The organism is Actinomycetospora rhizophila (assembly GCF_042657905.1).
Classification (GTDB): Bacteria; Actinomycetota; Actinomycetes; order Mycobacteriales; family Pseudonocardiaceae; genus Actinomycetospora; species Actinomycetospora rhizophila.
In genome coordinates this window covers 113,313-162,777 of the sequence record NZ_JBHSKG010000016.1, presented here as the reverse complement: position 1 = coordinate 162,777, position 49,465 = coordinate 113,313, and the positions used below count along the sequence as shown (strand labels likewise).

General features: G+C 75.7%; 43 protein-coding genes (1 of these 43 running past the window's edge). 21 read left to right on the top strand and 22 right to left on the bottom strand.

Going from position 1 to position 49,465, the window contains the following annotated elements; all coding sequences use genetic code 11:
- Positions 1-967 (top strand): ATP-binding cassette domain-containing protein (locus tag ACFPK1_RS25205; protein ID WP_378023699.1); only part of this gene is annotated, 967 nt, incomplete at its 5' end.
- On the opposite strand, the gene ACFPK1_RS25200 is transcribed toward ACFPK1_RS25205, so the two are convergent.
- Positions 943-1,446 carry a MarR family winged helix-turn-helix transcriptional regulator gene (locus ACFPK1_RS25200; protein ID WP_378023698.1) on the bottom strand — a complete coding sequence of 168 codons (504 nt, stop codon included), beginning with the start codon at positions 1,444-1,446 and terminating at the stop codon, positions 943-945. The genes ACFPK1_RS25205 and ACFPK1_RS25200 overlap by 25 nt on opposite strands.
- A gap of 43 nt (positions 1,447-1,489) precedes the next feature.
- Here ACFPK1_RS25200 and ACFPK1_RS25195 point away from each other — a divergent pair, with 43 nt between their 5' ends.
- From ACFPK1_RS25195 to ACFPK1_RS25185, 3 genes are all read left to right on the top strand, one after another.
- Positions 1,490-1,807 (top strand): thiamine-binding protein, encoded by a 318-nt coding sequence (locus tag ACFPK1_RS25195; RefSeq protein WP_378023697.1) that lies wholly within the window; start codon positions 1,490-1,492, stop codon positions 1,805-1,807.
- A gap of 88 nt (positions 1,808-1,895) precedes the next feature.
- Entirely contained in the window at positions 1,896-2,846 is a 951-nt protein-coding gene (locus tag ACFPK1_RS25190) for a tetratricopeptide repeat protein (protein WP_378023696.1), read from the top strand.
- A 97-nt stretch (positions 2,847-2,943) separates the two neighbouring features.
- The gene (locus ACFPK1_RS25185; RefSeq protein WP_378023695.1) at positions 2,944-4,518 is read left to right on the top strand and encodes an HD domain-containing phosphohydrolase; all 1,575 of its coding nucleotides are present in this window, start codon (positions 2,944-2,946) and stop codon (positions 4,516-4,518) included.
- Positions 4,519-4,527: 9 nt separating this feature from the next.
- Here ACFPK1_RS25185 and ACFPK1_RS25180 read toward each other — a convergent pair whose 3' ends face one another.
- The 9 genes from ACFPK1_RS25180 to ACFPK1_RS25140 form a co-directional block, all read right to left on the bottom strand.
- Positions 4,528-4,872: a hypothetical protein gene (locus ACFPK1_RS25180; RefSeq protein ID WP_378023694.1), complete on the bottom strand. Its 345-nt coding sequence runs from the start codon at positions 4,870-4,872 to the stop codon at positions 4,528-4,530.
- 261 nt (positions 4,873-5,133) lie between these two features.
- Positions 5,134-6,516: a neutral zinc metallopeptidase gene (locus tag ACFPK1_RS25175; protein ID WP_378023707.1), complete on the bottom strand. Its 1,383-nt coding sequence runs from the start codon at positions 6,514-6,516 to the stop codon at positions 5,134-5,136.
- Between the two features lie 50 nt (positions 6,517-6,566).
- Positions 6,567-8,792 carry a 1,4-alpha-glucan branching protein GlgB gene (gene glgB / locus ACFPK1_RS25170; protein WP_378023693.1) on the bottom strand — a complete coding sequence of 742 codons (2,226 nt, stop codon included), beginning with the start codon at positions 8,790-8,792 and terminating at the stop codon, positions 6,567-6,569.
- A 155-nt stretch (positions 8,793-8,947) separates the two neighbouring features.
- Positions 8,948-9,310, bottom strand: coding sequence for a hypothetical protein (locus ACFPK1_RS25165; RefSeq protein WP_378023692.1), 363 nt, complete (start codon positions 9,308-9,310; stop codon positions 8,948-8,950).
- A gap of 21 nt (positions 9,311-9,331) precedes the next feature.
- Positions 9,332-9,514, bottom strand: a complete 183-nt coding sequence (locus tag ACFPK1_RS25160; RefSeq protein ID WP_378023691.1) for a hypothetical protein — start codon at positions 9,512-9,514, stop codon at positions 9,332-9,334.
- Positions 9,515-9,811: 297 nt separating this feature from the next.
- Positions 9,812-11,266, bottom strand: a complete 1,455-nt coding sequence (locus tag ACFPK1_RS25155; protein ID WP_378023690.1) for a maltokinase N-terminal cap-like domain-containing protein — start codon at positions 11,264-11,266, stop codon at positions 9,812-9,814.
- The gene (gene treS, locus ACFPK1_RS25150) at positions 11,266-13,068 is read right to left on the bottom strand and encodes a maltose alpha-D-glucosyltransferase (RefSeq protein ID WP_378023689.1); all 1,803 of its coding nucleotides are present in this window, start codon (positions 13,066-13,068) and stop codon (positions 11,266-11,268) included. The genes ACFPK1_RS25155 and treS overlap by 1 nt, the downstream gene beginning before the upstream one ends.
- A gap of 55 nt (positions 13,069-13,123) precedes the next feature.
- The gene (locus ACFPK1_RS25145) at positions 13,124-13,684 is read right to left on the bottom strand and encodes an FxsA family protein (protein ID WP_378023688.1); all 561 of its coding nucleotides are present in this window, start codon (positions 13,682-13,684) and stop codon (positions 13,124-13,126) included.
- Between the two features lie 63 nt (positions 13,685-13,747).
- Positions 13,748-15,874, bottom strand: a complete 2,127-nt coding sequence (locus ACFPK1_RS25140) for a maltotransferase domain-containing protein (RefSeq protein WP_378023706.1) — start codon at positions 15,872-15,874, stop codon at positions 13,748-13,750.
- A 1,941-nt stretch (positions 15,875-17,815) separates the two neighbouring features.
- On the opposite strand from ACFPK1_RS25140, the gene glgP reads away from it, so the two are divergent.
- The gene (glgP, locus tag ACFPK1_RS25135) at positions 17,816-20,383 is read left to right on the top strand and encodes an alpha-glucan family phosphorylase (RefSeq protein ID WP_378023687.1); all 2,568 of its coding nucleotides are present in this window, start codon (positions 17,816-17,818) and stop codon (positions 20,381-20,383) included.
- Here the strand turns inward: glgP and glgX are convergent.
- Positions 20,380-22,434 carry a glycogen debranching protein GlgX gene (gene glgX, locus ACFPK1_RS25130; protein ID WP_378023686.1) on the bottom strand — a complete coding sequence of 685 codons (2,055 nt, stop codon included), beginning with the start codon at positions 22,432-22,434 and terminating at the stop codon, positions 20,380-20,382. The genes glgP and glgX overlap by 4 nt on opposite strands.
- 112 nt (positions 22,435-22,546) lie before the next feature.
- On the opposite strand from glgX, the gene ACFPK1_RS25125 reads away from it, so the two are divergent.
- The 5 genes from ACFPK1_RS25125 to ACFPK1_RS25105 are packed head-to-tail and all read left to right on the top strand — an operon-like array spanning position 22,547 to position 26,685.
- Positions 22,547-23,356 (top strand): ABC transporter ATP-binding protein, encoded by an 810-nt coding sequence (locus ACFPK1_RS25125; protein ID WP_378023705.1) that lies wholly within the window; start codon positions 22,547-22,549, stop codon positions 23,354-23,356.
- 40 nt (positions 23,357-23,396) lie between these two features.
- Entirely contained in the window at positions 23,397-24,176 is a 780-nt protein-coding gene (locus ACFPK1_RS25120; protein WP_378023685.1) for an enoyl-CoA hydratase/isomerase family protein, read from the top strand.
- Positions 24,173-25,108, top strand: a complete 936-nt coding sequence (locus ACFPK1_RS25115) for a class I SAM-dependent methyltransferase (RefSeq protein WP_378023684.1) — start codon at positions 24,173-24,175, stop codon at positions 25,106-25,108. The genes ACFPK1_RS25120 and ACFPK1_RS25115 overlap by 4 nt, the downstream gene beginning before the upstream one ends.
- Positions 25,109-25,110: 2 nt before the next feature.
- Entirely contained in the window at positions 25,111-26,331 is a 1,221-nt protein-coding gene (locus ACFPK1_RS25110; RefSeq protein ID WP_378023683.1) for a THUMP-like domain-containing protein, read from the top strand.
- A gap of 15 nt (positions 26,332-26,346) precedes the next feature.
- A complete protein-coding gene (locus tag ACFPK1_RS25105; protein ID WP_378023682.1) occupies positions 26,347-26,685 on the top strand; it encodes a TraR/DksA C4-type zinc finger protein in 339 nt (112 codons plus the stop codon).
- A 45-nt stretch (positions 26,686-26,730) separates the two neighbouring features.
- On the opposite strand, the gene ACFPK1_RS25100 is transcribed toward ACFPK1_RS25105, so the two are convergent.
- From ACFPK1_RS25100 to ACFPK1_RS25090, 3 genes are read right to left on the bottom strand one after another with little or no spacing between them, the layout of a single operon-like run.
- Positions 26,731-27,300, bottom strand: a complete 570-nt coding sequence (locus ACFPK1_RS25100) for a DUF5709 domain-containing protein (protein WP_378023681.1) — start codon at positions 27,298-27,300, stop codon at positions 26,731-26,733.
- An 8-nt stretch (positions 27,301-27,308) separates the two neighbouring features.
- Positions 27,309-28,277, bottom strand: a complete 969-nt coding sequence (locus tag ACFPK1_RS25095; protein ID WP_378023680.1) for a nucleoside hydrolase — start codon at positions 28,275-28,277, stop codon at positions 27,309-27,311.
- Entirely contained in the window at positions 28,274-29,122 is an 849-nt protein-coding gene (locus ACFPK1_RS25090) for a ribokinase (protein ID WP_378023679.1), read from the bottom strand. The genes ACFPK1_RS25095 and ACFPK1_RS25090 overlap by 4 nt, the downstream gene beginning before the upstream one ends.
- A 23-nt stretch (positions 29,123-29,145) precedes the next feature.
- Here ACFPK1_RS25090 and ACFPK1_RS25085 point away from each other — a divergent pair, with 23 nt between their 5' ends.
- Positions 29,146-29,856: an acyltransferase gene (locus tag ACFPK1_RS25085; RefSeq protein ID WP_378023678.1), complete on the top strand. Its 711-nt coding sequence runs from the start codon at positions 29,146-29,148 to the stop codon at positions 29,854-29,856.
- A 31-nt stretch (positions 29,857-29,887) separates the two neighbouring features.
- Here the strand turns inward: ACFPK1_RS25085 and ACFPK1_RS25080 are convergent, their stop codons facing one another.
- Both ACFPK1_RS25080 and ACFPK1_RS25075 read right to left on the bottom strand, forming a co-directional pair.
- A complete protein-coding gene (locus ACFPK1_RS25080; protein ID WP_378023677.1) occupies positions 29,888-31,117 on the bottom strand; it encodes a glycosyltransferase family 4 protein in 1,230 nt (409 codons plus the stop codon).
- Positions 31,118-31,189: 72 nt separating this feature from the next.
- Complete coding sequence (locus ACFPK1_RS25075; protein WP_378023676.1) at positions 31,190-32,809, bottom strand: 1,4-alpha-glucan branching protein domain-containing protein; 1,620 nt, start codon at positions 32,807-32,809, stop codon at positions 31,190-31,192.
- Between the two features lie 63 nt (positions 32,810-32,872).
- On the opposite strand from ACFPK1_RS25075, the gene ACFPK1_RS25070 reads away from it, so the two are divergent.
- Positions 32,873-33,157 (top strand): hypothetical protein, encoded by a 285-nt coding sequence (locus ACFPK1_RS25070; RefSeq protein ID WP_378023675.1) that lies wholly within the window; start codon positions 32,873-32,875, stop codon positions 33,155-33,157.
- On the opposite strand, the gene ACFPK1_RS25065 is transcribed toward ACFPK1_RS25070, so the two are convergent.
- A complete protein-coding gene (locus ACFPK1_RS25065) occupies positions 33,135-33,890 on the bottom strand; it encodes a class I SAM-dependent methyltransferase (RefSeq protein ID WP_378023674.1) in 756 nt (251 codons plus the stop codon). The genes ACFPK1_RS25070 and ACFPK1_RS25065 overlap by 23 nt on opposite strands.
- Positions 33,891-34,207: 317 nt before the next feature.
- Between ACFPK1_RS25065 and ACFPK1_RS25060 the strand changes: the two genes are divergently transcribed.
- From ACFPK1_RS25060 to ACFPK1_RS25045, 4 genes are all read left to right on the top strand, one after another.
- Positions 34,208-35,254, top strand: coding sequence for a FecCD family ABC transporter permease (locus tag ACFPK1_RS25060; protein ID WP_378023673.1), 1,047 nt, complete (start codon positions 34,208-34,210; stop codon positions 35,252-35,254).
- Positions 35,251-36,333 (top strand): FecCD family ABC transporter permease, encoded by a 1,083-nt coding sequence (locus tag ACFPK1_RS25055; RefSeq protein ID WP_378023672.1) that lies wholly within the window; start codon positions 35,251-35,253, stop codon positions 36,331-36,333. The genes ACFPK1_RS25060 and ACFPK1_RS25055 overlap by 4 nt, the downstream gene beginning before the upstream one ends.
- On the top strand, positions 36,330-37,187 hold the full coding sequence (locus tag ACFPK1_RS25050) for an ABC transporter ATP-binding protein (RefSeq protein WP_378023671.1): 858 nt from the start codon (positions 36,330-36,332) through the stop codon (positions 37,185-37,187). The genes ACFPK1_RS25055 and ACFPK1_RS25050 overlap by 4 nt, the downstream gene beginning before the upstream one ends.
- An 80-nt stretch (positions 37,188-37,267) precedes the next feature.
- The gene (locus ACFPK1_RS25045) at positions 37,268-38,221 is read left to right on the top strand and encodes an ABC transporter substrate-binding protein (RefSeq protein WP_378023670.1); all 954 of its coding nucleotides are present in this window, start codon (positions 37,268-37,270) and stop codon (positions 38,219-38,221) included.
- Here the strand turns inward: ACFPK1_RS25045 and ACFPK1_RS25040 are convergent.
- From ACFPK1_RS25040 to ACFPK1_RS25025, 4 genes are read right to left on the bottom strand one after another with little or no spacing between them, the layout of a single operon-like run.
- On the bottom strand, positions 38,206-39,102 hold the full coding sequence (locus ACFPK1_RS25040) for a pyridoxamine 5'-phosphate oxidase family protein (protein ID WP_378023669.1): 897 nt from the start codon (positions 39,100-39,102) through the stop codon (positions 38,206-38,208). The two genes, ACFPK1_RS25045 and ACFPK1_RS25040, sit on opposite strands and share 16 nt — an antisense overlap.
- A 35-nt stretch (positions 39,103-39,137) precedes the next feature.
- Complete coding sequence (locus tag ACFPK1_RS25035; protein WP_378023668.1) at positions 39,138-39,701, bottom strand: TetR/AcrR family transcriptional regulator; 564 nt, start codon at positions 39,699-39,701, stop codon at positions 39,138-39,140.
- Positions 39,702-39,725: 24 nt separating this feature from the next.
- A complete protein-coding gene (locus tag ACFPK1_RS25030; RefSeq protein ID WP_378023667.1) occupies positions 39,726-41,432 on the bottom strand; it encodes an ABC transporter ATP-binding protein in 1,707 nt (568 codons plus the stop codon).
- A complete protein-coding gene (locus tag ACFPK1_RS25025; protein ID WP_378023666.1) occupies positions 41,432-43,120 on the bottom strand; it encodes an ABC transporter transmembrane domain-containing protein in 1,689 nt (562 codons plus the stop codon). Before ACFPK1_RS25025 ends, ACFPK1_RS25030 begins: the two co-directional genes overlap by 1 nt.
- A 188-nt stretch (positions 43,121-43,308) precedes the next feature.
- Between ACFPK1_RS25025 and ACFPK1_RS25020 the strand changes: the two genes are divergently transcribed.
- The 5 genes from ACFPK1_RS25020 to ACFPK1_RS25000 are packed head-to-tail and all read left to right on the top strand — an operon-like array spanning position 43,309 to position 49,129.
- Positions 43,309-44,727 (top strand): lysine N(6)-hydroxylase/L-ornithine N(5)-oxygenase family protein, encoded by a 1,419-nt coding sequence (locus ACFPK1_RS25020; protein ID WP_378023665.1) that lies wholly within the window; start codon positions 43,309-43,311, stop codon positions 44,725-44,727.
- A complete protein-coding gene (locus tag ACFPK1_RS25015; RefSeq protein WP_378023664.1) occupies positions 44,724-45,497 on the top strand; it encodes an SDR family NAD(P)-dependent oxidoreductase in 774 nt (257 codons plus the stop codon). Before ACFPK1_RS25020 ends, ACFPK1_RS25015 begins: the two co-directional genes overlap by 4 nt.
- Before the next feature lie 46 nt (positions 45,498-45,543).
- On the top strand, positions 45,544-46,776 hold the full coding sequence (locus ACFPK1_RS25010) for an isochorismate synthase (RefSeq protein WP_378023663.1): 1,233 nt from the start codon (positions 45,544-45,546) through the stop codon (positions 46,774-46,776).
- On the top strand, positions 46,773-48,461 hold the full coding sequence (locus tag ACFPK1_RS25005; RefSeq protein WP_378023662.1) for a (2,3-dihydroxybenzoyl)adenylate synthase: 1,689 nt from the start codon (positions 46,773-46,775) through the stop codon (positions 48,459-48,461). Before ACFPK1_RS25010 ends, ACFPK1_RS25005 begins: the two co-directional genes overlap by 4 nt.
- Positions 48,458-49,129, top strand: a complete 672-nt coding sequence (locus tag ACFPK1_RS25000; RefSeq protein WP_378023661.1) for an isochorismatase family protein — start codon at positions 48,458-48,460, stop codon at positions 49,127-49,129. The genes ACFPK1_RS25005 and ACFPK1_RS25000 overlap by 4 nt, the downstream gene beginning before the upstream one ends.
- Positions 49,130-49,225: 96 nt before the next feature.
- Here the strand turns inward: ACFPK1_RS25000 and ACFPK1_RS24995 are convergent, their stop codons facing one another.
- Positions 49,226-49,465: the 3' portion of an MbtH family protein gene (locus ACFPK1_RS24995; RefSeq protein ID WP_378023660.1), read on the bottom strand. The gene runs 15 nt beyond the window's last position; only the last 240 of its 255 coding nucleotides appear in the window; its start codon lies off the right edge, out of view — the gene reads right to left on this strand; the stop codon is at positions 49,226-49,228.

Sequence of the window (49,465 nt, the reverse complement as noted above, 5' to 3'; positions counted from 1 at the left end):
CCGCGCCCGGCGCCGCGACACCGCCGGGGGCGCCGCCGCGGTCGCCCTGGCGCAGCTGGGGCTGGGGGTCGCCGCGGTCGCCGCCGCGCTGGCCGCGCCCGCGAGCGGGTACGCGGTGCTCGCCGCCGCCGTGGTGCTCGCGCCGCTGGCGCTCGGCGAGACCGTCCTCGCCCTCCCGGCGGCCGACGCCGCGCTGGTCCGGCGGCGGCGGGCCCGCGCCCGCCTGCACGCCCTCGGCGCGCCCACCCCGCCGGCGCGCGAGCCCGCCCACCCCGCCCACCCCGCGACGCCCGCCGGCCGCGACCTGCACCTCCACGACGTCACCGCGGGCTGGGGCGCCGAGCCCGCCCTGCGCGGCCTCGACCTCGACCTGCCCGCCGGTCATCGCCTCGGGATCACCGGGGCGTCGGGCTCGGGCAAGTCGACCCTGGCCGCGGTGCTGCTGCGCCTGCTCGACCCCCGGAGCGGCACGGTGACCCTCGGCGGGGTCGACGCCGCGACGGTTCCCGGCGACGTCTGGCGCCGCGCCGTGGCCCTCGTCGGCGAGCACGACCACGTCTTCGCGACGACCCTGCGCGAGAACCTCCGCTTCGCCGCGCCGGGCGCCGACGACGCGCGGCTCCTCGCCGTCCTCGAGCGGGTCCGCCTCGGGGCCTGGTTCGCCGGGCTGCCCGACGGTCTCGACACGTGGCTCGGCGCCGGATCGGTGTCCGGGGGCGAGCGCCGGCGCCTCGCCGCCGCCCGCGCGCTGCTCGTCGATCCCGCCGTGCTCGTGCTCGACGAGCCCACCGAGGGCCTGGACCCGGCGACCGCCGAGGCGCTGGTCGCCGACCTCCTCGACGCCTCCGCCGGCCGGACCGTCGTCCTGCTCGCGCACCGGGGCGAGGGGATGGACCTCGTCGACGAGGTCCGCCACCTCGCGGGCGGCGAGCGACAACCGGCTCAGGCGAAGTCGCCGGCGGCGTGACGCACGCGGGCCAGGAGGTCGGTGAGCGCCTGCGTCTGCTCGTCGTCGAGCCCCACGAGCCCGAACTCGATCGCGGTGACCGACGCCGTCGCCGCCGCGCACAGCTCGCGGCCGGCCGCGGTGATCTCCACGAGCGTCGTGCGGCCGTCGGTGGGGTGCGGGCGGCGGACCACGAGGTCCGAGCCCTGGAGGCGGTCGACGATGTTGGTGATCGACGTCGGGTGCAGCTGCAGCCGCTCGCCCATGATCCGCATGGGCAGCGACCCGGACCGCGCGAACCGCAGCAGCACCAGCGCCTCGTAGCGCGCGAACGTCAGCCCGTGCGGGCGCAGGGCGGAGTCCACGGCCTGCTGGAGGATCTGCTGGACCCGCATGATGCTCGTGACGGCCGCCATCGCCCGCGGCTCGCCGATCCGCTCGTGCCACAGCGACGCGGCCCGCGCGATCGGGTCGAACGGCAGCGGCGTGGAAGCGGTCATGACATGGGCGAATCTAACAAAGCCGCGTGGCACGCTGGGCCCCGTGATCGTGGCGTTCAGCGTGTCCCCGTCCGGTGTCGGCGTCGACGGATCCCCGGCGGACGACGGATCGGTCTCCGAAGCGGTCGCGGCCGCGGTCCGCGTGGTGCGCGCGTCCGGCCTGCCGCACGAGACCTCGTCGATGTTCACCTCGGTCGAGGGCGAGTGGGACGAGGTCATGGACGTCGTGCGCCGCGCCACCGAGGCGGCCGGGCGCTACGGCTCGCGGGTCTCGCTCGTGCTGAAGGCCGACATCCGGCCCGGCCACACCGGTCAGATGCAGGCGAAGGTCGCGCGCGTCGAGGAGCGGTTGCAGGGCTGAGTCGCCTGCGTCACGCAAGTGGCAGACTTGACCCGTGGCTCGACCCGATTCCCGCCAGGCCGCACAGGCCGCTGCACTCTCGTCCGCGATGGCCGGAGCCGTCGACCTCTCCGGTCTGAAGGCACGGGCCGAGGCCCGGCCGCCCTCGGGATCGCCGGGCGGCGCCCCGGGCGCCGCCGCGCCGCCGGCCGACGGCGCCGCCCCCGGAGGCGCGCCGGTCACCGTCGTCGACGTCACCGAGGCGAGCTTCCAGTCCGACGTCATCGAGCGGTCGATGACCGTGCCGGTGGTCGTCGACCTCTGGGCCGAGTGGTGCCAGCCGTGCAAGCAGCTGTCCCCGGTGCTCGAGAAGCTCGCCGCCGAGGGCGGGGGCGCGTGGGTGCTCGCGAAGATCGACGTCGACGCGAACCCGCGCATCTCGCAGGCGTTCCAGGTGCAGTCGATCCCGATGGTGGTCGTGGTCGCGGGCGGCCAGCCCGTCACGTCCTTCCAGGGCGCCCAGCCCGAGCCCCAGCTCCGCGAGTGGATCGGCCAGCTGCTCGACGCCCTGCGCGAGCAGATGCCGGGGATCGCCGAGGCCGAGGCGCGCGCCGGCGCCCAGGGCGGCGCGGAGCCCGTCGAGGAGCCCGAGGACCCGCGGTTCGTCGCGGCCGAGGAGGCCCTCGAGCAGGGCGACTACGCGGGAGCCGCGGCCGCCTACGAGCAGATCCTCGCGAGCGAGCCGACCAACGCCGAGGCGCAGGCCGCGCTGGCGCAGGTCAGGTTCCTGGAGCGCGCCGAGTCGGCCGACCCGTCCGCGATCGCCCGCGCCGACGCCGCCCCCGACGACGTCGACGCGCAGATCGCCGCCGCCGATGCCCAGGTCGCCGCGCAGGACGTCACCGGGGCGTTCGACCGGCTCGTGCAGACCGTGGCCCGCACCGCCGGCGACGACCGCGACCGCGCGCGGACCCACCTCGTCGAGCTGTTCGAGCTCTTCGGCACCGAGGACGAGCGCGTCACCACGGCGCGCCGGGCCCTGGCCCGCGCGCTGTACTGAGCCGCCCCGCACCCGTGACGGGCCGGTGCGGGGCGAGGATGCTCGACGTGCGGCCTGGCGCCGCACCGGCGGGGTACGCCGTGGCGAGGAGCGTCCGATGGGTGAGAGCGCGCAGGCCGGGGACGCCCGGCTGGCGGAGATCCTCGGTGCGTTGTCACTGGGCATCGACCTCGGGTTCGGCCAGCCGGTGGAGCACGTCCTCCGGCAGTGCCTGATCGCGCTGCGGCTCGCGGAGCGCCTCGACCTCGACGAGGACGCGCGGGTGGCCGTCTACTACACGGCGCTGCTGGTGAACGTCGGGTGCCACTCCGACGCCCACGAGCAGGCGAAGTGGTTCGGGGACGACATCGCGCTGAAGGCCGACAAGTACACCCACGGCCTGCACGGCGTCCGGGCGACGGCGGCCGGCTTGCGTCGGCTGGGCTCGGGCCGCGACACGCTGCTCCAGCGGCTGCGCGTGGGGCTGGAGTTCGCCGTCTCGGGCCACAAGGACGTCGACGACATGATCGCCCAGCACGCGGCGCTGGCGCGGGCCCTGGCCGATGAGCTGGGGCTGCCCCCCGGGACCGGGGAAGCGCTCGTCGCGTCCTACGAGCAGTGGGACGGCCGGGGCTGGCCCGGGCGGCTGGCGGGGGAGGACGTCCCCGTCGCCGCGCGTGTCGTCGCCGTCGCCGAGTTCACGGAGGTCGCGCACCGGGTCGGCGGCGTCGCCGCCGTGGAGGCGCTCGCCCGCCGGCAGAGCGGGCGCCAGTTCGACCCCTCGATCGCCGCGGCGGTGGTCGCCGACGTCGACGCGCTCGTCGCCGACCTCGACACGGTCGACACGTGGGACGCCGTCATCGCCGCCGAGCCGCCCCCGGCGATCGTCCTGTCCGGGGAGCGCTTCGACGCCGCACTCCTGGCCGTCGCGGACTTCGTGGACCTCAAGTCGCCCTACACCCTGGGGCACTCGCGGGCCGTCGCGGACCTCGTCGCCGCAGCGGGGACGCACCTCGGGCTGGCGACCGACGAGGTGCGCACGCTGCGCCGGGCGGGGCTCGTGCACGACTTCGGTCGCCTGGCGATCTCGAACGCGATCCTCGACAAGCCCGCGCGTCTGGGGACCGGGGAGCGGGAACGGGTGCGGCTGATGCCCTACGTGACCGAGCGCATGCTCCGACGGCCCCGGTCGCTGGCGTGCCTCGGGTCGATCGCCGTCGCGCACCGTGAGCGGCTCGACGGCTCCGGGCACCCGCGCGGCCTGCGGGGCGGGGCGATCCCGCACACCTCCCGTCTGCTCGGGGCGGCCGACGCCTACCGCGCCATGCGGGAGCCGCGTCCCTACCGCGAGCCGCTGTCGCGCGAGGCGACCGCGGAGGAGCTGCGCGGTGACGTGGCCCGCGGGCGGCGGGACGCGGAGACGGTCGAGGCCGTGCTCCGGGCCGCGGGGCACCGCACCTCGACCCGCCGCGAGGGCCCGGCCGGGCTCACGCACCGGGAGGCGGAGGTCCTGCGGCTCCTCGCGAGGGGCCTGACGAACCGCGACATCGCGTCATCCTTGACGATCTCCACCAAGACGGTGGGGAACCACGTCGAGCACATCTACACGAAGATCGGCACGTCGACCCGCGCCGCGGCCGGCCTGTTCGCGACGAAGCACGGGCTCCTCACCGACGAGGAGCCCGTGCCGTGAGGCCCGGGCTCACGCCTCCTGCAGGGCCGCCATGTTGCGCTGGATCGTCTCGTTGACCCGCGCCACCTCGTCGGCGGGGCTGAACATCACCCATGAGGTGCCCGCCGTTGCCCGCGGCGCGTGCCCCGGCGGGGTGTGGAACGCGTCGCCGGCGCGGTAGACCTCGACGCGGTCGGCGAACGTGAACGTCAGCTCGCCCGCGGTCACGTAGCCCCAGTGGGGGCAGGGGCAGCGGTCGTCGGGCAGCCCGGCGAGCAGCGGAGCCATGTCGGCGGCCTCCCGCAGGTCCAGGAAGCTGACCTCGTACCCGTCGACGACCTCCTCACGCACCTCGCCGATGCCGATGTCCTGCACCGTCGTCGCACTGTCCTTCGAGACCTTCGCCGTGGCCGCCTCCTCGCGTCCACGGGCCCGACCGGGTCCGTCCGGGGGTCCGTCCGGGAAGGCTAGGAACGGGCCCGGCCCGCGGTCATGGGGCGTTCGCCTCATCTCCGGGCACGGATCCGGCTCGCGCCCGCCTCCCGGCGGGTGATCAACGGGGACTTCGCGCGCGTAGAAGCAGCGAACGTCCAGCTGAGCACGCCGATAGGCCGTTCGCTGCAACAACGGGCGCGCTCAGACCCCGCGCAGGCAGGCGTCGGTGCCGCCGGTGACGCCGGCGCGGAAGACGCGGATGCGCTCGTAGCCCGTGCCCGCGGCGGCGACGCCGTCGGTGCCGCGGGAGGCGGTGTCCTCGCGCAGGAGCAGGGTCACCGACTCGTCGAGGTCGCCGGGGGAGAGGGCGAAGCCGCTCGTGCCCGTGCCGACCGCGGCGCTGTACGCGCCGGCGAGGCAGAGCGCGGCGCGCCCGCCCTCGGCGCCCGTGGTCGGGCGGCCGAGCGCGGCGAGCGCCGCCGTGCCGAAGCGCGAGGCCAGCAGGGTGCCGGTGGCGTAGTCGCCGATGCGGGCGTGGTCGGCGGCGAGCGTGCCCGTCGTGTCGATGTGTACCGCTGACGGCGTGCTGCACCAGGCGACCGGCCCCTGGACCGCCCCGTCGGCGTCCGGGCACTGCGCCCCGTCGCGCTCGGTGCCCGGCGTCGCCCACTGCCCGCCGCGCGCGCGGACCTCGCCGCCGAACCAGCGGTCGAGGTCGGGCACCATCGCCTGGATCAGCGGCGCGAGCCCCAGGTTGCCCCCGGAGCTCTCGTCGTCCTGCGACCGGAACGACTGCTGGGTGAACACCCGGTCGCGCCCGATCGCCGCGCACACCGCCGGATCGCCGTCGAACCCGTCCTGGAACGACGACACCCGGTCGAACGCGTTGCCGTGCGCCTGGGCGTTGCGCGGCGAGGTGCCCACGGGGTCGCGGAACCCGATCAGCGCGCCCATCGCCCCCTCGATGCCCGCCGCGCCCGTGCGCAGGTCGGGCAGCGCGCCGTCGCGCACCTGGCGCAGGAACACGCCGGCATAGCAGTCGGCCTGGGCCTCGAGCAGGATCGTCGGGGCGCCCCGGAGCGCGCCGGTGCGGTCGAGGCGGCCCTGCACGGCGTGCCCGAACTCGTGGGAGAGCACCACGACGACGGCGGAGTCGCCGAAGTCGCGCCGCAGCTGCGGCAGGAGCTCGGCGCGGTCCCAGGCGATGATGTCGGCGCTCGGGCAGTAGAACGCCGTGCCCTGGACCTCCTGCGGGTCCTGCAGGCACGGCACGGCCGGAGCTCCCGCCCGGTTGCGGGGGTCGACCGAGAAGTAGCCGGCGAGCGGGCGGAACGGCTCGCCGCCCGAGATCGCGGGCAGCTCCCGGGCCCAGTAGCCCTCGAGGTCGCGCAGGGTGGCCGCGGCGAGGCGGTCGACCTCGCTGCCGTCGGTGCCGCCGATGAACGACGGGTCGATGCCCGCGCTGACCTCCGGGCCGGCGACCGCCCGCCCGTCGACGGGGAACGCGCACGCCGAGCCGGCCAGCACGGCCAGCACCGCACACGTCACGACCAGCGCCCGCAGCGACCCCCGCACGCGCGCCATCATGCCCGGGGCGCGTGTGCCGTGAGTGGGGTTCCGCGCAACTCGCCCGGTCACCCCTGCGCGAGCCAGAGGACGCCGTTCGCGGGCAGGGTCACCTCGGCCGAGGCGGGGCGCCCGTGCCAGCTCGTCGACGAGGCGATGACCGCCCCGTAGTTGCCGACGCCGCGCCCGCCGTAGACCTCGGCGTCGGTGTTGATGACCTCTCGCCACCGCCCCGTCGCCGGCAGCCCGACCCGGTAGTTCGGGTGGTCCGAGCCGGAGAAGTTGACGATGCAGGCCACCGCGTTCCCGTCCCGGTCGTGGCGCACGAACGACAGCACGTTGCCCGACGCGTCGTTGGCGTCGATCCACGAGAAGCCCGCCGGGTCGTTGTCGAGCTCGTACATCGCGTGCAGCGACCGGTAGGCGGCGTTGAGGTCGCCGACCAGCCGGCGCAGCCCGCCGTGGCGCGGGTCGTCGAGCAGCTCCCAGTCGAGCGAGCGCTCCTCGGACCACTCGCGCACCTGGCCGAACTCGCCGCCCATGAAGATCAGCTGCTTGCCGGGGTGGGCCCACATGTAGCCGAACAGGGCCCGCACGCCCGCGGCCTTGCGCTCGTCGTCGCCGGGCTGGCGCGTCCACAGCGAGCCCTTGCCGTGCACCACCTCGTCGTGCGACAGCGGCAGCACGTAGTTCTCGCTGTACGCGTACGTCATCGAGAACGTCATCTGGTTGTGGTGGTAGCTGCGGTGCACGGGGTCGCGCCCGATGTAGTCGAGCGTGTCGTGCATCCAGCCCATGTTCCACTTGAACCCGAACCCGAGCCCGCCCAGGTGGGTGGGCCGGGTGACGCCGGGCCACGCCGTCGACTCCTCGGCGATCGTCACGACGCTCGGGAAGCTCTTGTAGACGGTGGCGTTGACCTCCTGGAGGAACGACACCGCCTCGAGGTTCTCGCGCCCGCCGTAGCGGTTGGGGGTCCACTCGGAGCGCGAGTAGTCGAGGTAGAGCATCGAGGCCACGGCGTCGACGCGCAGGCCGTCGACGTGGAACTCGTCGAGCCAGTACAGGGCGTTGGCCACGAGGAAGTTGCGGACCTGCGAGCGCCCGAAGTCGAACACGAGCGTGCCCCAGTCGAGCTGCTCGCCACGGCGCGGGTCGCCGTGCTCGTAGCAGGGCGTGCCGTCGAAGTGCGCCAGCGCCCACTCGTCCTTGGGGAAGTGCGCCGGCACCCAGTCGACGATGACGCCGATGCCGGCGCGGTGCAGCCGGTCGACGAAGTACCGGAAGTCGTCGGGGGAGCCGAAGCGCGAGGTCGGCGCGTAGTACGAGCTGACCTGGTAGCCCCACGAGCCGCCGAACGGGTGCTCGGCGACGGGCAGCAGCTCGACGTGGGTGAACCCGGTCTCGGTGAGGTAGTCGGCGAGCTCCTCGGCGAGCTCGCGGTAGCCCAGCCCCTGGCGCCACGACCCGAGGTGCAGCTCGTAGACGCTCATCGGCTCGCTGTGCGGCGTCGACGCGGCGCGCCGCGTCATCCACTCCTGGTCGGTCCACTCGTGGGTCGAGGTGGTGACCACGGACGCGGGCGCGGGCGGCAGGTCGGCGGCGAAGGCCATCGGGTCGGCCTTGTCGAGCCAGTGGCCGTCCGGGGAGAGGATGCGGAACCCGTAGCGGGCGCCGTCGCCGATGCCCGGCACGAACAGCTCCCAGACGCCGGAGCCGAGCGCGCGCATCGGGGTGGCCGTGCCGTCCCAGCCGTCCCAGTCGCCGCACACGCGCACGCCGCGGGCGTGGGGCGCCCACACCGCGAACGAGGTGCCCTCGACGGGGCCGGCGGGCGTCGGCCAGCGGCGGAAGTGGGCGCCCAGGGCGTCCCAGAGCCGCTCGTGGCGCCCCTCGCCGATGAGGTGCAGGTCGACGGGACCCAGCACCGGCGAGAACCGGTACGGGTCGTCGGCGATCGTCTCGACGGTCTCGCCGGTGGCCTCGTCGGTGCGCCGCGTCGCGAGCCGGTAGCGCGGCAGCGGGCCGGGCACGCCGGCGGCGAACACGCCCGCCGCGTGGACCTCGGCCAGCGGGTAGCGCCCGGCGGTCGGGCCGTCGTCGATGACCACGTCGACCGCGTCCGCGCCGGGGCGCAGCGCGCGCACGATCACCGTGCCCGGCGACTCGGGGTCCCGGTGCGGGCCGAGCACCCCGTGCGGGTCGCGGTGCGAGCCCTCCATCAGCAGGTGGACGTCGAGGTCCGAGGGGGTCGGCGACGCGGGCCCGCGGACTCGGCTACCGGGGACGGACATGCACACACTCCTGCTACGAGACGGGGCCTGCTCCACGCCGACCGCGTCGAGGCCTGTCGACCGTACCGGGGTCGCCCGGGGAGTCGGCGTCACCGGTACAGGTACCCACGATCGCCGAGGTGATCGCGGGCCGGGCCCGCGGTCCGCCGGCAGGGTCAGCGCGCGCTGACCGCCCGACCCTCGGTGGCCACCGACGCCCACCCGTCGTTCGGCTCGTCGCCCCACCAGCGGTAGCCGTCCGGGTCGGTCCACTCGAGATCGTCCGGGGCGTGCAGGACGTGCAGGAGGTTCGAGGCGAGGTGTTCGGAGTCCGTGGGCGCCTCCCACGACGTGGGATCCCGGTCGAGTCGGCCGAACCGCACCGCGAGCCGGTCCTCGCCGAGGTGGTAGCGCACGAGCACGGCCGGTGCGTCCGACACCCTCAGGTCGTCGATGGCCGGGACACCTGAGCCGGCGAACCGACGCAGGTGGTGGGCGACGTCGGCCGCCCACTCGGCCGTCGCGGTGGTGTAGGTCATGGTCATGACGGTCAACCGTCCCTAGTCGATCGCAAAAGCCTGGTTGATCCAGTCGGGACACGGGCCCATGAAACCCACGCAGTAGGCCGTCACCACGCCCTGAGGTCCTTCTCCCGACCAGCCACCGTAATTGAGCACCACCCGGACCGTCACCGTCTCGGAGTCGCCGAAGAGCCGCGTCAGGATCGCGTCCTTCTCGTGCACCCACTGCCCGCCCTCGGACCTGGTGACCTGTGGGGACCGGACCACGGCGGCGACGCGGGAGCCGCCACCGCTACGGCGGGCATCGAGGCCACGGGGCCGATGCCGACGGCGACCAGGAGGCCGAGGCGGAGACACCACCGCTGCACGAGCCGCTCCCTCCTGCCGAGCCCTACCGACAGAGACGATCGTCGGCGAGGGCACGCAGCGCCGGGTGTCGAATCAGCGTGCTCTTTGCACTCGTGAACGGGTTCGCCGTCCCGGCTCTCTCAGGGCGGCCGCCGTACGGGTGTCGTGCGGTCAGCGCTCGCCGCGCCCCGCGGGCGTGAGCAGGCGGCGCATCGAGCGCAGCGGGATCGACACCCAGCTCGGCCGGTTGCGGGTCTCGTAGAGCACCTCGTACACGGCCTTGTCCAGCTCGTAGGCCCGCAGCAGCTCCGGGGCGTCGCGCGGGTCGGTGCCGGTGACCTCGGCGTAGCCGTCGCAGAACGCCGACCGGTTGCGGTCGGCCCACTCCTGCGCGCGGCGCTCGAGCTGCGGGTCGGGGTCGTCCGCGGACTGCTCCCACTCCGAGAGCTGGTGGAACGCGGCGTAGTCGAACGAGCGCAGCATCGCGGCGACGTCGCGCATCGGGGAGTCGGGACGCACCCGGTCGGCGAGGGACTTCGACGGCTCGCCCTCGAAGTCGATGACGAGCCAGCCCGTGGGCGTGCGCAGCTCCTGGCCCAGGTGCAGGTCGCCGTGGATGCGCTGCAGGCTCGACGGCTCGGCCGCCGTCACGCCGCGCAGGACGTCGGCGATCGCGTCGCGCTGCTCGGCGACGCCCGGCACGGCGGCCGCGGCACGGTCGAGGCGCTCGAGCATCCAGGCCTCGATGTCGGACGCGCCGCGGGCGTCGAGGGGCTGCGTGCCCAGCGCGGCGGCCAGCTCGAGGTGCACGGCGGCGACGGTCTTGCCGATCCGGTGGGCCTCGCCGGCGAAGTCGCCGCCGACCTCGTCGGGACGCAGGTCGGCCTCGGCGAGCAGGTCGCGCACGCTGGCCTGCGCCATCGACCAGCCGTCGGCGGAGTTCGACGCGTAGCTCTGCAGCATGGCGACGGTCATCGGCTCGCCGTCCAGCTCGCCCTCGATCGCGCCGAGCAGCGGCGCGACCTCCCGGCTGCCCTGCCGGCCGAGCGCCCGGTGCAGCTCCAGGTCGGGGTTGAGACCGGCGGTCGCCCGCCGGAACAGCTTCATGATGGCGCGCTCGCCGTAGATCACCGAGCTGTTCGACTGCTCGCCGATCAGCGGCCGGCCGGGCCCCACGATGGGCGCCTCGGTGCCGGGCTCGGCGACGAAGCGCAGCGGTCCGCGCGTCGCGTTCTCGGTGATCAGCGACAGGAACAGGCGGCTGATCCGCCCGTCGGCGAGGCCGTCGTAGACGACGTCGTCGCCGCCCTCCTCGTTCCGGCGACGCCCGATGACCGCGTACTCGACGTCCGCGGGCGGGCTCGACTGCACGCCCAGCACCAGCTGGTAGCGCTCCTCGGCGCTCCCGCCCGAGGCGTCGGCGAACGACACCGCGATCACCGCGTGCTCGACCGTCGGCGTCTCGCCGGGCGCGGAGACCACCGCGTGGCCGACCGTGCGCAGGCCCGCGACCTCGCGCCCCTTCGCCGGGAACCACCGTTGGGACGGCAGCCAGGCGAGCAGGGCGTCGTGCAGACCGGCGAGCGGGTCGGCGGGATGGGCGTCGGGCGAGCTCGTGGCGGGCATCAGCGCTCCTCGGCCTCGTGGATGGCGAACCAGTAGAAGCCGTGTCCTGGCAGGGTCAACAGGTACGGCAGTTCCCCGATCGCCGGGAACGGCACACCCCCCGTGAGCTCCGTGGGCACCCGGTCCTTCCACGCGATGAGGTCGAGCTCCACCGGCTGGGGGAAGCGCGACATGTTGTTCACGCAGAGCACCACGTCGCGGTGGCCGTCGGCGTCCACGTGCTCGCGCACGTAGGCGAGCACGCTGGGGTTCGACCCGCCGAGCTCGTGGAAGTCCCCGAGCCCGAAGGCGGGGTGCTGCTTGCGAATGTCGATCATCCGCCGGTTCCAGTGCAGCAGGCTCGCCGTCGAGTTCGACTGCGCCTCGACGTTCACGGCCTGGTAGCCGTAGACCGGGTCCATGATGATCGGGAGGTTGAGCCGGCCCGGGTCGCACGTGGAGAAGCCCGCGTTGCGGTCGGGCGTCCACTGCATCGGGCTGCGCACGCCGTCGCGGTCGCCGAGCCAGATGTTGTCGCCCATCCCGATCTCGTCGCCGTAGTACAGGACGGGGCTGCCGGGCAGCGAGAGCAGCAGCGCGGTGAACAGCTCGAGCTGGTTGCGGTCGTTCTCGAGCAGCGGGGCCAGGCGCCGGCGGATGCCGATGTTGGCCTTCATGCGCGGGTCCTTGGCGTACTCCGCGTACATGTAGTCGCGCTCGTCGTCGGTCACCATCTCGAGCGTCAGCTCGTCGTGGTTGCGCAGGAAGATGCCCCACTGCGCGTTCTCCGGGATCGCCGGCGTCTGCGCGAGGATCTCCGAGATCGGGAACCGCGACTCGCGCCGCACCGCCATGAAGATGCGCGGCATCAGCGGGAAGTGGAACGCCATGTGGCACTCGTCGCCGCCGACCTCGGCGTCGCCGAAGTACTCGACGACGTCGGCGGGCCACTGGTTGGCCTCGGCGAGCAGCACGCGCCCCGGGTACTCGTCGTCGACCACCTTGCGGCAGCGCTTGAGGAACGCGTGGGTCTCGGGGAGGTTCTCGCCGTTCGTGCCGTCGCGCTCGTAGAGGTAGGGCACGGCGTCGAGGCGGAAGCCGTCGATCCCGAGGTCGAGCCAGAACCGCAGCGCGTCGATCATCGCCTCGCACACGGCCGGGTTGTCGAAGTTGAGGTCCGGCTGGTGGGAGAAGAAGCGGTGCCAGTAGAACTGGCCGCGCACCGAGTCGTAGGTCCAGTTGGAAGACTCGGTGTCGACGAAGATGATGCGCGCGTCGGCGTAGCGGGTGTCGTCGTCGGACCACACGTAGAAGTCGCCGTACGGCCCGTCCGGGTCGCGGCGCGACTCCTGGAACCAGTGGTGCTGGTCCGACGTGTGGTTCATGACCAGGTCGGTGATCACGCGGATCCCGCGGGCGTGCGCCTGGTCGAGGAGCTCGACGAAGTCCGCGACCGTCCCGAACTCCGGCAGCACCTTGCGGTAGTCGCGGATGTCGTAGCCGCCGTCGCGCAGGGGGGAGTCGTAGAACGGGGGCAGCCAGATGCAGTCGACGCCGAGCCAGGCGAGGTAGTCGAGCTTGTCGGTGAGCCCGGAGAGGTCGCCGAAACCGTCGCGGTTCGAGTCGGCGAAGGCGCGGACGAGTACCTCGTAGAAGACGGCGCGCTTGTACCAGTCGTCGTCGACGGGCAGCGTCCGCGCATGTCGGAAGTCGTCGGCGCTGGGTTCCTCGACGGCCGAGGCGCCGTGGTCCTCGGTGACGTCGCGGACGTGGTCCTCATCGCTCGGCGCGGCGGTGATGCTCGCGCTGACTCCCTCGTTCATCAGGCGTCACGCTAGTGGTCGGGGGCTCGGCTCCGGTGCCCCGGGCGGGCATCGGTCAGGTGGCGTCTCGACGCCCGTCCCGATCGTGACCGGGGTCATCGACGACCTCGCCCTCGATGACCGTGCCGCGGAACGAACCCGTGTCCAGCCGACCGGGGCCACCCGCGTGGCGGGTGCCCCACGGATCGGCGCCCCACGCCCCGGGCCCGCCCGCACCGACCACGGTGACCGACGGCCCGACGCGCGCGCTGCCGGCCCGGACGGCCCGCTCGGCGGCCCGGCGCGCGAGGGCGCCGCGCACCGGCGGGACCAGCAGGACCAGCGCCGCGAGCGTGGACAGCAGGCCCGGGACGACCAGCAGGACCCCGGCGAGCGCGACGTACATGCCGTCGGCGACCTCGGCCTCGGCCGGGCGGCCGTTGCGGGCCGCGTCGACCAGCGTCGCCATCGACCGGCGACCCTCACGGCGGATGGCCCACGCCCCGACGACCGCCGAGAGCACCAGCACCCCGAGCAGGCCCCAGAACCCGATCGCCTGGCCGACCACGACCAGCACGGTGATCTCGACGGCCAGGTAGACCGCGAGGGCGACGAGGATGCGCACGGTGACCTCCAAGGGCTCTCACGGTGTCCAACGCGCGAGAGCCCCCGATCGTGCCCGAAGCGCCCGACTTCCCTGTCAGCGCCGCAGCACCGAGATGATGTGGCAGACGTCGCGCCAGGGCTCGATGCGCACGTAGTTCGTCTCGCCCCACTCGAAGGTCTGCCCGCTGACCTCGTCGAACGCCCCGAAGCGGTCCTGCCACTCCAGGCCCAGCGCCGGCATGTCGAGGTGGACGTTGCCCTCCTCGACCCCGAACGGGTTGAGCGTGACGACGCACAGCACCGTGTCCCCGGTGTGCGGGTCGGTCTTCGAGTAGGCGAGCAGCGCCTCGTTGTCGGTCTCGTGGAAGCGCAGCGTCCGCAGCTGGCGCAGGGCCGGGTGGTCGCGGCGCAGCTGGTTGAGCCGCGTGATCCACGGCTCGAGGCTGCGGCCCTCGGCCAGCGCGCCCGCGAAGTCGCGGGGGCGCAGCTGGTACTTCTCCGAGTCGAGGTACTCCTCGCTGCCGGGGCGCACCGGCTGGTGCTCGAAGAGCTCGAAGCCCGCGTAGACGCCCCAGCTCGGCGACAGCGTGGCCGCCAGCGCCGCCCGCAGCGCGAACATGCCCGGGCCGCCGACCTGCAGCGACTCGTGGAGGATGTCCGGGGTGTTGACGAAGCAGTTCGGTCGGCACTCGTCGAGCCGGTCGCGGTGCATCTCGAAGAACTCGCGCAGCTCGTCGCGCCCGGTGCGCCACGTGAAGTAGGTGTACGACTGGCTGAACCCGGCCTTCGCGAGCCCGAACAGCCGCGCCGGGCGGGTGAACGCCTCGGCCAGGAACACCACGCCCGGGTCGCGCCGGTGCACCTCGGCGATCAGCCAGTTCCAGAAGTCCGGCGGCTTGGTGTGCGGGTTGTCGACCCGGAACACGCGGACCCCGTGGTCCATCCAGTACAGGACGACCCGCAGGACCTCGGCGTAGATGCCCTCGGGGTCGGTGTCGAAGTTGACCGGGTAGATGTCCTGGTACTTCTTCGGCGGGTTCTCGGCGTACGCGATGGTCCCGTCGGGGCGGATCGTGAACCACTCCGGGTGCTCGGCGGCCCAGGGGTGGTCCGGCGCGCACTGCAGCGCGAGGTCGAGCGCCACCTCGAGGCCCAGCTCGTGGGCGTGCGCGACGAACGCGTCGAAGTCCTCGATGGTGCCGAGGTTCGGGTCGATCGCGTCGTGCCCGCCCGCGGCCGAGCCGATCGCCCACGGGGAGCCGACGTCCTCCGGGCCCGGGGTGAGCGTGTTGTTCGGTCCCTTGCGGTTGACCGTGCCCACCGGGTGGATCGGCGGCAGGTACGCGATGTCGAAGCCCATGGCGGCGGCGCGGTCGAGCTCGCGGGTCGCGGTGGCGAAGGTGCCGTGCACCGGGCGGCCCTCGTCGTCCCACCCGCCGGTGGAGCGGGGGAAGAACTCGTACCAGGACCCGGCCAGCGCGAGCGAGCGCTCGACCTGGACGTGGTGGGTCTCGCCCCGGGTCACCAGCTCGCGGACGGGGTGCTCGGTCATCGTGCGGTGCACCGGCACCGACAGCGCGAGGCGGAGGCGCTCGGGCAGCTCGGTGCCGGTGTCGCGGAGCTGCTCGGCGGCCCTGGTCAGCGTGCGGGCGAGCTCGAGGGCGGGCGGCATCGCGATCCCGCCGGTGCGCTCGGTGGCCGGGTCGGCCTCCGCGTGCCGCGGGGTGTCGCGCAGCCGCTGCTGGATGCCCTCGGCGCCCCGCTCGAGCAGGCGCGCGCCGGACTCGAGGTCGTTGGCGAGCTCCGCGGCCCCCTGACCGGCGCGGGTCTTGACGTCGACGGCGTGACGCCACGTCGCCCACGGGTCGCTCCAGGCGTCGACCCGGAAGCTCCACAGCCCCTCGGCGTCGGGCACGACCTGGCCGGCGAACCGGTCGGTGAGCGGGCCGGTCGGCGTCATCCTGGTGCTGCGCGGCGCCTCGTCGCCGCAGGGGATGGCGGCGTCGGGCGCCTGGCCGTGGCTCGCCGCGGCGCAGCGCTGCCACACGAGCGTCGCCGCGACCGCGTCGTGGCCCTCGCGCCAGACGGTGGCGGACACCGGCACGACCTCGCCCACCACCGCCTTCGACGGGAACCGGCCGCCGGAGACCTCGGGGGTCACGTCGTCGATGCCGATGCGGCCCTGCGGGAGCGCGTGGCGGTCGACCGCGTCGGCGGGGATGCCGGGCGTGGTCGGCCGGGGGCCGGGGGCGGTGGTGACCGGCTCGGGCTGGGGCTCCGGCTCGGGCTCCGGCTCCGGCTCCGGCTCGGTGGCCGTGACCGGGGCTGCGACCTCGGGCGACACCGCGCCCGAGTCGATCGACGGGGCACCCGCCGGCTCCTCGGCCGGGACGTCCGCGCCGCCGGCGCTGTCGGCGTCGTCCTGGTCGGGGGCGACGCTGTGGTGGACGTGGGTGTCCTCGTCGACGGGCAGCGGACCGATGCCGAGCGGGTCGTCGTCGCTCGGGGTGTCGGTCGGGTCGGCGGACCCGTGTCCCGGGGACACGGGTTCCGAGGTGCCGTCGTCGGGGGTGCCGGCGCTCGGGGTGCCGGCGCTGGCGGTGCCGGTCGGGTCGGTGGACCCGTGTCCCGGGGACACGGATTCCGAGGTGCCGTCGAGGGCCCCGCCGTCGGACGACGTCGAGGGCGCCGGCGGCGTGGGGGGTGTCGAGGACGACGACGGCCGCGCGGGCGGCGGCGCCCAGGGCGTGCCCGGACGCGAGGTGCCCGCCGAGGCGGCGGGAGCGGTGGACCCACGGTCGTCGTCCGCGTGCCCGAACGCCCCGGCGGCACCGGCGGCGGCGCCGGCGACGCCGAGCCCGGCCGCGCCCGCCGCGGCGGCGCGCCAGCTGTCGCCACGGTCGCGGGCGGCGGGTGCGGTGTCGGCGGGGGCGGTGTCGGCGGGCGCGGTGTCGGCGGGCGCGGTGTCGGCGGGCGCGGTGTCGGCGGGCGCGGTGTCGGCGGACCCGGTCTCGCTCGGCGGGGTGTCGATGCTCGTGGGCGGGATCGCGGTGGTGACCGGGTCGTCCGCCGCCTCGTCCGGCCGGGCGTCGGCACCGGCGGCGTCGTCGGCGAACGGGGCGTAGGGCGTCCGCGGCGTGAACCACGACGGGTCGGAGGCCGGCGTGGCGTCGAGGTCACCGGGGCGGGGGGCCGGGTCCGAGGGCGAGCCCGGGGACGACGCCGACGGCGTCGCGGGCGCGTCGGGCACCGCCGGCGGCACCGGCGAGGCCGACGGCGCCGACGTCTCGGACGGCGTGGTCGGGGACGCCGCGTGCCCGGAGGTCTGCTCGGGTCCGCGGTCCGACGACGAACTCATGTCCGGTCCGCTACCCGCAACGGGCGGAGTCGATGCGGACGGGCGACGGGAGGTCGGCGAGGGGGAGGCCGAGGGGCGACCGGTGGCGATGCCCCACGGCGGGGTCGCCGGCCGGCGCCACGGCGGCAGGCTCGGCGCCGGCTGTCCCTGCTGGCCGGTGAGGTCGGGCGCATCGGAGCCGGCGGCCCGGGACCCGTGCGACGGGGTCTGCGGGGGGAAGGGGCCGGACGCCGGGTGGTGGGTCGGGTCGGGCGAGGCGTACGGGCCGGTGGGGGCGACGGGTCCGGACGCGGGGAACGGGCCGGACGCGGGGAACGGTCCCGCGGCGGGGAAGGGGCCGCTCGTGGGGCCGGTGGCGCGGCCGGGCACGGCGAAGGGCCCGGTGGTCGGGCCGTGCGGGCGCGCGTCCGGGGGCGGCGGGGGACCGACCTCGACGTCGTCGGCGGACCCCCAGCCGCGACGCCGCCGGCGCCAGGACCCGGACGACGGGCCGCTGACGACCTCGCCCTGCGGCACCTGGCGGTGCGGGTCGCGGCGTCCGTCGTAGCCGCCGTAGCTCTCCTCGAACGGCGGCGTGCTCGCCCCGTCGGAACCGACCGCGGGCTGCTCACCGGTCGCGTCGCGCGGCGGCTCCGTCGGCTGCTCGAGGGGGGCGCCCGCCTCCCTCGCCGCGTCCTTCGACCGTCGTCCGGACCGCCACCATCTCCCCAGCGCGCTCACGCGACGCAGCGTAGTCATGGGATCGATCCAGGGGAGGTGGGCGCCGCACGGCGCGTCGGGGGGTGCGCCGTAGGCTCCCGGCACGTGAAGGCTCTGCGTCGCTTCTCCGTCCGCGCCCAGCTCCCGGCCGCTCTCGCACCCCTCCAGGAGCTGGCCACGAACCTGCGCTGGACGTGGCACGGGCCCACCCAGGACCTCTTCGCCACGGTGGACGAGGCGGCGTGGCGCTCCACCGGCGGCGACCCCGTCCGGCTGCTCGGCGAGGTGCGCCCGCAGCGGCTGGCCGAGCTCGCCGAGGACGCCGCGTTCGTCGGCCGTGTCCAGGAGCGCGCCGAGGACCTCCGCACCTACCTGGCCGAGCCCCGCTGGTACCAGACGCGAGCCGCCGACGGCTTCCCCTCGGCCGTCGGCTACTTCTCGATGGAGTTCGGCGTCAGCGAGGTGCTGCCGAACTACTCGGGCGGGCTGGGCATCCTCGCCGGCGACCACCTCAAGGCGGCGAGCGATCTCGGGGTCCCCCTGGTCGCCGTCGGCCTTCTGTATCGATCCGGCTACTTCCGCCAGTCGCTCTCGCTCGACGGGTGGCAGCAGGAGCACTACCCGGCCCTCGACCCGCAGGGTCTGCCGCTGCACCTGCTCACCGAGGCGAGCGGAGCGACGGGGGATGGGCCCGACGCGTCGGGCACCCCGGTGCTCGTCGGCGTCGCGATGCCCGAGGGCCGCACGCTGCGGGCGCGGGTGTGGGTGGCGTCGGTCGGGCGGGTGCCGCTGCTGCTGCTCGACGCCGACATCGAGGACAACGACGCCGACCTGCGCCAGGTCACCGACCGCCTCTACGGCGGCGACGCCGAGCACCGCATCCGCCAGGAGATCCTCGTCGGGATCGGCGGGGTGCGCGCCGTGCGGGCGTTCTGCCGCTCCACCGGGCACCCCGCGCCCGAGGTCTTCCACACCAACGAGGGCCACGCCGGCTTCCTGGGCCTCGAGCGCATCCGCGAGCTCGTCGACGACGCCGGGCTCGACTTCGACCAGGCGCTCGCCACCGTCCGCGCCGGCACCGTCTTCACCACCCACACCCCGGTGCCCGCGGGCATCGACCGCTTCCCGGTGGGGCTGGTCGAGTACTACTTCACCGCCGACATGCTGCCGGGCATCGAGCCCGCCCGGGTGCTCTCGCTGGGCCGGGAGCCCGCGGGCGACATGTTCAACATGGCGCACATGGGCCTGCGCCTGGCCCAGCGCTCCAACGGCGTCTCGCAGCTGCACGGCGAGGTCTCGCGCGGGATGTTCCAGAGCCTGTGGGGCGGGTTCGACGTCCCGGAGGTGCCGATCGGCTCGGTGACCAACGGCGTCCACGGCCCCACCTGGACCGCGCGCGAGATCGCCGGGCTCACCGCGGGCGCCGAGGCCGCGGGCAGCCCGGAGCTGTTCGGGGTGTCCGACGCGCTGCTCTGGGAGATGCGCGGGGCGCTGCGGCGCCGGCTCGTCGAGGAGGTCCGCCGCCGGGTCCGCGCGTCGTGGCTGCAGCGCGGCGCCTCGGAGCCCGAGCTGGCCTGGACCGAGCGCGTCTTCGACCCGGACGTGCTCACGATCGGCTTCGCCCGCCGCGTCCCGACCTACAAGCGACTGACGCTGATGCTGCGCGACCAGGAGCGCCTGCGCTCCATGCTGCTCGACCCGGAGCGCCCGGTGCAGCTGGTGATCGCCGGCAAGTCGCACCCCGCCGACGACTCCGGCAAGCGGCTCATCCAGGAGATGGTCCGGTTCGCCGACGACCCCGCGGTCCGCCACCGGATCACGTTCCTGCCCGACTACGACATGTCGATGGCGCGCTACCTCTACTGGGGCTGCGACGTCTGGCTGAACAACCCGCTGCGCCCGCTCGAGGCGTGCGGGACGTCGGGGATGAAGTCGGCGCTCAACGGCGGGCTCAATCTGTCGGTGCGCGACGGCTGGTGGGACGAGCTCTACGACGGCCGCAACGGCTGGGCGATCCCGACCGCCGACGGCGTCGACGACCCCGAGCGCCGCGACGACATCGAGGCCAACGCCCTCTACGAGCTGCTCGGCACCACCGTCGCCCCGCTGTTCTACGACCGCGGCGCCGACGGCGTGCCCGACCGCTGGACCGCGCTCGTGCGCCACACGCTCGCGACGCTGTCGCCGAAGGTGCAGGCCACACGCATGGTCACCGACTACGTCGAGCAGTGGTACGCCCCGGCGGCCCGCTCGGCGGCGCGCGTGCTCGAGGACGGCTTCGCCGGCGCCAAGGAGCTCGCGACCTACCGCGCCCGCCTCGACGCCGCCTGGTCGTCGGTGGCCGTCGCCGAGGTCGACGCCTCGGGTGGCGCCGACACCCCGGTGCTCGGTGCGCCGATGACCGTGCGCGCCGAGGTCGTGCTCGGCGGCCTCGACCCCACGGAGGTGCTCGTGCAGGCGGTCGTCGGCCGCGCCGACGACGCCGACGAGCTCTCGGAGCCGGTCGTGGAGCCGATGACCCTGATCGGCCCCGGGCATGACGGCTCCCACCGCTTCGAGGCCGTCGTCGCCCTGCCCCACGCGGGCGTCCTCGGCTACACGGTGCGCGTCCTGCCGCGCCACGACCTCCTCGCCGCGCCGGCGGAGCTGGGCCGCATCGTCCTGCCGGCCTAACCGCGGGGGCTCGCCTTCAGCACGAGCGCCGTGTGGGCCGGGACGGTCAGCACGTCACCGGCCGGCAGGGGCTCGGTGCTCGGCGGGGCGCCGGAGGCGGTGCCCGGGTCGAGCACCGGCACCCACGCGGTGTCGCCGAAGGCGTCGGGCAGCAGCACGTCGACGGGCCCGCCGCCGGAGTGCAGGACGAGCAGGAGCGCCGGGTCCCCGTCGACGCGCACGACCAGGGTCCGCCCGTGGTGGTGGAAGTCCGGCTCGGCGAGCTCGCGGCCGTCGGGGTGCAGCCAGGCGATGTCCGGGGCGGCGCCGTCGGGGTCGGTGTCCTCGCGGCCGTAGAAGAAGTCGGTGCGCCGCAGCGCCGGGGTGGCGCGGCGCAGGGCGAGGGCGCGGGCGACGAAGTCCACGAGGGCCGGCCGACCGTCCGGGGACGACCACGACCGCCACGACGTCTCGTCGTCGAGGCTGTAGACGTTGTTGTTGCCGTGCTGCGTGTGGCCCAGCTCGTCGCCGCCGAGCAGCATCGGGGTGCCCGCCGAGAGCAGCAGCGTGGTGAGCAGGTTGCGCGCCTGGCGGTCCCGCAGCGCGAGGATCGCCGGGTCCGACGTCGGCCCCTCGACGCCATGGTTCCACGAGCGGTTGTCGTCGGTGCCGTCGCGGCCCTGCTCGCCGTTGGCCTCGTTGTGCTTGCGCTCGTAGGCCACGAGGTCGGCGAGGGTGAAGCCGTCGTGGGCGGTGACGAAGTTGACCGACGCGGCCGGGGTGCGCGCGGGCCAGTAGAGGTCCGACGAGCCGGCGAGCCGGGTGACGATCTCCGAGACCGGGCCGTGGCCGCGCCAGAAGTCGCGCACGCCGTCGCGGAAGCGCCCGTTCCACTCCGCCCACGGCGGCGGGAACCCGCCCACCTGGTAGCCCTCGCCGGTGGCGTCCCAGGGCTCGGCGATGAGCTTGACCTGCGAGAGCACCGGGTCGTCGGCAATGGCGCCGAGCAGCGGCGCCGCCGGGTCGAAGGCGCCGCCGCGCGGCCGGCCGAGGGTGGAGGCGAGGTCGAAGCGGAAGCCGTCGACGCCCATCGTCGTCACCCAGTGCCGCAGCGAGTCCACGACGAGCGCGCCCACGAGCGGGGAGGCGGCGTCGAGGGTGTTGCCGCAGCCGGTGACGTCGACGTCGCGCCCGCGGGCGTCGAGGGCGTACCAGCCGGCGGCGTCGAGCCCGCGCCACGACAGCGACGGCCCGTCGGCGCCGCCCTCGCAGGTGTGGTTGAACACGACGTCGAGCACGACCTCGAGCCCGGCGGCGTGCAGCGTCGCGACCATCGCGCGGAACTCCTGCGCCTCGCGGCCCGGCGTCGAGGCGTAGCCGGGGTGCGGGGCGAGGTAGGCCAGGGTCGAGTAGCCCCAGTGGTTCGTCCGCCCGCGCGCGAGCAGCGACGGCTCGGAGGTGTGGGCGAACACCGGCAGCAGCTCGACGGTCGTCGCCCCGAGCGCGACGAGGTGGTCGACGACCGCGGGGTGGGCCACGCCGGCGTAGGTCCCGCGCAGGTGCCCGGGCACCTCGGGGTGGCGCATCGTGAGATCGCGCACGTGGGTCTCGTAGATGACCGTGTCGGCCCACGGCACGCCCGGGCGCGTGGTCGGCGCCGGGTCGAGGTCGGCGGTGACGATCCCGTGGGGCACCGATCCCGCGGAGTCCCGGTCGTCGCGGCGGGTCGAGAACGCGTCGGTGCCGGCGAACGCGCGCGCGATCTCCAGCGAGGTGACGGTGCCCTCGACGCGGCGGGTCCACGGGTCCACCAGCAGCTTCGCGGGGTTCGTGCGCACGCCGCGGCCCGGGTCCCAGGGCCCGTGCACGCGCAGCCCGTAGGCGTCGCCGTCGCTCACGCCGTCGGCCCGTCCGGACCACCAGTCGCCCGAACGACGCAGCTCGATGCGCCGCTCGCCGCCGGGGGAGGGCAGGCAGAGCTCCACCGCCTCGGCGCTCGTCGCGGCGGGGACGGTGACGTGCAGCACGTCGCCGTCGAGGTGGGCGCCGGGGCGGGGAGCGATGGTGGGCATCGGGGCGGAATCGTGCCCGATCGCGGGGTGGGCCGTCGCCCGTCGGCGACTGTGATCCGTCAGGATGGCGGCCGTGACGCAGCCGGACGCGAAGCGCAGCGGAGCCGGACCCTTGACCCCGGAGCCGAGCACGGCCGACCCCGACACCGTGATCCGTCTCGACGGTGTCGGCGTGCGCCGCGGCGGCTCCGACCTGCTCGCCGACCTGGACTGGACCGTCGAGCTCGACGAGCGCTGGGCGATCCTCGGCCCCAACGGGGCGGGCAAGACCACGCTGCTCAAGCTGGCCGCCGCCGAGATGCACCCCACGTCGGGCACGGTCGACCTGCTGGGCGAGCGGCTCGGGCGCGTCGACGTCTTCGAGCTGCGCCCGCGCATCGGCCTGGCCTCGGCGAGCCTCGCCGGGCGCGTGCCGCCCGACGAGACCGCGTTCGACGTCGTGCGCAGCGCGGGCTACGGGGTGCTCGGCACCTGGCGCGAGCGCTACGACGAGACCGACGACCAGCGCGCGTCGGGGCTGATGGCGATGATGGGCGTCGTCGACCTGTCCGGCCGCCGCTACGGGACGCTCTCGACCGGTGAGCGCCAGCGGGTGCTGCTGGCCCGGGCGCTGATGACCGACCCCGAGCTGCTCCTGCTCGACGAGCCGGCCGCGGGCCTCGATCTCGGTGCCCGCGAGGACCTCGTCGAGCTGATCTCCGAGCTGGCCGCCGACCCGGACGGCCCGGCGACCGTGATGGTCACCCACCACGTCGAGGAGATCCCGCCGAACTGCAGCCACGCGATGCTCATGCGCGGGGGGCGCGTGGTCGCACAGGGCCTGCTCGACGACGTGATGACCTCGGAGAACCTGTCCGCGACGTTCGACCAGCCGCTCGAGCTCACCAGCCGGCGGCGCCGTTTCACCGCGTTCCGGCGATAGTGTCGCCGCGCGCAGTGACCAGACCTGAGGAGGCCCGTCGGTGACGGAGTTCGTGCGGCTCGAGGTGGACGGCGGGGTGGGCACCATCCGGCTGGACCGGCCCCCGATGAACGCGATCAACCGCCAGCTGCAGGACGAGCTGGTCGAGGTCTCCGCGGAGGCCACCAGCCGCGCCGACGTGCGCGCGGTCGTCGTGTACGGCGGCGAGAAGACGCTCGCGGCCGGCGCGGACGTCAAGGAGATGGCCGCGATGACCTACTCCGAGATGGCCGAGCGGACCCACCAGCTCTCCCGCGGCTTCGGGGCGGTCTCGGAGATCCCGAAGCCGACGGTGGCCGCGATCACCGGCTACGCGCTGGGCGGCGGCTTCGAGGTCGCGCTGTCGTGCGACCGGCGCATCGCCGGCGACAACGCGACGGTCGGCCAGCCGGAGATCCTGCTCGGGATCATCCCCGGCGGCGGCGGGACCCAGCGCCTCACCCGGCTCGTCGGGCCGGCGAAGGCCAAGGACGTGATCTTCACGGGCCGCTTCGTCAAGGCCGCCGAGGCCCTCGAGATGGGCCTGGTCGACGAGGTCGTCGCGCCCGACGAGGTCTACACCCGTGCCCGGGCGTGGGCCGAGCAGTTCGCGAACGGCCCGACGCGCGCCCTCGCTGCCGCCAAGAACGCCATCGACCGCGGCATGGACATGGACCTGCGCGACGGGCTCGCGTTCGAGTCCGAGGTGTTCGCGGCGCTGTTCGGCACCGAGGACCAGACGATCGGCATGCGCTCCTTCGCCGAGAACGGGCCCGGCAAGGCCCAGTTCCTCGGGCGGTGAGCCCGACCCAGGCGGAAGTGGACGCCGCCCGCGACGACCCCAAGCTCGCGAACGTCCTGTACCACGACTGGGAGTCCGGCTCCTACGACGAGAAGTGGTCGATCTCGTTCGACGAGCGCTGCACGACGTTCGCGGTGGACCGCTTCCGGGCGGTGAACCCCGGCTCCGAGACGTACGACCACGCCCTCGAGCTGGGCTGCGGCACCGGGTTCTTCCTGCTCAACCTCATGCAGGGCGGGATCGCGCGGCGCGGGACGGTCACCGACCTCTCGCCGGGGATGGTCGCGGTGGCGACGCGCAACGCGGCGAACCTGGGCCTCGACGTCGAGGGCCGGGTGGCCGACGCCGAGACGATCCCGGTGCCCGACGCGTCGGTCGACCTCGTGGTGGGGCACGCCGTGCTGCACCACATCCCCGACCTCGATCAGGCGTTCCGCGAGATCCTGCGGGTGCTGCGGCCCGGCGGGCGGTTCGTCTTCGCGGGCGAGCCGACGCGGCTCGGCGATCTCTACGCCCGCAAGCTGGGGCAGGCGACCTGGTGGGCGACCACCCGGTTCGCGTCGGCGTCGTGGCTGCGCCCGCCGGCCGAGCTCGACGAGTCCTCGCGGGCGGCGGCGCTGGAGTCGGTGGTCGACCAGCACGTCTTCGACCCCGACCGCCTCGAGCGCTTCGCCCACGCCGCCGGCGCGGTGGACGTCCGCGTCGTCACCGAGGAGCTCACCGCGGCGGTGTTCGGCTGGCCGGTGCGGACCTTCGAGGCCGCGGTCCCCCCGGAGCGCCTCGGGATGCGCTGGGCGATGTTCGCCTACCGCACCTGGCAGCGGCTCTCGTGGCTCGACGAGCGGCTGTCGAAGGTCGTGCCCCGCTCGTTGTTCTACAACGCGCTGGTCACCGGGGTGCGGCCGCCGGATCCGGTGTCGCTCTCGAGCTGACGTTGCCGTACGCCTTCACCCTCGACGACGTCGCGTACCTGGCCTCGGACGCCGGACGCGACGCCGTCGCGGGGGCGGCGCCGCTGCTGGCCGCCGACCGTCTGCGCGCGGTGCAGACGTTGCGGGAGCGGCTCGGCGACCGGGCCGCGCCGGTGCTCGAGACCGCGCTGCTGGCCGACCGCGCCCGCGGCCGGGTGCCCGAGGGCTGGCTGCTGACCGCCGACGCCGCCGAGCAGGCCACCGCGGCCCCGGTCGCGGCGCACCGGGCGGCCCGGCTCGCGGGGCGCGACGTGCACGACGTGACCTGCTCGGTGGGCGCGGAGCTGGCGGCGTTGCGCCGGACGGCGTCCCGGCTCGTCGGCTCCGACCTCGACCCGGTGCGCCTGGCCATGGCCCGCGTCAACGTCCCCGGCGTCGCCCTGGTGCGCGCGGACGCCCTGGCGCCGCCGTCGCGGGACACGGTGCTCGTCGCCGACCCCGCCCGCCGCACCGCCGCGGGCCGCCGCACCTGGCGTCCGGAGCACTTCGCCCCTCCGCTGGACGGGCTAGCGGAGGCCGCCGGTCTGTGTCAGCGGCGGCGCGTCGCTGACACTGGACGTCCGTATCGCCACGCACACGATCTGGTCGTCTCGACGGCCCCGGGCCTCGATCCGGCCCTCGCGCCGTGGGCCGCCGAGGTGGAGCTCGTCTCCCTCGACGGCCGTGTGCGGGAGGCGGCGCTGTGGTCCGCGGGCCTCGCGACGACGCACCGCCGCGCGACGGCGCTGTCGAGCCGCGGCGCCGGGTTCGAGGTCACCGACGCGCAGGACGACACGTGCCCCGTCGCGCCGGCCGGCGAGTGGATCGTCGACCCCGACGGCGCCGTCGTCCGGGCCGGCCTGGTGCGCCAGTACGGGGCGCGCCACGGGCTGTGGCGCCTCGACGAGCACCTCGCCTACCTCTCCGGCGACGCCCCGCCCCCCGGCGTCCGCGCGTTCCGCGTGCTCGAGCACGGCCGCTACACCGAGAAGACGCTGCGCACGACGCTGCGCCGGCGCGACGTCGGGCGCCTCGAGATCCTCGTCCGCGGTCTCGACGTCGACCCGAACGCCCTGCGCCCGCGCCTGAAGCTCGCCGGGACGCAGGAGGCCACGGTCGTCCTCGCCCGCCTCGCGAGCGGACCCGAGGCCTACGTGTGCGAGGCCGTCAGCGACCGGGTATCCGCGCCTCCCGACCGATCCTGAGGAGGCACCACCGGAATGGACGCCGACACCGCCCGCCGCTCGCTCACCGAGGAGCGCGACCGTCTGCGCGAGATGGGCGCCTGGTCCCGCGAGCACGAGCCGGCCGTGGCCGTGCAGCAGGAGGGCGCGCTCGGCCAGCACCCCGGCGACTACGGCTCCGAGGTCGAGGAGACGATGGAGCGGCAGGGTCTCGCCGACGAGAGCGAGCGCCAGGTCGCGGAGATCGACGCGGCGCTGCAGCGCATCGAGGACGGCACGTGGGGCCGCTGTCGGGTGTGCGGGCAGCAGATCGACGACGAGCGTCTGGAGGCGCGCGCCCAGGCCGACACGTGCCGGGAGCACGCCGACCAGTAGCGAGGACGGCCGCGGCCCCCGCCCGAGGACGGGGGCCGCGGTTCGTCACAACCGGTTCTCGGGGACGCCGCTCGCCGGGTCGACGTCCTCGTCGTCCAGGCGGACCTCCGGGCCCTCCAGCTGCTCGTCCAGGTCGCCGCCGATGGCCTGCTCGGTCTCGTCGAGGTCGACGATCTCGTCCTCTCCGATGTCGTGCACCGCGGCCTCCTCGGCGGAGGCTGCGCCACCGGCGATCCCGGCGTCCTGCGCGGCGAGCGAGCGGCCCGGCACCTGGTCGGGGTCGGGCTCGGCGGCGGTCAGGCGCCCGCTGCGGGCCTGGCCGGCCTCGGAGGCGATCTCGCCCTCGGTGAGGTCGGGGCCGGGCGCGGTGGCCGCGCCGCCCGTGTCGTCGGGGATCTCACGGGCCAGGCGGTCGTCGATCGTCTCGCGCTCGCGCTGGCCCTCGGGGGTCGTGTCGGGGTCGTCGAGGCCGAAGGGGCGGTTCGGGGCGACGACGCCGGCGTCGAGGCCGTCGGTACCCGGCCGACCGTCCAGCGTCTCGCCGGACTCGAGCTGCACGCTCGCACCCAGGTCGGGCTCTTCGGGGACCTCGTCGCTGTGCTCGGGCTCGGTCATCCGAGCGGCTACCCGCGGGGCCCGGGGTCCATGTCGGCGAGCATGTCGTCGCGCAGGCGCCGGGCCAGTGACGCGCGCACCCCGTCAACGTCGGTGCCGCCGGGGACGGCCACGTCGACGGTCCGGCCGCCCGGGGCGCGCCCGCGCCGGTCGGCGAGCACGGTGCCGCGCGCCGGGCCGAGCGAGGTGTCGACCTCGAGCTCGAGCGGCACCGTCGCCAGCGTCCCGGGCTCGACGGCCTCGAGCAGCGCGACCGCGTCGTGGATCGGCACCCGGTCCACGCCCAGCGCCTCCCCGTGCGCGTAGACGTGCCGGGTCGCGGCCAGCGCCTCGCCGACGGGGCCGGAGGCGGCGAGGTCGGCGAGCCACGCCCGGTCGACCGTCACCACGTGCGTGAGGTCGAGCGGCACCAGCGTCGTCGGCACCCGTTCCTCGACGAGCACCCGGCGGGCGGCCTCCGGGTCGGACCAGACGTTGAACTCGGCGCCCGCGCTGACGTTGCCGCCGATGCCGATCGAGCCGCCCATGACGACGAGGCGCCCGATGCGCTCGGCGAGGTCCGGGCGGGTCGCGAGCAGGAGGGCGACGTCGGTCAGCGGGCCGATCGCGGCGAGCACGACGGGCTCGGGGCTCGCCTCGAGGACGCCCGCGATGACGTCGAGCGCACGTCCCGCGGGCTCAGGGCCGAGCGGGCCGAAGCGCTCGGCGACCCCGCCCAGACCGTCGTCGCCGTGCACGTCGGCCGCGCGCTGCGTCGTCGGGTGGATCAGCGGGCGCTCGGCGCCGACGCCGAGCGGGACGTCGCCGCGCCCGAGCATCCCGAGCAGGCGGCGGGCGTTCGTCGTCGTGGTCGGCAGGTCGACGTTGCCGAACACCGCGGTGACCGCGAGCAGGTCGGCCTCGGGGGCGCGGGCGGCGAGGGCGATCGCGTAGGCGTCGTCGACACCGGGGTCGGTGTCGACGATCAGCGGCGTCACGGGACGTCGACCTCCTGGCGGGTGGGGAGCGAGGGCTGGGCGCCGGGGCGGGTCGCGGCGAGGGCGCCGGCCCGGCAGGCGCGGCGCAGGGCGCTCTCGTCGTCGCCGCCCGCGGCGAGCGCGAGGGCGAGCGCGGCGGTGAAGGCGTCGCCGGCCGCGGTGCCGTCGACGGCGTCGACCGGCGGCGGCTCGACGGTCGCGACGACCCGGCCGCGGCGGCGCAGCTCGGCACCCGCGGCGCCGTGGGTGATGGCGACGGCGACGAGGTCGTCGAGGTCGGCGTGCGCGGCCAGCGCGCCGAACTCGTGCGCGTTGACGCAGAGCAGGTCGACGCCCGCGAGCACGTCGCCGGCGACGGGGCGGACCGGGGCGGCGTTGAGCACCGTGAAGCCGGGCGCGGCCATCGCCGTCGCGACCGCCTCGTCGGGGACCTCGAGGACGGTGAGCACGACGTCGGCGTCGAGGTCGCCGGGCGCGACGGCGAGCGTGGCGTTGGCGCCGGCGTCGATGACGATCGTGGTCTCGCCGTCGTCGTCGACCTGGATCATCGCGGTGCCCGTCGGCGCCTCTGCCGCGATCCGGATGTGGCGCAGGTCGACCCCGCCGGCGCGCAGGAGCGTGAGGGCCTCGCCCGCGAGCGGGTCGTCGCCGACGGCGGCGTGCAGGCTCACCCGGGCGCCGAGACGGGCGGCGGCGAGCGCCTGGTTGGCGCCCTTGCCGCCGGGCACGCGGGTGACGCCGTGGGCGGTCAGCGTCTCCCCGGCGGCCGGGAGGCGCTCGACCCGGGCGACCAGGTCGAGGTTGACGCTGCCGACGACGGCGACCCTCGGACCATGGCGGGACATCGGGCGATCGTAGGGTTCGAGCCGTGAGGTCGGATCCGCGCCAGCCGCGACTGCTCACCTGGGCGTCGTTGCGCTGGATCGTGCGCCACCGCGCGTGGTCGCCGTTCTACCTGGTCCGCTACTGGCGGATGCTCAAGGTCCGCGTGCGCCAGCCGCACATCGTGCTGCACGGGCTGGTGTTCCTGGGCAAGGGCGTGCAGCTCGAGGCGCGGGAGGGGTTCGGGCGCCTGGAGATCGGGCGGTTCGTCCACATCGGCGACCACACCCGCCTGCGGTGCCACGAAGGGTCGCTGCGCATCGGGGACAAGTCGGTGTTCGGCAACGAGAACACGATCAACTGCTACCTCGACATCGAGTTCGGCGAGGCGACGCTGCTCTCCGACTGGATCTACGTCTGCGACTTCGACCACCGCTACGCCGACGTGCACGCGCCGATCAAGGACCAGGGCATCGTGAAGACGCCGGTGCGCGTCGGGCCGGAGACGTGGATCGGGACCAAGGTGACGGTGCTGCGCGGCGCGCGGGTGGGGCGCGGGTGCGTGATCGGCGCGCACGCGGTGGTGCGGGGCGAGGTGCCGGACTGGTCGGTGGCCGTGGGGGCGCCGGCGCGTGTGGTCCGCGACCGGCTGGCCGACTACGAGGCGGCCGCCGCCGACCGGGCGGCCCTTGCCGACATCGCCCGCAAGACGGAGCTGGAGGCGCTGCGCGCAGGTGAGCGATCCGGGTCGTCATGACGACCCGGATCACTCACGAGCGCGGAGCGCCTCAGGTGAGCCCGAAGACGTTGCCCGTCGGGATCTTGGGGCGGCCGAGGTCGCGCGGGGGAGCGGGGCGGGCGGTGGCGTAGACCTCCGCGGTCCGGTCGGCGATCGCCGGCCAGGCGAAGTCGGTGGCGAGGCGCGCGCGGGCGGCATCGGCCCGGGTGCGGGCGGCGGCGGGGTCGTCGAGGCAGCGGGCCACCGCCCGCGCCAGCCCGGGCACGTCGCCGGGGTCGAACGACAGGCCGGTGACGCCGTCGACGACCACCTCGCCCAGCCCGCCGGCCCGCGACGCGACCAGGGGCGCGCCGGCCGCCGCCGCCTCGAGTGCGGTGATCCCGAAGGGCTCGTAGCGACTGGGCAGGACCGCGGCGTCGGTACCGGCGAGCAGGTCGCGCAGGGTGGCGTCGTCGACGTGGCCGAGCAGCCGGACCGAGCGCCGCACGCGGGCGGCGCGGGCGCGCTCGGCGAGCCAGTCGGAGCACGAGCCCGTGCCCGCGACGTCCAGCGTCGTGCCGGGGTGGGCGCGGCGGATCGCGGGCAGCGCGGCGACGAGGTCGTGCACGCCCTTCTCCCACTCGAGGCGCCCGAGGTAGAGGAGGGTCGGCGGCCCGGTCCGGCGTTCGACGGTGCGCAGCCAGCTCGCCGGGTCGATGCCGTTGTGGACGACCGCGACGTCGTCGGGGTCGAGGTCGAAGAGCCCCGAGACCTCGGTGCGCATCGCCTCCGAGCAGGTGATGACGGCGTCGGCGCGGCGCGCGAGCCACCACTCCACCGAGTGCACCTGCTGGTTCAGCGTCTGCGAGAGCCAGCCGCCGTGTCGACCGGCCTCGGTGGCGTGCAGGGTCGCGACCAGCGGCGCCCCGGTCAGGTCGGCGACGGTGATCGCGGCGTGCGCGACGAGCCAGTCGTGGGCGTGGACGACGTCGGGGCTCCAGCCGCGCAGCAGCGTCCCGGCGGCGCGCAGCATCGCGTGCCCGAGGCCGAGGGTCCACGCGACGAGGTCGCGGACGAACTCGAGGTGCGGGGGATCCTCGGCGACGCGCAGGACGCGCACACCGTCGTGGCGCTCGAGCGTCGTCGGGTGGGTGTGCGCGTCGCTGCCGGTGGGCTGGCGGGCGACGACGACGACGTCGTGGCCGGCGTCGGCGAGTGCCGTCGCCAGGGCGTGCACGTGCCGCCCGAGCCCGCCGACGACCACGGGCGGGTACTCCCAGGAGAGCATCAGGACGCGCACGCCGTCTTCCTCCTGCCGATCGAGCGCGTGGCGTTGCGGACGCTCAACGTCTGCGACGCCACGCCGCTGACATCAGGCGGGCGACCCTACTCCCGAGTAGGCAGGGGCGGTGCGACGGCGGTCACCGCTCGGGTGACGGCGCAGCACCCGGGCGTCGAGGCGCCCGAACACGTCGTCCTGGGCGGCGAAGGCCGCGGCGCGCGCGGCGGCCTCGGTGTGACGGCCCGCGGGCAGGAGGTCGGTGAGCTCGCGGACGCGGTCGCGGTGCTCGGCGGCGCGGCGCCGGGCGTAGTGGGCGGCGGAGTCCTTGGTGACCATGAACGCCCAGTCGCTCGAGAGCGCCAGCGCCGCCTGCGTCGCGAGGGTGTCGAGGGTGGCGTCGCGACCCGCGGCCGGGGCCGCCCCGTCGACGGCGGCGAGCAGGCGGCGCGCCACGTCCTCGTTGTCCGCCACGAGGTCGCGCACGGCGAGCCCGTCCCACACCCGCCAGTCCTTGCCCGACCCCCACGACGACGCCGGCAGCACCACCGGCTCCTCGACGTGCCCGGCCTCGACCGCGCCGCGCAGCGTCGTCACCCGCACCCCCGCCTCGGGCAGCGCGGTCAGCACGGCCTCGAGCCACGCCGGGCCCTCGTGCCACCAGTGCCCGAACAGCTCGGTGTCGAACGCGCTGACGACGAGGCCCGGGCGGCCGCGGCGATCACGCAACGACGCCAGCCGGTCGTGGACCACCCCCACGAAGTCCGCGGCGTCCCGCGCGACGGCGGCGGCCGCGCGGGCGGGGTCGTAGGGCTTCTTGTCCGCCGTGGCGACGCGGCGTCCGGTGACGCGGGCGGGCTTGAGGCCGGTGAGGTGGTCGTAGGTGTGGAAGTCGCGGTAGTCGGCGGCGCCCGGGTAGCCGGCGCGCGGCGACCACACCCGGTAGGTGACCTCGAGGTCGCGCGCGAACGCGACGACGTCGGTGCCGTCGACGGGGTGGGCGGCGGCGGTGTCGCCGCGCAGCGCGGGCCCGTCGACCAGGAAGCGCTCGACGCCGGCCGCGGCGTAGTCCTGCTCGAGCCCGGGGGCGTAGCCGCACTCGGGCGCCCAGATGCCGGCCGGGCGGCGACCGAGGCGCAGGGCGCCGTCGCGCAGCCCGGCGTCGAGCAGGAACCGGCGCACGCGGCCGGGCAGCAGCGGGGCGAACGGGTGGGTCGCGGGCCCGCCGAGCAGCTCCACGACGTCGTCGTCGGCCAGCCGGCGCAGCACCGGCGAGCCGCCGTGGCGCCAGTCGCGCTCGAAGACCTCGAGGGCGTGGGCGGCGGCGCGGTGCTCGCGGGTGGCCAGCGCGGGGTCGCCGGCGTGGGCCTCGTGGGCGCGCAGCTGCCAGTCGGCGAGCCACGTGTGCATCGCGCGCAGGGCGGCGGGGTGGTCGAGCTGGGCGGCGAGGACCGGGGTGACGCCGAGCGTCAGTAGGTCGCGCCGGCCGCGCGCGGCGAGGCGCTCGAGGGTCTCGACGACGGGGAGGTAGGAGTGCGCCCAGGCCTGGTAGAGCCAGTCCTCGCCGACCGGCCAGGCCCCGTGGCGCAGCAGCCACGGCAGGTGCGAGTGCAGGACGAGGCAGAACGTGCCCACCGGTTCCCTGCTCAAGCACGCTCCTCTCGTCGGGCCGGAGTCTGTCACGGCGCCGTCCCCCGAACGGTGACGAGGCATCACCGGCGCCCGCGCACATCGTTGACGTGGGCGAACCACTCCTCGACGTCGAGAGGGAGCCCCATGCGTGCTCGCATCCTCGCCGGAGCACTCGCCGCGGTCTCGGCCGGCGGCGCGCTGCTCGGGCTCGCCGGCACCGCCGTCGCCTCGCCGATCCCCGGCGTGCCGGTGACGACGGCCGACCAGTGCGCCGGCGGCGGCGGGGAGCTGCAGGCCGGCGGTCAGTACTGCTCCGGTGGCGGCGACACCGGCGACGTGGTCGTCGGCGAGGCCGCGGCCGCCGCGATGCGCCAGGCGCTGCCCGAGTCGGTGGCCGACCCGGTGCTCACCCTCGCCGGACGGCGCTGACCAGCAGGTCCAGCGACGCGTCCACGCCGTCGGCGCGCAGCTCGAAGTCGTCGGCGGTCACGTTCTTCACGTCCGCGGCCAGCTCGTCCGGCCACTCCTCGCCGGACAGCGCCAGCGCGATCTGGGCGTCGATCACCGAGCCGCCGTGGCGGGCGTCGAGCTCCCGCAGCCCGGGCCCGTGGTGCAGCCCGCGCAGCGCCTCGAGCACCAGACCCGCGTCCGCGACCAGGGACGCCAGCTCGGCACCGGTCAGCTCGCGGGTGTGGAACGGGTTGAGCGGACGGTCGTCGGGCCCGGCGCCGGGGGAGAAGGTCAGCCGGTTGGGCGTGGCGCAGTGCAGCCGCCCGCCCGGGCGCAGGACCCGGGCGCACTCGGCGAGGAAGCCGGGCTGGTCCCCCAGGTGCTCGATCACCTGCAGGGTGACGACGGCGTCGACGGTGCCGTCGCCGATGGGGAACGCCTGGAGGTCGGCCCTCGCCGTGGACACCTGTGGGTACCGGGCCGCGACGTGGGCGGCGACGGCCGGGTCGAGCTCGAGGGCGACGACCGTCCGGGCCTGGTCGGCCAGCAGCGCCGCTCCGTAGCCCTCGCCGACGCCGGCGTCGACCACGATCCCGGTGCACGACGGGGCCAGCGCCAGGTACACGGCCTCGTGGCGCCGGAACCAGTAGTTCTCGACGTCCAGCCCGGGCACGGTGCGCTCGCCGGTGAGGGGGAGGGGGGCGTGGGTCATGGTGCGGTGATCCTGTCACCGCCCGCCGGCGAGAGGATCGGGTCGTGGACCTCGCGAGGCCGGGCGGCCGAGGGGCTCCTGGCGGGGTTGTCGGACCCGCCTGCCGGACTCGACGCCGTCGATCTGAGACGGCGCCTGCGGACCCGCCCCGGCGTGTCGCGCGACTGAGCTGGTGGCGATCCTGGCGTTGGACGTCAGCGTGGCCGCCAGGCTGGAACACCCCGGGGCGCGATCGCCGCCGACACGAGGCCGGGCCGGACGCCGAGGTGCCTGTTAGGTTCGCCTAAGCACACGGAGTCGAGGGAAGGGCACGCACGGTGGCGACGACGACCGTGGGCCGGCCTCTCCTGTCCCGGGCCCCGGTGCGACGGCGCAGCCGCCCGGTGCTGGCGCTCCTGCTCGGGCTCGGCGCGCTCGCGGTGGTCGCTGTGCTCAGCGTCGCGGTCGGCTCGGCGCCGACGACGCCCGCCGAGGTGTGGCACGCGCTGGTCACGCCGACCGGCGCGCCCACCGACATCGTCGTCCGCGAGCTCCGCGTGCCCCGCACGCTCCTGGGCTTGGTGGTCGGCGCCGCGCTCGGTGTGGCCGGCGTGCTCATGCAGGGCCACACCCGCAACCCGCTCGCCGACCCCGGCCTGCTCGGCATCAGCGGCGGCGCCGCGTTCTGCGTGGTGCTCTCGACGACCGTCCTCGGCGTCACCGGCGTCGCGGGCTACATCTGGTTCGCGTTCGTCGGGGCCGCGCTCGCCGCCCTGCTCGTGTTCACCCTCGGCGCCGCCGGGCGGGGCGGCCCGACGCCGGTGACGCTCGCGCTGGCCGGCCTCGCGGTCTCCGAGCTGCTGCTCGCGGTGACCTCGGCGATGGTGCTCGGCGACGGCCCCTCGCTCGACGCGTACCGCTTCTGGGCGGCCGGCGCGCTCGACGACCGCGGCGCCGACCTCACCCTCCAGGTGCTCCCGTTCGTGGTCGTCGGCCTGGCGCTCGCCGCGGTGAACTCCCGGGCGCTCGACGTGCTCGCGCTCGGCGAGGACAGCGCCCGTGGGCTGGGCCAGAACATCCTGCGGGCCCGGATCGTCGGCCTCACCGGGGTCACCCTGCTCACCGGGGCGGCGGTGTCGGTCAGCGGACCGATCGGGTTCGTCGGCCTCGTCGCCCCGCACGTCGTGCGCTCGCTCGCCGGGCCCGCGCACGGGCGGCTCATCCCGCTCGCCGCGCTCGTCGGCGCCGTGCTCGTGCTCGCCGCCGACGTCGTCGGGCGGGTCGTGGTGCGCCCGGGCGAGCTGCCCGTCGGCATCGTGCTCGGGATCGTCGGCGCGCCGTTCTTCATCGCCATGGTCCGCCGGCGCCGGATGGTGCGGCTGTGAGCACCACGGCACCGGCCCGGGAGGTCGCGGGCCGCCGTCCCCTGCGCCTCGGCCCGGTGTCGGCGGTCTGGCGCCCGCGCACGGCGGTCGTCGTCCTCGGCGCCGCCGTCCTGCTCGTGCTGGTGGCCGCGGTGAGCATCGGGCGCGGCGAGTACCCGATCGCCGTCGGCGACGTGCTGCGCGTGCTCGCCGGCGGCGGCACCCGCGGCGAGACGTTCGTCGTCACCCAGCTGCGGCTCCCGCGCGTGCTCTGCGGCGCGCTGGTCGGCGCCGCCCTCGGCGTGGCGGGCGCGCTCACCCAGGGCGTCGCGCGCAACCCCCTGACCAGCCCCGACGTCCTCGGCGTCACCGACGGCGCCGGCGTCGCCGCCCTGCTGGTGATCGTGCTCGCGGGCTCCGGCGGCACCGCGGTGGGCCTGCTCGCCGCCGTCGGGCTGCCGGTCGCGGCGCTGATCGGCGGCCTGCTCGCGGCCGGGCTGGTCGTCGTGCTCGCCTACCGCCGGGGCCTCGACGCGTTCCGCGTCATCCTCATCGGCCTGGCGATCAGCGTCGCGCTGGTCTCGGTGACCTCCTGGCTGCTCGTCCTCGCGAACGTGCAGCAGGCGGGCCTCGCGCTCGTCTGGCTGCGCGGCTCGCTCAACGCCCGCGGCTGGGAGCACGTCACCCCGATCGCGATCGTGCTGGTGATCGTGCTGCCGATCGCGATCGCGCTGGCCTTCCGCCTCGACGCCCTCGACCTCGGCGACGACGCCGCGCGCGGGCTGGGGGAGCGGGTCGACCGCTCGCGCGTGCTGCTGCTCGGGCTCGCCGTGGTCCTCGCCGCCTCGGCCACCGCCGCCGCCGGGCCGATCCGCTTCGTCGCCCTCGTCGTCCCGCAGGTGTCGGTGCGCCTCGTCGGGGGCTCGCGCCCACCGCTGCTCGCCTCCGCCCTGGCGGGCGCCCTGCTCGTGGTCGCCGGCGACCTGCTGGCCCGCACGGTGCTCGGCGGCGAGGTGCCCGTCGGCGTCGTCACCGTCGTCCTGGGCGCGCCCTACCTGCTCTACCTGCTCGTCCGCCGCACGAGGAAGGACTCCGCGTGAGCGCCGACACCGAGCGCACGGAGGTCACCGACGGGACCGGGACCGTCCGCCTGCGCGCCGAGGGCGTGCGGGTCGGCTACGGCGAGTCGATCGTCGTCGGCGGCCCGGAGGGTCTCGACCTCGACGTCCTCGACGGCACCGTCACCGCCGTCATCGGCCCCAACGGCTGCGGCAAGTCGACGCTGCTGCGCACGATGGCCCGGCTGCTCGCGCCGAAGCACGGCCACGTCGTGCTCGACGGCCGCCGCCTCGACGCGATCCCCTCGCGCGAGGTCGCGACGGTGCTCGGCGTGCTGCCCCAGGACCCGACCGCGCCCGAGGGCATCACGGTCGCCGACCTCGTCGCGCGCGGCCGCCACCCCCACCAGCGCTGGTTCCGGCAGTGGTCCACCGACGACGAGGAGGCCGTCGCCGAGGCCCTCGACTGGACCGGCATGGCCGACTTCGCCGAGCGCACGCTCGACACGCTCTCCGGCGGGCAGCGCCAGCGCGTCTGGATCTCGATGGCGCTCGCCCAGGGCACCGAGGTGCTCCTGCTCGACGAGCCGACGACGTTCCTCGACCTCGCCCACCAGGTGGACGTCCTCGAGCTCGTCGAGCGCCTGAACCGCGAGCGCGGGCGCACCGTGGTCATGGTGCTGCACGACCTCAACCTCGCCGCCCGCTACGCCCGGCGGCTCGTCGCCCTGCACGCCGGTGAGATCGCCGTGGCCGGCACGCCGCACGAGGTGCTCACCGAGGTCACGCTGCGCGACGTCTTCGGGCTCGACGCCCGCGTGGTGCCCGACCCGGTCGCGGGCACGCCGCTGGTCGTCCCCGTCGGGCGGTACGCCGACCGGCGTCGTGACGGGTGACTCCTGGGGTTGCCCTGCGCGGTGACTTAGGTGAGCCTGCCCTCCGACGATCACCGACGAATCCCCCGGAGTGCCCCCGAATGACCCTCCGTGTCCGCTTCGCCGCCGCCCTCGCCGCGGTCCTCGCCCTGCTGCTCGCCGGGTGCGGATCGGGCGGGGACGAGCCGGCACCGGGTGCCGCGGCGCCCGGCTTCCCGGTCACCATCCCGCACGCCTTCGGCCAGACCACCATCCCGGACCGCCCGGTCCGCGTCGTGACGGTCGGCTACAACGACGCCGACTTCGCCCTCGCCCTCGGCACCGTGCCGGTCGGGGTGCGCGACTTCATCGGCGCCTTCGACGAGACCACCCGCCCGTGGGCCCAGCAGCAGCTGAACGGGCAGCGGCCCGAGATGGTCGGCGGCAACGAGATCGACATCGAGAAGGTCGCCTCGCTGGCGCCGGACGTCATCCTCGGCGTCTACTCCTACATGGACCGCGCCACCTACGACCGGCTCTCGCAGATCGCGCCGACCGTGGCCGACCCGACCGAGGGCGTCGCCGCGCCGTGGCAGGAGCAGACCCGCATCACCGCCCGCGCCCTCGGGGTCCCCGAGCGCGGTGAGCAGGTCGTCGGCGACGTCGAGCGCCGCTTCGCCGACGCCCGCGCCGCGAACCCGCAGCTGGCCGGCAGGAACCTCGCCGTCGCGCTCGTGGCCTCCGGCGAGTTCAACCTGCTCGGGCGCGACGACGCCCGGACCCAGCTCTTCACGGGCCTCGGCCTGGCCGTCCAGGACACCACCGAGACGCTGTCCAGCGAGCAGCTCGGCCGGCTCGACCAGCAGGCCGTCGCCGTCCTCGGCGTCCCGCCGCAGACGGTCCTGGCGAACCCGGTGTTCGCCAACCTCGGGGCGACGCGGGCGAACCGGGTCGTGTTCCTCGGCGACGAGGCGTCGCCGGTGGCGGGCGCGCTGGGATTCTCGAGCCCGCTGAGCCTGCCCTACGCGCTCGACCAGGTCACCCCGGAGCTCGCGCGGGTCTACGCCGCGCCGTAGTTGAACCGCGAGTAGGCCGGCGCCGACCAGCCGGTCGGGAAGGCGTTCTCCGTCCACACCGTCCCGGCGACGCGGAAGACCGTCTCCCGGCCGGTGGCGGGCCCGGCGACCTCGCCGGCCGGCGCCGGGCGCACCTCGGCCGTGCCGGTCAGCTGGAGGGTCGCGCCGGTGCGCCAGTCGGGGAAGAGCAGCCCCGCCGCGGGCTGCAGGGACAGGTTCCCCGCGGTCATCATCATCGCGTTGCCGACGTAGTCGGGCCACGTCAGCTCGGTCGGCGAGACCACGCGCACGACGCCGGGGGCGCCGCCGCGGTGCGAGACGTCCGCACCGCCGGCGGCGGCCGTCGCGACGAAGAAGGTGTCGGCGCCGGCCACCAGCTCCGCCTGGGCGGCGCTCAGCGCCGTCCCCCGCGTCGCCACCGGGCCCCCGCCGGCCGGTGCCTCCTCGAGGACGGCCCGCGCCTGGATGTACTTGGGGCAGTTGCCGTAGGCCTGCGCCACCTCGATCTCGGCGCCCCCGTCCACGGGCCGCCAGCGGCCGTTGACGCGCAGCCGCTTGCGCGTCGCGAGGTCGATCGCTAGCGTGCCGACCTCCACCGTGCCGCGCAGGGCCTCGGCCAGCGGGTCCGTCGCCGGCACGTCCGCGGTCACGCGCACCGTGGACGGCCCCACGGCGGACACGAATCCCTCCGGCCCCTGCAGGGTGGTCGCCCACACCCGCCCGTCGCGGTCCGCGGCGCCCAGCACCAGCAGGCGCCGCCGGAGCAGGAAGTCGGCCGCCCCGCGGGGGACCGTGCTCGCGACGATCGGCCGGACCCGCTCCGCCTGCTCCGTGAGCCCCGCCGCCCGTTGCGCGGCCAGCTCGCCGTCGTGGAACCTCATGTCCACGATATTACCGAACGATCGGTAATAAACAACTATCCGTCCGGCACGAGCAGGGTCGGCAGCAGCGCGAGGGTCTCGGCGAAGACGCCGGTGTCGCCGGTGACCCGCCCGAGGACGAGCGCGCCCTCGAGGCGCACGAAGGCGTCACGGGCGGCGCGGACCGCGGCGTCGGGCCGGTGGCCGGCGCGCCGCGCGGCGGCGGTCATCGCGTCGATCCAGGCCGCCGCGAGCGAGCGCGCGTGGTCACGCAGCGGCGCGGGCGCCCCGGCCAGCGTCATGGTGTCGAGCACGCAGGACAGCGCGCCCGCCCCGTAGAACTCGCCGAGCCGGCGCGCCGTCTCGGCGACGCCCCGGGCGACGTCCGGGTCGTCGCGCAGCGGGGCGAGGACCCCGTCGAAGCGCTGCCCGACCCGCGTGAGGGCGACCTGGGCCATCTGCTCCTTGCCCGCGGGGAACCGGTGGTACAGGCTCGCCCGCTGCAGCCCGGAGGCGGCCGCGAGGTCGCCGATCCCGGTGCCCTCGAACCCCTTCTCGCGGAACACCGCGACGATGAGGTCGGCGAGCTGGTCCTCGTCGACCGACGGCGGGCGTGGCATGCCCCGAGATTACCGAACCATCGGTCAAGACGTGCTGCGGCCTGCCCCTGCGGCCCACAGCTCCGCGTAGCGCCCGCCCGCGGCGAGCAGCTCCTCGTGGGTGCCGTACTCGACGAGCACGCCGGCGTCGAGCACGGCGATCGCGTCGGCCGCCGCGGCCTGGGTGAGGCGGTGCGCGACGACCAGCGCGGTCCGCCCCCGCAGCGCGCGGTCGGCGGCGGCCTCGAGCACGCGCGCCCCGGCGCTGCCGGCCTCCGCGGTGGCCTCGTCGAGCACGGCGACGGCCGGGTCGGCGAGCACCAGTCGGGCGAGGGCGAGCTGCTGGGCCTGCGCGGCGGTCGGGGTGTGCGCGCCCGTGCCGACGACCGTCTGCAGGCCCGCGGGCAGCGCGGCGACCCAGTCGCGGGCGTCGACGACGTCCAGCGCGGCCCAGAGCTCCTCGTCGGTGGCGTCGGGCGCGGCGAGGCGCAGGTCCTCGGCGAGCGGGCCGGCGAAGACGTGCACCTCCTGGCTCACCATCGCGACCTCGCCCGCCGTGACCGACCCGGCCCCGGGGCGGTGCACGCCCGCGACGATCGCCGCGAGCGTCGTCTTGCCGGCGCCGCTGGCCCCGACCAGCGCCAGGCGGGTGCCGGGCGCGACGTCGAGGTCGACGCCGGTGAGCACCTCGTGGCCCGGGGTGTAGGCGTGGGAGACGCCGCGGACCCGGACGCCGTCGTCGGTCGCCGAGCGGTCGGCGGGCGCCGGCTCGTCGAGCTCCGCGACGCCCACGACCCGCGCGAGGCTCGCGCCCGCCGACTGCACGGTGTCGAGGAGGAACAGCACCTCGTTGACCGGGTTGAACAGGTTGATGAAGTACAGGGCGGCCGCGCTGGCGACGCCGACCGTGGCCGCGCCCGCGTCGACCAGCGCGAACCCGGTCGCGAGCACGGCGGCGACCCCGAGGAACTCGGCGAGGTTGAGCCGCCCGAAGAACCCGGTCTGCAGCCGCACGACCCGCAGCGCGAGGTCGACCACGTCCCGGGCGCGCGAGCGGACCCGGTCGGTGTGGTCGTCGTGCAGGTCGAGCGCGCGCACGGTCGCGATGCCGCCGGCGGTGTCGAGCAGCTGTTGCTGCTGCGCGCCACCGACCTCGCGCTGCTCGCGGTAGAGCGGGCTCGACCGGCGCACGTACCAGCGGGCGGTGAGCACCTGCACGGGCACGGCCACCAGGGCCGCGAGCAGGAACCGCAGGTCGAGCACCGCGAGCCCGCCGAGGCTCAGGACGATCACCAGCGCCCCGCGGGCCATGTCGGGCACGGCCTGGCGCACCGCGTCGCCGACCAGCGCGAGGTCGGCGGTGACGCGCGAGGTCAGGTCGCCCGCGCCGGCCTGCTCGAGGCGCGCGAGCGGCAGCCCGAGGGCGCGGGCGACGAACGCCTCGCGCAGGTCGGCGAGCACCTCCTCGCCGGCCCGCGCGATCGCGGCCATCCCCACGACGGCGAGCAGGCCCTGGGCGAGCGCGGCGCCCACGAGGCCCAGGGCCGGGCCGGTCACCGCGTCCGCCCCGCGCCGGGCCACGACCACGTCGACGATCTGCCCGAGCAGCGGCGGCACGAGCACGCCGGCGACCGCGCTGGCCACCAGCGCCGCGAGCCCGACCGCGAGGACCCCGCGGCGACCCCGCAGCAGGCGACCTACGGCGATCCGCACAGCGCGGGCGCCGGCGACGGGGAGGAGCTCGCGCTCCATCAGGTCACCGCCCCACGGTAGGTCGCGTCGCTGTCGAGGAGCCCGGCGTGCGTGCCGGTCGCCGCGACCCGGCCGTCGACGAGCAGCACCACGCGGTCGGTGACCCCGAGCAGGGCCGGGCTCGTCGCGAGCAGCAGGGTCGTGCGCCCGTCCCGCACCGCCGCGAGGCCGTCGGCGATCAGGACCTCGGTGACCGCGTCGATGGCCGTCGTCGGGTCGTGCAGGACGAGCACCGGGGCGTCGGCGGCCAGCGCCCGCGCCAGCGCGACCCGCTGGCGCTGGCCGCCGGACAGCGAGCGGCCCTGCTCGGTGAGCACGGTGTCGGCCCCGTCGGGCAGCACCTCGGCGACCTGGTCGGCCCGCGCCGCGGCCATCGCCGGCGCCACCGCGCCGTTCCCCGCGGCGGCGGCGACGTTCTCGTGCAGCGTGCCCGAGAACAGGTCCGCGCCGTGGGCCGCGACGAGCACCGCGGTGCGCGCGACCCGGGGCGGGTGCGCCGCGAGGGGCCGGCCCTCGACGGTGATCGTGCCGCGGGCGGGGTCGGCCTCGCGGGCCAGGCACGCGACGAGGGCGGCGGCGTCGGCGGGGTCGGCGGCGACCACCCCGACGGTCTCGCCGGCGGCCACGTCGAGGTCGACCCCGCGCAGGGTGTCGTGGTGCAGGTCGTGCACGGCCAGCGCGGGCCGGGCGGGCACGGTCGGGGTGGCGGGGTCGCCGTCGCCGATCGCGGGCCCGGTGGCGAGCAGCGCGGCGATGCGCGCGGCCGACGCCCGGCCCTGCGCGACGCGGGCGTTGACCCACCCCAGCATCTGCAGCGGGGTGATGAGGAACTGGGCGAGGCCGACCGCGGCGACCAGGCCACCGACGCTGATCTGCCCGTCGGCGGCGAGCCGGCCGCCGACGAGCGCGACGAGGGCGAGGAAGAGCCCGTTCGCCGCGAGCACCGCGCCCTGGTAGCCGGCCTGGACCCGGGTGGCCCCGAGGGTGGCGCCGAGCGCGTCGCGGCTGGCGCGGCGGTAGCGCGCGACCGCGGCCGGGACCGCGCCGAGCCCCTTGAGCACGCGCACCCCGTCGACGAGGTCGGCGGCGACCCCCGAGGCGCGCGCGGCCCGTTCCTGCTCGGGCCCGCTGCGGCGCTGCAGCGGGACGCCGAGGAAGTGCACGACCAGCAGCAGCGGCGGCGTCCCCAGCAGGATGAGCAGGCCGAGCGGCACCGAGGTGCGCAGCAGGGCGACCGCAGCCACGAGCATCGCGGCCAGCGCCGCGAGCCCCAGGGGCACGGCGAAGTTCACGATCCCCACCCGCTTCGCGTCGCCGACCGCGACGGTGGCGAGCTCGCCGGGCAGCCGGCCCGCCTCGGCGCCCCCGCGCGGGTCGAGGAGCCGGTCGGCCACGAGCAGGCGCAGCCGCTGGTCGGCGCGCACGTCGGCCAGCCAGGCGCGCCGGGCGCCCCACCGGTAGGAGAAGGAGAGCACGAGGAAGTCGAGGCCCAGCACGGCGAGCCAGCCGAGGAGGGCCACGGGGTCGCCGGCCGCGATCGCGCGGTCCACGACGACGCCGACCAGCACCGGGACCAGGGCCTCGCAGGACTGGTGGCCCACGAACAGGGCCGCCGCGGCGGCGACGGGTCCCCGCTGGTGGCGGATCGAGCCGCGCAGCAGGGCCGGGCCGGTGATCGGTGTCGTCACGGGGCGGTCACGGCGGTCAGGTTCTCACGGTGGCGGCGGTGGGCGATCACCGCGAAGCCGTCCGGGTGGGCAGCGTGACCGGGCGATCACGTGGTGTGGCCGTAATGACAGTCGCGTCGCCCGATACGGGAGGGTTAGGTTAGGGTTCCCTAACGATCTTGCATCCCACGGGCGAGGCGAGGAGTGCGATGAGTCGCGAGCCGGGGCGTCCGGACGCCGTCCTCGACGTGCTGGGCGTGGGGTTCGGCCCCTCGAACCTGGCGCTGGCGTTGGCGATCCAGGAGCACAACGAGCGGGTCCCGGCGTCGGCGCGGGTCGCGGCGTCGTTCGTGGAGCAGCAGGCGGCGTTCGGCTGGCACCGCGGCATGCTGCTGCCGGGCGCGACGATGCAGGTCTCCTTCCTCAAGGACCTGGTCACCATGCGGGACCCCACCAGCCCGCGGTCGTTCCTCAACTATTTGCAGGGCCAGGGCCGGCTCGCCGACTTCATCAACACCAAGACGATGTTCCCGTCCCGGGTCGAGTTCCACGACTACCTCGAGTGGTGCGCGGCCGACGTGCGCCACCTCGTGTCGTACGGGACGCGCGCGGTCTCCGTGGAGCCCGTGCCGGGCCCGGACGGCGCCGTCGACCAGCTCGACGTCGTGCTGCGCGACGCGCAGGGCGACGGCACCCGGGTGGTGCGCACGCGCAACCTGATCCTGGCCACCGGGCTGGTGCCCTGGCTGCCGCCGGGCGTCCAGCGCTGCGAGCGCGTGTGGCACAACAGCGAGCTGCTGTTCCGGCTCGCCGACCTCGCGCCGGCTCCGCCGCGCAGCCGCCGCTACGTCGTCGTCGGCGCCGGGCAGAGCGCTGCCGAGGCCACGGCCCACCTGCACGACCGCGAGGACGCGGCCGCGGTGCACTCGGTGTTCTCGCGGTACGGCTACAGCCCGGCCGACGACACCTCCTTCGCCAACAGGATCTTCGACCCGGAGGCGGTGGACCACTTCTACGCGGCCCCGGGCGAGGTCAAGCAGATGCTCATGGACTACCACGCGAACACGAACTACTCGGTGGTCGACCCGGAGCTGATCGGTGACCTCTACACCCGCGCCTACCAGGAGAAGGTCGCCGGGACGCAGCGCCTGCACGTGCACGGGGCGAGCCGCGTGGCGGGCGTGCCGGAGGTGTCGGACCCGCTAGCGCCGGACCTGGCGCTCGCCCTCGACGTCGAGTTCCTGCCCACCGGCCAGGTCCACACGATCAGCGCCGACATCGTCGTCTACGCCACCGGCTACCGCCCCATCGATCCCAGCGGGCTGCTCGGCGACGTCGGCGCCTGGTGCCGGCGGGCCGAGGACGGCGAGCTCCTGGTCGAGCGCGACTACCGCCTGCACACCGTCCACCCGCTGCGCGCCGGCATCTACCTGCAGGGACCCACCGAGCACACCCACGGCATCAGCTCGACGCTGCTGTCGACGACGGCGGTGCGCGCCGCGGAGATCCTCGACTCGGTGCTCGGCCACCACCGCTCCGGGCCCGACCTGACCGTCGCCCACGACGAGGTCGGGGAGCCCGCGACGCTCGGGTCCGGCTGGGGCGACCCGGGGGTGATCACCGAATGACGCCGGCACTGGTCACCGGCGCCGCCGGCGGGATCGGGGCCGCGGTGTGCCGGCGCCTGGCCGACGCGGGCGCGCCGGTGGCCCTGCTCGACCGCGACGCCGAGGCCACCGAGGCCGCTGCCGACGCGCTGCGCGCCCGCGGCGCCACCGCCGTCGCCGTGCCGGGTGACGTCACCGACGCCGCCGCGGTGGAGAAGGCCGTCGGCGCGGCCGAGGACGCGCTGGGCCCGCTGCGCATGCTGGTCAACGTGGCGGGCGTGCTGCACGTCGCGGCGGTGACCGAGATCGACGACGCCGACTGGCGCCACTGCCTCGACGTCAACGCGACCGGCGTCATGCACGCATGCCGCGCCGTCGGCGCCCGGTTCGCGCAGCGGGGCGGCGGGTCGGTGGTGACGGTCGCGTCGAACGCCGCCGGCGTGCCGCGCACGGGGATGGCGGCCTACGCCGCGTCCAAGGCCGCCGCGGTGGCGGTCACGCGCTGCCTGGGCCTCGAGCTCGCCGGGCACGGCGTGCGGGCCAACGTCGTGTGCCCCGGCTCCACCGACACCGGGATGCTCAGTGCCATGGGGGCGATGGGCGACCTGCCCGCCGACCACGCCGCCCTGGTCCGCGGCTCGGCGGAGACGTTCAAGCTCGGCATCCCGCTGGGCCGCATCGCCGCGCCCGAGGACGTCGCGGAGGTCGTCGCCTTCCTCGCCTCCGACGCCGCCCGCCACGTCACGTTGCAGACCGTCTACGTCGACGGCGGGGCCTCGCTCGGGCCCTGACCGTCCTGTTCTCGCACGACCACCCGCCGCCTGTGAGAGGACACCCATGACCAGCATCCCGACCAGCGCCGGTCCGGAGCCCGACGTGTCGGTCGACGTGCCGCCGGGCCCGGGGTCCGGGCCGGGCGCCTTCGTGTTCTCCACCCGCGAGATGACGCTGCGCACCACGGGGATCCGCACCCGCGTGCCCGCCGCCTCGCCGGGCTCGGTCGGCGCCATGGCCGCCGCGACGCTCGCCGCCGAGCGCGCCGCGGGCGAGGAGGACCCGCTCGTGGTCGGGGCGGTCGGGTTCGCGCCCGGCACGGCGCGCCTCGTCGTGCCCGCCCACGTGCACCGCACGCCGACGGTGGCGCGCGAGGAGGGCGACGCGCCGCCGGTCCCGCCGCTGGTGGCGCCGCCGTCGGCCCCGGCCTCGGTCGGCACGCGCTGGGACTTCCGGGCCGAGCCGCCGCCGCCGCGGTACGCCGCCGCCGTCGCGCGGGCGCTGGAGATGATCGCCGAGGGCGACCTCGAGAAGGTGGTGCTCGCCCGCGCGGCGACCCTGACCGCGCCCGAGCTGCTCGACGTCGCCGCGGTGCTCGAGCGCCTCGCCGTGCGCAACCCCTCGGGGTACGTGTTCGCCGCGGACGTCACCGACCCTCATGACCCCGGACCGCGCACGCTGCTGGGCAACAGCCCCGAGCTGCTGGCCGCCCGGCGCGGCGACGTCGTCGTCTCCCACCCGCTCGCGGGCACCGCGCCGCGCAGCCCCGACCCCGAGGAGGACGCGCGCCGCGGCGAGGAGCTCGCGCGGTCGACGAAGGACCTGCGCGAGCACGCCCTCGTCGTCGACCGGGTCGCCGAGCGCCTCGCCCCGTTCTGCGCCTCGCTGCACGTCCCGTCGGCGCCGAGCGTCACGCGGACCGCGTCGCTGTGGCACCTCGGCACGCACGTCGAGGGCCGGCTGCGCGACCCCGCGCCGACGTCGCTGCAGCTCGCCGAGGCGCTGCACCCCACGCCCGCGGTGTGCGGCGAGCCCACCGACGCGGCCCGCGCGGCGATCGAGGAGCTCGAGGAGTTCCCGCGCGGCTTCTACACCGGGCTGGTCGGCTGGTGCGACGCCGCGGGCGACGGCGAGTGGGCGGTGACCATCCGCTGCGCCGAGGTCGCCGGGCGCGCGGTGCGGGTGTACGCGGGGGCGGGCGTCGTCGAGGGCTCGCGCCCGGAGGCCGAGCTCGCCGAGACCGCGGCCAAGTTCCGCACGCTGCTGGGCGCGCTGGGGCTGGAGGCGACGCCGTGACGGTCGCCCGGGGCGTCGTCCCGTATCCCGCGGAGTTCGCCGAGCGCTACCGCGCGGCCGGGTACTGGACCGGGCAGACGTTCCCGGACCTGCTCGACACCGCCGTCGCCGAGCACGGCGGGCGGACCGCGGTGGTCGGCACCGGCCCGTCGGGCGAGCAGCGCTGGACGTACGCCGAGCTCGACGCCCGGGCCCGCGGCCTCGCCGTCGGCCTGGCCGAGCTCGGGGTGGCGCCCGGCGACCGGGTCGTGGTGTGGCTGCCGAACGTCCCCGAGTACCTGGAGACGATCTTCGCGCTGTTCCGGCTCGGCGCGCTGCCCGTGTTCGCGCTGCCCGCGCACCGCGGCAGCGAGATCCGCTACTTCGCCGAGCACGCCGAGGCGGTCGCGATCGTCACCGTCGCCCGCCACGACCGGTTCGACCACGCCGCCGCGGCCGCCGAGGTCGCCGCCGCCGTGCCGAGCGTGCGCCACGTGGTGGTGGCCGCGCCCCCCGGGGCGGAGCTGCCGGCCGGCGCGCTCCCGTTGTCCTCGCTGCGCCACGCCCCGCGCGACGTGCTGCCCGGCGACGGCGCCGACCCCTCGTCGGTCGCGTTCCTGCAGCTCTCGGGCGGCACGACCGGGCTGCCGAAGCTGATCCCGCGCACCCACGACGACTACCTCTACAGCGTCCGGGCCAGCGCGGAGATCTGCGGGCTGTCGCCGGACACCGTGTACCTCGCGGCCCTGCCCGCGGCGCACAACTTCACGATGAGCTCGCCGGGCCTGCTCGGCGTGGTCCACGCGGGCGGCACCGCGGTGCTCGCGCCCTCGCCGGACGCCGACACCTGCTTCGCGCTGGTGGAGTCGCAGCGGGTCACGCTGGCGGCGGTGGTGCCCCCGCTCGCGGCGGCGTGGGTGCAGGCGGCGGGGACGTCGACGCGCGACCTCTCGAGCCTGGCGATGCTGCAGGTCGGCGGGGCCAAGTGCGCCGCCGAGCTCGCCCGCCGCATCCCGGTCGCTCTGGGGGCGCGCCTGCAGCAGGTGTTCGGCATGGCCGAGGGCCTGGTCAACTACACCCGCGACGACGACCCCGACGACGTCGTCGAGGAGACCCAGGGTCGCCCGATCTCGCCGGACGACGAGATCCGGGTGGTCGACCCCGCCGACCCCGACGAGCACGAGGTGCCCCGGGGCGAGGTCGGGGCGCTGCTGACCCGCGGGCCCTACACGATCCGCGGCTACTACCGCGCCGCAGAGCACAACGCGGTCGCGTTCACCGCCGACGGCTTCTACCGCACCGGCGACCTGGTCCGGATCACCGAGCGCGGCGACATCGTCGTCACGGGACGGGTCAAGGAGCAGATCAACCGGGGCGGGGAGAAGATCGCGGCGGAGGAGGTCGAGAACCACCTCCTGGCCCACCCCGACGTCGTCGACGCGGCGATCGTCGGCGTCCCGGACGACTTCCTCGGCGAGCGCACCCACGCCTACGTCATCCCGGTGCCCGACCGGGACCCGCCGCGCCCGAACGCCCTGCGCCGCTTCGTGCGCGAGCGCGGGGTGGCGGCCTACAAGGTGCCCGACACCGTCGAGGTCGTCGACGCCTTCCCCGTCACCGGCGTGGGCAAGACCAGCCGCCGCGCCCTGCGGACGGCGCTGGCCGCGCGCGCCACCCGGAACCAGGCAGAGGAGAGCCACCCGTGAGCATCCCGCCGATCGCGCCCTACCCGATGCCGCGGTCGCACGAGCTGCCGGCCAGCCGCCCCGACTGGTCGCCCGACCCCGAGCGCGCGGTCCTGCTCGTGCACGACATGCAGCGCTACTTCCTCGCCCCGTTCGCGCGGGACGAGGAGCCGGTCAGCGTCTGCGTCGGGAACATCGCCGCGCTGACCGCCCGGGCGCGCTCCCTGGGCGTCCCCGTGGTCTACACCGCGCAGCCCGGCGAGCAGCCGCCCGCCGACCGCGGCCTGCTCGACGACTTCTGGGGCCGCGGCCCCGCCGCCGCCTACCTCGAGGACCCCGAGGTCGTGGCGATCGTCGACGAGCTCGCTCCCGAGCCCGGCGACGAGGTCCTGACGAAGTGGCGCTACAGCGCGTTCCAGCGCAGCTCGCTGCAGGAGATGCTCGCCGACGCGGGCCGCGACCAGCTGCTGATCACGGGGATCTACGCGCACATCGGGTGCATGGTCACCGCGGTCGAGGCGTTCATGCGCGACGTCCAGCCGTTCCTCGTGGCCGACGCGGTCGCCGACTTCTCCCGCGACCACCACGAGCAGGCGCTCACGTGGACCGCGCAGCGCTGCGGGGTCGTCCTGTCGACCGACGCCGTGCGCGGGGCGTTCGACCACGCGGCCCGCCGGGCGCCGGCCTGACCGACCTGCTCCGCCCTGCCCCGCCCTGCCCCGCATTACTGGCTGGTATCCCTCGCCAGGCGAGAGATACCAGCCAGTAACCGCCGCGACGGGGTCTCAGCGCCCCGCCCGCTCCATGCTCTCCACGAGGCTGCGGGGGCGCATGTCTATCCAGTGCTGCTCCACGTACTCCAGGGCGGCGGCACGGTCGATGCCCGGCACGCCGTCCTCCGGGGCGGACGAGTCGGCGGCGCCGAGCACCACCGTCCACCCCGCCGGGACCTCGGCGAAGACGGGCCAGAGGCTGTGCTGGCCCTCGTCGTTCACGAGCACGAGGAAGCGGCCGTCGGTGTCGTC

Bases quoted from the DNA above. Each gene is read 5' to 3' on its own strand.
- ACFPK1_RS25200 (WP_378023698.1), bottom strand. From the start codon at position 1,446: ATGACCGCTTCCACGCCGCTGCCGTTCGACCCGATCGCGCGGGCCGCG.
- ACFPK1_RS25190 (WP_378023696.1), top strand. From the start codon at position 1,896: ATGGCCGGAGCCGTCGACCTCTCCGGTCTGAAGGCACGGGCCGAGGCC.
- ACFPK1_RS25185 (WP_378023695.1), top strand. From the start codon at position 2,944: ATGGGTGAGAGCGCGCAGGCCGGGGACGCCCGGCTGGCGGAGATCCTC.
- ACFPK1_RS25175 (WP_378023707.1), bottom strand. From the start codon at position 6,516: ATGGCGCGCGTGCGGGGGTCGCTGCGGGCGCTGGTCGTGACGTGTGCG.
- glgB (WP_378023693.1), bottom strand. From the start codon at position 8,792: ATGTCCGTCCCCGGTAGCCGAGTCCGCGGGCCCGCGTCGCCGACCCCC.
- ACFPK1_RS25165 (WP_378023692.1), bottom strand. From the start codon at position 9,310: ATGACCTACACCACCGCGACGGCCGAGTGGGCGGCCGACGTCGCCCAC.
- ACFPK1_RS25155 (WP_378023690.1), bottom strand. From the start codon at position 11,266: ATGCCCGCCACGAGCTCGCCCGACGCCCATCCCGCCGACCCGCTCGCC.
- treS (WP_378023689.1), bottom strand. From the start codon at position 13,068: ATGAACGAGGGAGTCAGCGCGAGCATCACCGCCGCGCCGAGCGATGAG.
- glgX (WP_378023686.1), bottom strand. From the start codon at position 22,434: ATGCCCACCATCGCTCCCCGCCCCGGCGCCCACCTCGACGGCGACGTG.
- ACFPK1_RS25105 (WP_378023682.1), top strand. From the start codon at position 26,347: ATGGACGCCGACACCGCCCGCCGCTCGCTCACCGAGGAGCGCGACCGT.
- ACFPK1_RS25100 (WP_378023681.1), bottom strand. From the start codon at position 27,300: ATGACCGAGCCCGAGCACAGCGACGAGGTCCCCGAAGAGCCCGACCTG.
- ACFPK1_RS25090 (WP_378023679.1), bottom strand. From the start codon at position 29,122: ATGTCCCGCCATGGTCCGAGGGTCGCCGTCGTCGGCAGCGTCAACCTC.
- ACFPK1_RS25075 (WP_378023676.1), bottom strand. From the start codon at position 32,809: ATGCCTCGTCACCGTTCGGGGGACGGCGCCGTGACAGACTCCGGCCCG.
- ACFPK1_RS25070 (WP_378023675.1), top strand. From the start codon at position 32,873: ATGCGTGCTCGCATCCTCGCCGGAGCACTCGCCGCGGTCTCGGCCGGC.
- ACFPK1_RS25065 (WP_378023674.1), bottom strand. From the start codon at position 33,890: ATGACCCACGCCCCCCTCCCCCTCACCGGCGAGCGCACCGTGCCCGGG.
- ACFPK1_RS25045 (WP_378023670.1), top strand. From the start codon at position 37,268: ATGACCCTCCGTGTCCGCTTCGCCGCCGCCCTCGCCGCGGTCCTCGCC.
- ACFPK1_RS25040 (WP_378023669.1), bottom strand. From the start codon at position 39,102: ATGAGGTTCCACGACGGCGAGCTGGCCGCGCAACGGGCGGCGGGGCTC.
- ACFPK1_RS25035 (WP_378023668.1), bottom strand. From the start codon at position 39,701: ATGCCACGCCCGCCGTCGGTCGACGAGGACCAGCTCGCCGACCTCATC.
- ACFPK1_RS25030 (WP_378023667.1), bottom strand. From the start codon at position 41,432: ATGGAGCGCGAGCTCCTCCCCGTCGCCGGCGCCCGCGCTGTGCGGATC.
- ACFPK1_RS25020 (WP_378023665.1), top strand. From the start codon at position 43,309: ATGAGTCGCGAGCCGGGGCGTCCGGACGCCGTCCTCGACGTGCTGGGC.
- ACFPK1_RS25015 (WP_378023664.1), top strand. From the start codon at position 44,724: ATGACGCCGGCACTGGTCACCGGCGCCGCCGGCGGGATCGGGGCCGCG.
- ACFPK1_RS25010 (WP_378023663.1), top strand. From the start codon at position 45,544: ATGACCAGCATCCCGACCAGCGCCGGTCCGGAGCCCGACGTGTCGGTC.